32 protein-coding genes and 2 pseudogenes are annotated in these 44,171 nt (G+C 68.1%); 8 read left to right on the top strand and 26 right to left on the bottom strand.

Annotation, left to right across the window (positions count from 1 at the left end; translation table 11 throughout):
• Positions 1-95: 95 nt before the first annotated feature.
• The 5 genes and pseudogenes from ACIQU6_RS36955 to ACIQU6_RS36975 form a co-directional block, all read left to right on the top strand.
• The gene (locus ACIQU6_RS36955; protein WP_403486115.1) at positions 96-542 is read left to right on the top strand and encodes a hypothetical protein; all 447 of its coding nucleotides are present in this window, start codon (positions 96-98) and stop codon (positions 540-542) included.
• Positions 526-1,344: a Mu transposase C-terminal domain-containing protein gene (locus ACIQU6_RS36960; protein WP_403486116.1), complete on the top strand. Its 819-nt coding sequence runs from the start codon at positions 526-528 to the stop codon at positions 1,342-1,344. The genes ACIQU6_RS36955 and ACIQU6_RS36960 overlap by 17 nt, the downstream gene beginning before the upstream one ends.
• Positions 1,344-2,399, top strand: a complete 1,056-nt coding sequence (locus tag ACIQU6_RS36965) for an AAA family ATPase (RefSeq protein ID WP_403486117.1) — start codon at positions 1,344-1,346, stop codon at positions 2,397-2,399. Before ACIQU6_RS36960 ends, ACIQU6_RS36965 begins: the two co-directional genes overlap by 1 nt.
• A complete protein-coding gene (locus ACIQU6_RS36970; RefSeq protein WP_403486118.1) occupies positions 2,396-3,250 on the top strand; it encodes a TniQ family protein in 855 nt (284 codons plus the stop codon). The genes ACIQU6_RS36965 and ACIQU6_RS36970 overlap by 4 nt, the downstream gene beginning before the upstream one ends.
• Positions 3,251-3,886: 636 nt before the next feature.
• Positions 3,887-4,884, top strand: a pseudogene (locus tag ACIQU6_RS36975) (DDE-type integrase/transposase/recombinase); the annotation flags it as partial.
• A gap of 478 nt (positions 4,885-5,362) precedes the next feature.
• On the opposite strand, the gene ACIQU6_RS36980 reads toward ACIQU6_RS36975, so the two are convergent.
• The 20 genes from ACIQU6_RS36980 to ACIQU6_RS37075 all read right to left on the bottom strand — a co-directional run bounded on the left by ACIQU6_RS36980 (position 5,363) and on the right by ACIQU6_RS37075 (position 35,230).
• Positions 5,363-6,943, bottom strand: coding sequence for a protein kinase (locus ACIQU6_RS36980; RefSeq protein ID WP_403486119.1), 1,581 nt, complete (start codon positions 6,941-6,943; stop codon positions 5,363-5,365).
• Positions 6,944-6,945: 2 nt separating this feature from the next.
• Positions 6,946-7,557, bottom strand: coding sequence for a hypothetical protein (locus ACIQU6_RS36985; protein ID WP_403486120.1), 612 nt, complete (start codon positions 7,555-7,557; stop codon positions 6,946-6,948).
• The gene (locus tag ACIQU6_RS36990; RefSeq protein WP_403486121.1) at positions 7,554-9,248 is read right to left on the bottom strand and encodes an ATP-binding protein; all 1,695 of its coding nucleotides are present in this window, start codon (positions 9,246-9,248) and stop codon (positions 7,554-7,556) included. Before ACIQU6_RS36990 ends, ACIQU6_RS36985 begins: the two co-directional genes overlap by 4 nt.
• Before the next feature lie 2 nt (positions 9,249-9,250).
• Positions 9,251-10,390: a hypothetical protein gene (locus tag ACIQU6_RS36995; protein WP_403486122.1), complete on the bottom strand. Its 1,140-nt coding sequence runs from the start codon at positions 10,388-10,390 to the stop codon at positions 9,251-9,253.
• The gene (locus tag ACIQU6_RS37000; RefSeq protein WP_403486123.1) at positions 10,387-11,295 is read right to left on the bottom strand and encodes a hypothetical protein; all 909 of its coding nucleotides are present in this window, start codon (positions 11,293-11,295) and stop codon (positions 10,387-10,389) included. The genes ACIQU6_RS36995 and ACIQU6_RS37000 overlap by 4 nt, the downstream gene beginning before the upstream one ends.
• Positions 11,292-15,371: a hypothetical protein gene (locus tag ACIQU6_RS37005; protein WP_403486124.1), complete on the bottom strand. Its 4,080-nt coding sequence runs from the start codon at positions 15,369-15,371 to the stop codon at positions 11,292-11,294. Before ACIQU6_RS37005 ends, ACIQU6_RS37000 begins: the two co-directional genes overlap by 4 nt.
• Positions 15,368-16,543: a hypothetical protein gene (locus ACIQU6_RS37010; protein WP_403486125.1), complete on the bottom strand. Its 1,176-nt coding sequence runs from the start codon at positions 16,541-16,543 to the stop codon at positions 15,368-15,370. The genes ACIQU6_RS37005 and ACIQU6_RS37010 overlap by 4 nt, the downstream gene beginning before the upstream one ends.
• Complete coding sequence (locus ACIQU6_RS37015; protein ID WP_403486126.1) at positions 16,540-18,798, bottom strand: EVE domain-containing protein; 2,259 nt, start codon at positions 18,796-18,798, stop codon at positions 16,540-16,542. The genes ACIQU6_RS37010 and ACIQU6_RS37015 overlap by 4 nt, the downstream gene beginning before the upstream one ends.
• Positions 18,795-20,018, bottom strand: coding sequence for a hypothetical protein (locus tag ACIQU6_RS37020; RefSeq protein ID WP_403486127.1), 1,224 nt, complete (start codon positions 20,016-20,018; stop codon positions 18,795-18,797). Before ACIQU6_RS37020 ends, ACIQU6_RS37015 begins: the two co-directional genes overlap by 4 nt.
• Entirely contained in the window at positions 20,015-21,151 is a 1,137-nt protein-coding gene (locus ACIQU6_RS37025) for a serine/threonine-protein kinase (protein WP_403486128.1), read from the bottom strand. The genes ACIQU6_RS37020 and ACIQU6_RS37025 overlap by 4 nt, the downstream gene beginning before the upstream one ends.
• Positions 21,148-21,606 (bottom strand): hypothetical protein, encoded by a 459-nt coding sequence (locus tag ACIQU6_RS37030; RefSeq protein ID WP_403486129.1) that lies wholly within the window; start codon positions 21,604-21,606, stop codon positions 21,148-21,150. Before ACIQU6_RS37030 ends, ACIQU6_RS37025 begins: the two co-directional genes overlap by 4 nt.
• Complete coding sequence (locus ACIQU6_RS37035) at positions 21,603-23,039, bottom strand: hypothetical protein (RefSeq protein ID WP_403486130.1); 1,437 nt, start codon at positions 23,037-23,039, stop codon at positions 21,603-21,605. The genes ACIQU6_RS37030 and ACIQU6_RS37035 overlap by 4 nt, the downstream gene beginning before the upstream one ends.
• The gene (locus ACIQU6_RS37040; RefSeq protein WP_403486131.1) at positions 23,036-25,030 is read right to left on the bottom strand and encodes a class I SAM-dependent DNA methyltransferase; all 1,995 of its coding nucleotides are present in this window, start codon (positions 25,028-25,030) and stop codon (positions 23,036-23,038) included. Before ACIQU6_RS37040 ends, ACIQU6_RS37035 begins: the two co-directional genes overlap by 4 nt.
• Positions 25,031-25,041: 11 nt before the next feature.
• Positions 25,042-25,419: a hypothetical protein gene (locus ACIQU6_RS37045; RefSeq protein WP_403486132.1), complete on the bottom strand. Its 378-nt coding sequence runs from the start codon at positions 25,417-25,419 to the stop codon at positions 25,042-25,044.
• The gene (locus ACIQU6_RS37050; protein ID WP_403486133.1) at positions 25,416-26,045 is read right to left on the bottom strand and encodes a hypothetical protein; all 630 of its coding nucleotides are present in this window, start codon (positions 26,043-26,045) and stop codon (positions 25,416-25,418) included. Before ACIQU6_RS37050 ends, ACIQU6_RS37045 begins: the two co-directional genes overlap by 4 nt.
• Positions 26,046-26,161: 116 nt before the next feature.
• A complete protein-coding gene (locus tag ACIQU6_RS37055; protein WP_403486134.1) occupies positions 26,162-27,511 on the bottom strand; it encodes a hypothetical protein in 1,350 nt (449 codons plus the stop codon).
• Positions 27,502-28,782, bottom strand: coding sequence for an N-6 DNA methylase (locus ACIQU6_RS37060; RefSeq protein ID WP_403486135.1), 1,281 nt, complete (start codon positions 28,780-28,782; stop codon positions 27,502-27,504). The genes ACIQU6_RS37055 and ACIQU6_RS37060 overlap by 10 nt, the downstream gene beginning before the upstream one ends.
• A 753-nt stretch (positions 28,783-29,535) precedes the next feature.
• Positions 29,536-30,876, bottom strand: a complete 1,341-nt coding sequence (locus ACIQU6_RS37065) for a class I SAM-dependent RNA methyltransferase (protein WP_403486136.1) — start codon at positions 30,874-30,876, stop codon at positions 29,536-29,538.
• Positions 30,877-31,000: 124 nt separating this feature from the next.
• Positions 31,001-33,052: an APC family permease gene (locus ACIQU6_RS37070; RefSeq protein WP_403486137.1), complete on the bottom strand. Its 2,052-nt coding sequence runs from the start codon at positions 33,050-33,052 to the stop codon at positions 31,001-31,003.
• Between the two features lie 228 nt (positions 33,053-33,280).
• The gene (locus ACIQU6_RS37075) at positions 33,281-35,230 is read right to left on the bottom strand and encodes an NAD-binding protein (RefSeq protein WP_403486142.1); all 1,950 of its coding nucleotides are present in this window, start codon (positions 35,228-35,230) and stop codon (positions 33,281-33,283) included.
• Positions 35,231-35,561: 331 nt separating this feature from the next.
• Here ACIQU6_RS37075 and ACIQU6_RS37080 point away from each other — a divergent pair, with 331 nt between their 5' ends.
• Positions 35,562-36,230 carry a potassium channel family protein gene (locus ACIQU6_RS37080; protein WP_403486138.1) on the top strand — a complete coding sequence of 223 codons (669 nt, stop codon included), beginning with the start codon at positions 35,562-35,564 and terminating at the stop codon, positions 36,228-36,230.
• On the top strand, positions 36,227-36,898 hold the full coding sequence (locus ACIQU6_RS37085) for a TrkA family potassium uptake protein (RefSeq protein ID WP_274912798.1): 672 nt from the start codon (positions 36,227-36,229) through the stop codon (positions 36,896-36,898). The genes ACIQU6_RS37080 and ACIQU6_RS37085 overlap by 4 nt, the downstream gene beginning before the upstream one ends.
• A gap of 67 nt (positions 36,899-36,965) precedes the next feature.
• Here ACIQU6_RS37085 and ACIQU6_RS37090 read toward each other — a convergent pair whose 3' ends face one another.
• The 4 genes from ACIQU6_RS37090 to ACIQU6_RS37105 all read right to left on the bottom strand — a co-directional run bounded on the left by ACIQU6_RS37090 (position 36,966) and on the right by ACIQU6_RS37105 (position 41,754).
• On the bottom strand, positions 36,966-37,787 hold the full coding sequence (locus tag ACIQU6_RS37090) for a DUF3159 domain-containing protein (protein WP_403486139.1): 822 nt from the start codon (positions 37,785-37,787) through the stop codon (positions 36,966-36,968).
• 3 nt (positions 37,788-37,790) lie between these two features.
• Complete coding sequence (locus ACIQU6_RS37095) at positions 37,791-38,189, bottom strand: OB-fold nucleic acid binding domain-containing protein (protein WP_199836367.1); 399 nt, start codon at positions 38,187-38,189, stop codon at positions 37,791-37,793.
• Between the two features lie 150 nt (positions 38,190-38,339).
• A complete protein-coding gene (locus ACIQU6_RS37100; protein ID WP_016570936.1) occupies positions 38,340-39,023 on the bottom strand; it encodes a response regulator in 684 nt (227 codons plus the stop codon).
• A gap of 175 nt (positions 39,024-39,198) precedes the next feature.
• On the bottom strand, positions 39,199-41,754 hold the full coding sequence (locus ACIQU6_RS37105) for a DUF4118 domain-containing protein (protein ID WP_403486140.1): 2,556 nt from the start codon (positions 41,752-41,754) through the stop codon (positions 39,199-39,201).
• A 326-nt stretch (positions 41,755-42,080) separates the two neighbouring features.
• On the opposite strand from ACIQU6_RS37105, the gene ACIQU6_RS37110 reads away from it, so the two are divergent.
• Positions 42,081-42,671, top strand: a complete 591-nt coding sequence (locus ACIQU6_RS37110; RefSeq protein ID WP_403486143.1) for a GNAT family N-acetyltransferase — start codon at positions 42,081-42,083, stop codon at positions 42,669-42,671.
• Between the two features lie 471 nt (positions 42,672-43,142).
• Here the strand turns inward: ACIQU6_RS37110 and kdpC are convergent, their stop codons facing one another.
• Positions 43,143-43,805: a potassium-transporting ATPase subunit KdpC gene (kdpC, locus tag ACIQU6_RS37115; RefSeq protein WP_403486141.1), complete on the bottom strand. Its 663-nt coding sequence runs from the start codon at positions 43,803-43,805 to the stop codon at positions 43,143-43,145.
• A gap of 6 nt (positions 43,806-43,811) precedes the next feature.
• A pseudogene (locus ACIQU6_RS37120) lies at positions 43,812-44,171 on the bottom strand (potassium-transporting ATPase subunit B); the annotation flags it as partial.

Raw genomic sequence — 44,171 nt, forward strand, 5'->3', positions numbered from 1 at the left:
ACGAGTACTTCCTGGGCGCGGCCATGGTCAATGTTCCTCTCATGAGTCCCATCTGACCCTCTGTCAACCTCCTCCGCATCTCGGGGGAACCTCAGGTGGTGCAGATCGACACCACCCCACTGGATGTCCTGGCCGTCCTGGACGACGGCGTGACCGGGCGAGTTGAGCTCACGATCGCGGTGGATGTCGCCTCTCGCACCATCTGCGCGGCGATCCTGCGGCCGGCCGGAACGAAGGCCGTGGACGCCGCGCTGCTGCTGGCGCGGATGCTGGTGCCTGAGCCGATGCGGCCTGGCTGGTCGGACGCCCTGCGAATGTCGGCCTCGCTGATCCCGCACGCCCGGTTGATGAGTGTTGATGCCCGCTTGGAGCACGCTGCGGCACGTCCGGTGATCGTCCCAGACACCATCATCGTGGACCGGGGCAAGGTGTTCGTCTCGGACACGTTCGTCGCGGCCTGCCGTTCGCTGGGCATGTCCTTCCAGCCCGCACGGCCGGCCGGCCACGCCGACGGACAAGGGTGTCGTGGAACGGACTTTTGAGTCGATCAACTCGATGTTCTGCCAGCACGTTGCCGGATATGTCGGCTCCGACACCACCCGGCGCGGCCGGGACGTCCAGGCGGTCTGGACGATCGCGGAACTCGCCGACCTCTTCCACGAGTGGGTTGTCGCCCGGTGGCAGACCCGCCCGCATGACGCTCTGCGCAGTCCGTTCCTGCCGGGCAAGGCCCTCTCGCCGAACGAGGTCTACGCCATGCTGGTCTCCCGCACCGGCTACCTGCCGGTCTGTCTCGGCGGGGATGACTACATCGAGTTGCTGCCCGTCGAGTGGCGCAAGATCAACGACTACGGCATCACGCTCGACTACCGCACCTACGACTGCCGGGAGTTGGGCTCCTATCGGCGCCAGCCGTCCGGAGTGGACACCAAGGGCAACCTCTGGGAGGTCCATTACGACCCCTACGACCTCTCCCATGTCTGGGTACGCGACACCCGGGCCGGAGGCTGGATCACCGTTCCCTGGACCCGGCTGGGCACGGTCTCCGCGCCGTTCGCCGACTTCACCTGGCGCCATGCCCGAGCCGTGCTGGCTGCCAAGGGCGCCGACGACACCGACGAGGACGCCATCGCCGTCGTCATCGACGACCTGCTGACCCGCGCCGGGAACGGGCCCGACCGGCGCATCGCCGCCCGCACCAAGGCGGCAACGGCCGTCCCCGCGCTGCCGCAGGCACGGCGCGAACCCGATCCGGAGACGGACGAGAAACCTGACGGCGAAGGAGACATCGCCCAGGTCATCCCGTTCGGGGTGTTCGATGCCTTCACCGACGGGAGTCGCTGATGACGCACTTCCTCGATCCGGAAGAAGTCGACCATCCGCTGACGACCAAGGAGGGCTGGACCGCCTTCACCGCGGAGGCCACCACCCCGCCGGCCGTCTTGGCGCCCGCGGCCCTGCAGCGGCTCCCCGAGGCGGAGCGAACCGCCTACGACCAGGCCCTGGAGGACTACCACGCGCAACTCGTCATCGTCTCCACGCCGACGATCCGCCACGTCACCGCGACCGGCCGCAAGCGCATCCTGCTCAACCGGCACCAGCACTCCGCCCGTCGCGGACTGATCGTCTCGGGCCCCGCCGGGACCGGGAAGACGACCGCCATCACCCAATTGGGCAAGAACTACGAGCAGTTGGGGCGGCGTCGCGGCGAGATCTTGCCGGACTCGATGCCGGTCGTCTACGTCACCGTCCCGCCCGCGGCGACGCCGAAGATGCTGGCCATCGAGTTCGCCCGGTTCATCGGCCTGCCGTTGCCCTCGCGGTTCAGCCAGGTCGAAGTCACCAACAAGGTCTGCGACCTGCTCTGCACCCTTGGCTGCCGTCTCGTGCTCATCGACGAGCTGCACAATCTCGACATCGGTACGCGGGTGGGCGCCGAGGCATCCGACCAGATCAAGTACCTGTCCGAGCGCATCCCCGCGACGTTCGTCCTGGCCGGCGTCGACGTCGAGGGCACCGGACTGTTCTCCGGACGCCGCGGCGGGCAGATCGCCAGCCGCTACACGCTCATTCCCACCAGCGCGTTCCGCCACAAGACCGAGGAACAACGCGGCTCCTGGCGTTCCCTCGTGGCGACTTTGGAGGAGTCCCTGCGGCTGCGAGCGCACCGGCCGGGGACCTTGCTGGACCTGAGCTCCTACCTGCACGACCGCACCGGGGGAATGATCGGCAGCCTGTCCCACCTCGTCCGGGAAGCCGCGCTGGACGCCCTCCTTGACGGCAGCGAGAGGATCACCAAAGCCTCGCTGGAGCGGGTCGACCTGGACGAGAGCGCCGAACAACAGAACATCCCCCGCGCGCGTCGGCGCCGCAGACGCGGCACGAAATACGTCGCATGACCACCCGGCCGCGGACCCTGCCCCTCGCGCCGCCGCCCGTCCATCACGAGACCATCGGCTCCTATCTGAACCGCCTCGCCGATGCCAACCACCTCACCATCGGCTACCTCTCGCACCTGGTCGGCCCGTCCCGCCAACACCGCCGAGGCGACAACCGGGTCGGCTACTGGACCCCAGACGCACTGCGACGGCTCGCCGTCTTGACCGGCCGGCACCCGTCATCCCTGGTCCACGCGATGCCGCCGCTCGGCTCGATCGGTGACCTGCTTCGACACCATCGGTCCGCCATCGAGCCACGGAGGCGTCCGGCCTGCCGCCTCTGCATGGCCCGGCGGCACGTCCACGGGCTCGTAGTCCGCAGCACCCCGCACCATGAAGGTGTCTGCCACCGCCACAGCCGCTGGCTCCTCGGGGAGGAGCAACACGATCTGACGCGACTGCCTGAGGTTCTGCGGGCCAACCTCCAGCATCACCGGATCGTCCGCCGCGGCACCCATCCCTTCATCGCGCTGGCCTTCATCGACGCCCGCGACCGCCTGACCAGGTGGTTCACCGGCGAGAGAAGCGGAGAGCCTCTTCGGCAGAGGTGGAACCGCCGACTCGCAGTGCTGGGCGAGGACCCGTTCGGTGATCCCCACCGTCCCTCGGAGCACCGGATCGAGGTGGCTACCTACCCCGAAGTCATCGTGCTCACCGGCCTGTTCGCCTCCCCGCACTGGCGAGACCATCCCCAGCTGCCCGCGGAGGCAGCACGCCGTTTCGGCGTTGATCAGACCCAGCTCGCGTCGGAATTGGTCCGGAAACTGCCACCTTCACTGCGAATCCTGGAGCAGGGCGTCTCACCATCCTGACAATGCCCAGCTCAGGAACCACCGGTCCCGCCATGATCGATGAGACGCGCACACGCCGCCGTGCTCAGCCCCTCCCGACGCCCGCGGCCTCCGCGCTCTGAGTCGCAACCCAACCTGTCACCCCCCAGGTCAGCGGCCCTGTCACGGCAAGATCTAATGAGACGGGACAAGGGGATCTGTCGCACGAGGATCGCTCGACAACAACAATCGTCCACACGATCCCCGGTTTCGGTAACCGGGGATCTCGTGCTACAAAGGCAGGGGCCCGCCCATAAACCCCTTCGGGATTTGCCGCGTCGCTCCATACCGACGACACACACCCGCGGCTAACTCGCCTACACCTAGGTTCACTTGAAGCAGCCGAACTAATCCAGTCCGTTGCCGCTCAATACGTCTGCCGTCGGCGAACTACCCCTGGAAGCAGCATTCGCTGCACAACATTCACTAAACCGGGACATACTGGCACCCTGGATGAATGAACAGAGCAGGTGCCTTCTAAGCGCTTGGCCGCAAGTTCGAGTCCTGCCGGGGGCCGCCGCACAATCAGGTGACATCTGAACTGGCGCGCCCTGTGGGGCGGGTGGGAAGGATGTCGCTGTACCCAAGCCTTATCCGGAGGAATTCCGCCAGGACGTCGTGCGGGTCGCGAGGATCCGCGGGCCAGGTGTGACGGTCGAGCAGGTAGCCACCGACTTCGGAGTCCATCCGATGACGTTGTGGAAGTGGATGCGTGGCGCGGACATCGAAGGCGGAACCGAGTCAGGGTCACCGGTCAGAATAGTCCCGAGCTTCGGGAAGCGCGTCGGCGGATCAAGCTGCTGGAGCAGGAGAACGAGAATTTGCGGCGGGCCGCGGCCTATCTGTCGCAGTCGCATCTGCCGGGAAAAGGATCTACCCGCTCGTGAAGGAGCTGGCCGGGGACGGGGTGCCCGTCACGGTTGCGTGTCGGGTGCTGAAGCTCGCCAGACAGCCCTACTACCGCTGGCTGGACCAGCCGGTGAGCGATGCCGTGCTGGAGGAGGCGTATCGCGCGAGCTGCTGTTCGACGCGATGACGGACCGGACTGCCTGGCGGATCTGCCGGGACAACCGATGGTGGAGCGTGTTCGGCAAGAAGTGCGGCAAGGGAAAGAAGGCCACCCTGCCCGTGCACGACGACCTGGTCCGCCGTGACTTCACCGCAGCCTGCGCGAACCGCCTTTGGCTCGCCGACATCACCGAGCAGGCCACCGGCGAAGGCAAGCTCTGCCTCTGCGCAATCAAGGACGTTTTCAGCAACAGGATCGTGGGTTACTCCATCGACGGGCGGGTGACGTCCCGCCTGGCGGTGACCGCTCTGGACAACGCCGCGGCCAGGCGTGGAAACGTCGACGGCTGAATTCTGCACAGCGATCGCGGATCTCAGTTGCTCGCGGAAGTTCGTCCGGGCTCTCGACCGCCACCGAATGGCCGACTCGATAGGGAAGGTCCTTCTTCAGCCAGCTGTAGAAGAACGTCCTCGACCGCCGGACCTGGGCCACCCGCGAAGAACTGCGAATCGCGATCGTGACCTGGATTGAGCAGACCTACCACCGACGCCGCCGACAAGCCTCGCTCGGCCGGCTGACCCCCATCGAATTCGAGACCGTCATGACCACAGGCCCTCCAGGCCGCGTGACCGAATCTGTCACCCGAACCTGCACCAGACCCATATACCTCATCGTCGGCCCCGGGCAGATCATCCTTAGAGTATGCCAACTGTGCGGGAACGTCGTGAATCTTCTCACTCAAATCAGCGACGGGCGACTGCGCGTCTCCTGGCGCAGTCGGGCCAGTTCCTCGCTTCCAGTGGCCGCCCCGGCAGTGCCGGCACGGCAGGCCCGTGCGACCCAGCTGCCCAGGGTGGTCGCATTGATCCCCAGGTCCCTGGCGACCTAGGGGACCGTCTTCCCGGTCTCGGAGACAATCCGCACGGCCCCGTCGCGGAACTCCGCGTCGTACCGCTGGCCTTCTCTGCCAGACCCAACTTCCCCTGCAACTACGGCCTTCACGCTACGAGGGGAACCTCATCCAGCCCCTTTCTGCCGTTCGATCAGCCGCCAGGCACAGGACCAGCGCGATCTGTGGGCGGAGCTCAGGCTGTCGGGCTCGTGAGCTCGCGGACGCGGTCGCCGTAGAAGCCCTGTTTGTCCGCGTCCATGACTCGCTCAAAATACTCGCGGGCGCGTCGCCGATCACCGACCATGAAGTAGTACTTCCCGAGCTCGAAGAGACTGAACAGGTCGAAGGCGTCAAGTGCCAGGGCCTGGTTGTAGAAGCTGAGAGCGAGGCGATCGTTCCCGTTGAGGGCGTGCGCCCACCCGAGCTTGGAGTAGACGACGACGGCATCCTGCCGCTCCGCTCGAACGGTCTCGAGCAGCTGGATCGCGCGCCCGTAATCGCCATCAAGTCCCGCCGCGACGGCGAGCCGGAATCGCGAGTACGGCCGGTTGACGGCGTCCACAAGGCGCTCGTAGATCGCCACCGCGTCGCCGTACCGCTGGAGGCTGGTGTACAGCTGACCGAGTCGCTCGAGCACGTCGCGTCGCTGCTGTCCCTCGACCGGGTAGCCACGATTGAAGGCAACGAGCAGCTGCTCGTACGCTTCGGCTGCTTTGCGGTCGTACCCCAGTCGCATACAGATGCCGCCAAGCATCCGCAGGTACTGAGGATGACCGTCGCTCCGATCGACAGCGGCCTCCGCCGCCTCCAGGGCACCTTGAGCATCGCCCTCGGCGAGCCGCTGCTTGGCCAGTTCGAGGTAGTAGAGCGGACTCGACGAGGGCGGCTGGAAGCCGAGCTGGCTGGGCTCCGAGCGAGCCGGCACGGCCGCCGTCGCCGCCTCGGCGCGCAACCGGTCAAGGCATGCTTGCACGGCGGCGCGCATCGACCCGCAGTTCTGAAAACGATTCTCGGGCCGCCACGCCATCGCGCGAAGGATTACGTCCTCGAGATCGGCAGGCACATCGCGGTTCACCTCACGAGGCTTGGCGATCTGCACGCCGGTCAGCAGCTGATGCGGGCTCGAGTAGGGCAACCGTCCCGTGGCCATCTCGTAGAGGAGAACGCCGATCGAGTAGATGTCGCTGACGTCCCGGGCGCGCTTCCCCTCGAGCGCCACCTCCGGGGCCATGTACGCCTCCGTGCCGTGGCGCTTGGTCCAAACCCACACATCCTCGAGCCGGCGGCTCGACCCGAAGTCGGTGATCTTCGCTGCCCCGGACGCCTTGTCGACGAGGATGTTCTGCGGCTTCAGGTCGTTGTGCGAGATGTTCGCGGCGTGGACGGCAGCAAGACCGTCAAGGATCTGCATCGTCCACTCCAGTATCTGTTCGAAGGTGAGCGGCGCCCGCGTACTGACGCTGTCGAGGACCTTCGCCAGGTCGTAGCCATCGACGAACTCCATCTCGATCACGAAGAGCTCGCTGATGTTGTGGAAGCCGTGGACGCGAACGATGTTCGGGTGACGGATTTCCCTGATGATGTCTGACTCCTTGCGAAGCACCTCCTCACCCTTCTCCTGATCTTTCGGAATCTTGATCGCGACCGTGGCACCATCCTTCAGTCTCCGCGCCTGCCACACCTCGCCGAAGCTCCCTTTGCCGAGCTCGGCTAGCAAGCGAAACCGATCGCCCAGCTCCTCGCTGGGTTCGCCGCGGAACACGATCAGCGCCACGACTACGCCCTCCCCAAGGCGAGCCGCTCATTGCGCTCGTCGCGCAGGAACTCGCCGAACACGAGACGCCCAGAATCGGGAGCGGGGCGCATGACACACTTGATGATCATCAACGGTGTCCGTGCCGGATCCACGTCACTGCCACGACGCCTGAACCCTTCGCGGTAAGTTGCAATGATGGCGTCCATGCTGCGTGGAGCCGAGCCGCTGCGCACCCAGTAGATCAGGACACACAGCTTCAAGTTCGGGGACGCGGTCGACGCGATCGCGAGGTTCTCGACCTTGCCCCGCAGCTTCCCCTCGTCACCGCGCTCGAACCTCTCGAATTCGAACGCGAGCGAGGCTTCGCCCGAGTGCTTCTCGAACCACACGGAGTCCGCGCGCACGTCCCCGAGGCCGTTGTCGCGGGCCCACCAGATCGGGCACTCCGCCACGGCGGAGTAGCCCTGCGACTGCCCTGCGGTGGCCAGGACCGTGAGGAAGTGCGAGTGCACCGTGAGCCCGATGTCCGGGATCCCCGACAGCAGCATCGGGAAGTGCTCGACCAGCAGTTCGCGGTTGGTGAGCCCGTCGAACACCAGGTCCGCCGGTGATGTGGAGCGGTCATCCATCATCCTCCCGACCTCCCCCAGCGCTCGCACACGCGCGGTGACTCACCGCCGTGGACGAGCGCCTTGGTGCCGACCTTCACGACGAGCGGCGCGATGATCGCCCGTCCGCAGATCAGCGCCTCACCGGTCGACAGCGTCGGGAGCTCCGCCAGGTCCGCTGCAGAGAAGTAGTCGGAGGTCTTCTGAATGAACCGCTGGTCGTCCGGGTTCTTGATGCGCATCGCAACGATGGTGTTGCACTGACTCGTCACGTCGGAGTCGAGCTTGCTCGGGCGCTGGCTGACGATGGCGAAGCCCACGCCGAACTTCCGGCCCTCGGCCGCGATGCGCTTGATGATGTTCTTCGAGATTGCAGCCTCGCCGGCGGGCGCGAAGTTATGCCCCTCCTCGTAGACAATGAACACCGGTCGGGTCGGGCGCTGCTTGTCGGCCGCCGCCTTCATCAGCTCACTCGAGATGAGCGCGACGATGACCTGCCGCGCCGTGTTCGAGAGCCCTTGGAGGTCGATGATGCAGAGCCGTCCGGCCTCGGCATTGTCGTCGCCGACCATCTCGTAGACGTCGAACGGATCACCGGCCGCGCGCGAGTAGAAGCTCTGGGCCTCGTTGATCATGCGCCGAAGGCGGATGGCGGCGATGTTGGCGCTCCCCCCGCGGAGTGCGTTGGCCTCACCCTGGCTGCCGGACTCCGTCACCCACTCCTTCAGGCGGTCGAGATCATCGAGGACCGCGAAGAGCTCCTGGATGTCGCGAGGCTCGTCGATGTTCTCCTTCCAGTAGCGGAGCGCGACGTCGAGCACGCGCTGCTGCGGCTCCGTCAGTCCAGGGAGCACACCAGAGAACTCGTCCACGTCGAAGTGGTCGAGCTGAAGAGCGAGGCGCATGTTCTTCCCCGCGTACTTCTCGTCGAAGCTCCGCAGCTGCGGCGTGTAGACCTTGATGCCGCCCCCGCGGTCCTGCAGCTGCTGGAGGGCATCTTGGGTCTCCGCGAGCTTCTGCCGGTCCCGAGGATCCTCGACCTTGTCGAGCCGGTCGTTGAAGTTGAGCTTGCCGGTTCGGAAGGCCTTGCCGTACTCGCCGTGCGGGTCGAAGACCACGACCGACGCGTTGAGCTGCGAGACCAGCCGCTCGATGACGCGCCCGACGGTGTAGCTCTTCCCCGAGCCGGTCATCGCAAGCACGGCGAGGTGCTCGGTCACCAAGGTGTTCGCGTCGAGGAAGACCGGGACAATGTTCTCGCCCTTCTCGTAGCCGACGAGGTTGCCCAGATGGATGCTGGTGTCCTCGGAAAACTCGTAGAAGCTCGTGAGGAACGCGTAGTCGACTCCGTAGACCTTCGTCCCCGGCGTCAGAGGCCGTCGGGGTATCCGGATCTCGCCGGTGAACGGATCCTTGTAGCCGACCAGCTCGAGCGTCGCGTACACAGTCTCGCCCGAGAGCCGCGACTGCGGCAGCAGCTCGACTTCACTGATCCCTTCGCCGAGTGCTGGGCTGAACAGGATGTTCGACCGCGAGAGCCCCACGATGCGGCCCAGCACGTCGAGCTGCGATTCCGACTCGCGCTCCTGGTGCGCGACCCGCACGAACTCCCCACGCCGCGCCGAGAAGCTCGTACGCAGCGCGATCGTCAGCTTGTCGGGTTCCCCGGTGTTGCCGACCAGCTTGCCAATGTAATTGTCGTCGTCTCGGAACATGCTCACTCCTCATCCATGGTGTCGACGCCCTCGAGCCAGGCTCGATCAACGGCACGGTCCTTGAGCATGCCCAGGGTCGAACGAAGGTAGTTGGACAGGACCTCGCGTGGCATCATCACGAGCTGTTCGGCGTACCAGAGCGGCAGCGGCTTCATCCGCGGGTTGTCGTTCAGCGTCAGGAAGGCGGTGATGCTAGCCAGCCTGTCGAGGGCCTCGGAGTCCCACTGCCCCGGAGCACCGACGGTCTCGATCTTCCAGATCGGCGTTCTGAGGCCGACCTGGATGTGGAAGCCGATGAGCCCGTGGTTCGCGACCGTCCGAGGCTCGAAGCGCTTCATCTGGCGCCCCAGCGCTTCGTAGTAGTAGGCGGCCGTCCGGTGCCCTGCGCGCAGGGCACCACGCAGGAAGCGGAGAACACCGACTCGCCGCAGCTGCACCCACTCGCTTTGCACGAGGTCCAGCGCTTCGCTGCCGATCACCTCGGGGGAACCCGCCGGTCCCTTCTCACGGAGCGCATTCAAGACGGCGGCGTTGAGGTCGCGGCGCGACTGAAGCGAGACGAGGAACGGACCGTTCGGGTCGTTCGGATAGATCGAAGGCAGGAACCGCTGCCAGAATGCCTCCATCACCTCGATCAGCTCGCGCCACTCCTCCTCGACGTCGGGCTCGGCGAGGCTGAGACTCTGCTCGGCACGCGGGACAAGGAGCGGGATGTCGACGAAGATGACATCCGGTTTCCTATCCGAATCCAGCAGGTCCGTCAGGAGCTGGTAGACGAGGATGTACTCCTTCCATGCAAGTCGCTCGGACGCGTCCAGGAAGTTCATGTCATTGATGTCGACGCGGCTGTCCTGGAAGCCCTCCGTCACCTGGTTGCCAGACACGACGATGTCGTGACGGAGCGCTGCAGCTCCATAGAGAATGCCGCCCAGGGCGGGCATGCTCCGGCTCTTGGAGGAAACTCCGACGGCGTAGACGCGATCGAACCGGCGCGACTCGACGCTGCGGATGATGCCGCCACGCACGAAGAGCGGAGCCTTCGAGTCGATGTACCGCATCTTGTTGGCGATCTTCCCGGCGGTGCCGGGAAGCCGCAGGCTCATTGCCGCGGCGAGTGCGCGAGCCAGCTCGATGCTCTTCATGTCGTCGTCTCCTCTGAGGCAAGCAGGGCCCCGAGCTCACGCAGGTACGCGTGCATCCCGCGCTGCTCAAGAAACCGGACGAGAGCCCCGCGATCGCTCGGTGCCGACGCGCCGGAGGCCGCGAGCCCCTGACGCGTGAGCTCGTCGAGGGCTCGACCGACGTCATTGGCGCTCAGGGCCACCCCAAGGAGCGCTCCGGCTCGAGATCGCAGGAGCTCTGCTGTCTGTGGGCCGCCGGCCGCAAGGAGCAGCACAACGGGGACGAGTACCCCTTCGCCGACTGCCTCGGCCTTCGGCGGGCTCGACGGCTGCCGTGCGATCTCCCTGGCCTCCGCCGTGATCGACGGAGTCCACGACAAGAGGTGCCCAAGCAGGCTCTGGCGATGCGCCTCGTCGGTCAGCGCCGTGTAGGTAAGCAGCTGGAGCGCGGAGAAGAACACCGGACCCGCGGTGTTGGTCGCCTGGTACCGGAGGAGCACGGGCTTGTTCTGGGCATCCACGGCGAGCACGCCTGCGCCGAGCACTGTGTCGAAGAAGTGGTCCGACCGGACCTTCACCTCTCCGCCGAGGACCTCCTCGAGCGCACCGTCGGTGATGCGAGCAGCCGAATCCGCGGCGCGGCGTCGGGCTCCCAGCTGGACCGGCGTCTCGAAGTAGCGGCCGAGGTCCAGATCCGTGAACGGCGGCACGACGATGACGGCGACCCGCGACCGCGCGAGCGCGGACGATAGCTTGCGCATGTCGACGAGGCGCTCGGCATCCAGCAACCCACCGACGACGACGAGGGGAGGCCCCGACGGATCAGCCAGGAGCCGTTCCATGGGAACGCTCTCGACCCCTGCCGTCTGCGAGAGGACGCCGATCTCGAACAGGTCAGCCTGTGCTTCGACGATGCGCGCTTTCATCGGAGCTCCAGCTTCGAGCGGATGAGCTTCATCTCCTTGAGCTCGCGAATCGCGTCGGCGTGGTCCGGGTGCTGGTCTTCGTCGTAGGAGCCGGCCTCCAGGTCGCCGGAGATATCGACCCACAGACCGAAGTGGACGTCCTTGCCAGCGCCCTCAAAGAAGCCTGCGCCCTCCTGGGAGACCTCGCTGTTGAACGCCTCGTAGCGCGCCTTCGTGGTCCCGAAGGTCGCAGCCGGCGTCGGCTCCGCCTTAGCCGGCTTCCGGTTCGACTTCAGGACCCGGTTGAGCGCGCGCAGTTCCTTCTGCCGGATCACCTGCCGAAGTTCCGTCTTGAGCTCGTCGAGCTTCTCTGTGACCTGCTGCGGGAGCCCCTGGACCGCTTGCGCGGTCGCGACGACCTCGGTCTCCAGGCTCTTCAAGAGCTCGGTCTCTGCCACTTGATCGATCAGCGATTGCACCTGCTGCTTCAGGCCTCCCTCCACGAGGCCGCGGAACTTCTGGACCTCGAGCTTGAGCGGGTTGAGCGAGGCCTGCACCGGTTGCGGAGCGTCGGCCGTGAAGTCGCCCAGCGACTGCCACGCGGAGGCGGCGGCCTTGTAGTCCTTGACCGCCTTCGCCCACTGCTCATGGAGCTTCTTGAACTGCGCGAAGAAGCTACCGGGCTGCTCCTTGCTGATCAGGTCCTTCAGCGCGTCCATGCGCTTCCACGAGTGTTCGTACTGCGAGTTGACCAGGTACTGGTCGATCATCAGCGTGTACGACGCGACCGGGATCGTCGCCATCCGCGTCTGCGTGCCTGCCGCGGCGGGCCCTTTCACTGCGTTCTCGAGCTCGGACTTGATGGCCTTGAGCGGCAGCGTGACCGGGGCGATGGGGAACGGGTGGCCCTCGGCCTCATCGAGCGTGGCCGCCTCGCCTAGCAGATGGTCGATCTCCTCGATCATCTCGTCCCGAGTCGCCAGGAACGTCTTCTTCAGCCACGCCAGGAAGGTGACGCGCTCCCACAGCGAGAGCGTCGAATACCGGGTCTCGTAGGACGGGATTCGCGCCGGCGAGCAGTCGAAGTGGAGCGTCGTCTCGCCTATCTCAAGCGGGCACACACCGAGGATGCGCTCCTCGATGTCGAGGACCTGAGCGACGACCGTCTTGAGCGATCTCTCGGTCAGGCTGTCGATGTCAGCGGTCAGGTGGTCCGAGCTCACCTGCTGGATCTTCCTTTCCGCCGTCACCAGCTGCTGCTTGGCCGTGGGGTAGTTGTTGTTCAGCAGAATGCTGGCCTGCGTCGGGAACAGGTCGGTGAGCGTCTTGACCGAGTCCTTGCACTCCCCCTCGAGCCAGGTCGACGCCGACTGGCGGCGGCTCTCGAGCATCGTCCGGTCGACGGCCTTGTAGAGGTCGTTCTTCTTACGGACGAGCCCGATGCCGATGAGCACTTCGAGGATCTGCTCGAGCTGCTGCGGTGCCTTCATCTCGCTGTCGGGCACCGCGAAAAAGAAGCTGTTGGCGAGCTTGCTCACCGCCGACTGCGTCTTGAGCTCTTGGAGGAGCGCGAAGAAGCACCGGGGCACCTTCGGAAGCAGGCTGCCGTCGGTCGTCAGCACGCCGAGGAGGTCGCCGTACTTCCACGCCACAGGTGGATCGATGTTCTTCTTCGCCGCCTGCCTGCAGTTTTCGAACTCCACGTTATTCAGGGGTCCGCCGGCCGTGTCGACGGCTGCATCGAGCGAGCAGTCGTTCGCCAACATGTAGCGGTAGCCCTTCGCGAAATCGGCTGTGTTACTGCCGGTCTTGCGGCTCCAGATGGGAGCGAGGAGGTAGCCGGTCTTGCGGAGGCCGTTCGCCCACTCCCGGCTCTTCGCTTGCCACTCGTCGCGGTAGGAACCCTCGAGCCCCTTCGCGACTTTGCTCAGGCGTGCCTCGTGGGCGTTGTAGGCGGAGCCCCGGCCCGAGTACTTGAGAAGGAACTCCTCCTCCTGCGACACGAGGCGCCGCGTCAGTACGCAGCGGCGAAGGGCCGGCGACGCATCGAGCTGCTGCTCGAACGAGGCCACGTCCGCGCCTGCCGGGAACAGGACGAGGGTCGGGTGGACCCGCTCGAGGCCGATGTAGGCGCGTAGCTTGTCGAGGGTCTGCTGCGCGTCCAGGCAGTACACGACCGTGCACCGACCATCCGGCGTGACCCGAAGCCCGTCGAGCGACGGCGAGCCGAACGCGGAGGTGAGCGCCTTGTGCGGAACGTCCTTGAGCCCCGAGATGTGCTTGGTGGCCTCATCCTTGAGGTGGTCGTCGAGGAGCTTCGCGAGGCCAAGGCAGATCGCCGTCCCGCGCTTCGCCTTCGTCTGACTGATGCCGCGGACGTACTCGTCGAGCGAAGCCTCGTACTTGCCGTCCCTGAAGAAGCGAACGCTCTCAGCCGCCGAGACCAGGAGCTTGTTGAACTCGCGCCAGAGCCGGAACGACATCCCGATGAACCGGGTCCCGTCGACCCGGTACTCCGGCTTCGAGAAGATGCGGTGGAGCGACTCGGCCGCGAACTCGATGCCCTCTCGCGGGTAGAGCGCCGCCAGCTGCTCGCCCCATTGCTCCAGGTCGGCGTAGACGACGAAGTCACCAGCGGCGCCCGGGGCTCCCCCGACCGCAACGGAGAACGCTCGCAATGCCTCGAGCAGCCCGACGACGGACACCTCGCAGGTCGGGGTGAAGTACGTGTCCGTCTTCCCTTCCTTTGCCTTGAAGCCGAACTCGGGGCGGGTCAGCTCGTTCGCGAGCGCGCGCTCGTCGATGTGAACCTGAAAGAGCTCCGCGAAGGCGTGTCCGCGGCCCGCGACCTCGTGAGCGAGCAGCGCATCGGCCATCTCCTCGGTCAACGCCGCCTTCGCCGCCCCGCCGACCGGAGCCGGCAGCTGGCCGTACACGAGCCGCTCCAGCTCCTGCTTGGGGACCCCGGTTACCTTGCCGAGCAGGGGGAGGACGGCGTCGTCGTTGAAGATATGCTTGGCCCGAGCATCGGTCTTGGCGAAGTCCTTCAGGAGCTCCCACGCGCTCGAGCGGTAGCCGCGCTCCATGTGCCGGGCGTACGTCTCGTGGATGGACGACATGATCACGTTCAGCCAGCCGAAGTTCCGGTTGGCCGCAAGGAACGCGCCCTCGAGCGTCCCCACCGGGTACTCGACGGCGTGCGGGTCGACCAGGCCGCCCTTGATGTGGTCGACGTAGCTCTGCACGTCGGTCAGTTGGTTCGGCTCGATCGTGACCGAGCTCGCTCGGCGCAGGTTCGGACCGATATGGATCTGGTCGCGCATGCCCACGCTGCACAGCAGCAGAAAGTTCACGTCCGGATGCTGGTGTCGCCAGTTCTCGTGCTTGATGACCTCCGAGACCATCAGGAGGTACTCGTCGTCGACCTTGGTCTGCGTGTCCTCGCGAAGGCCCCGTTTCAGGTCACCGGGCGTCTCGACCTCGTCGACGATGATCCAGAGGTGGTTCAGGCCAGCATCACCCAAGACCTTCTTCGCATCGCGAAGCCGGTCTTCGAACGATCGCGTGTCGTCGTCGACGAGCGAGAGCGCCTTCAGGTTCACGCCCTTGGCCTGCATCGCCGCCTTGAGATCCTCGTAGAGGTCCCGCGGCCCGCCAGCGGCAGGGTCGGCGCGCAACGTGTGCCGCAGGGCTTCGACCGCCAGGCGAGCCACCCACGTCGCAGCGTCAAGCGCGTCGTCGCACACGGTGCTGTAGCGGATGTAGAGCGGCAGGATGCCATCCTGCAGCGCCGGCTCGAGCACACGCGGCTTCTTGTCTGGCTGATGGAAGGGCGGGATGACGTACTCGTTCTTGTTGAGTAGCCACCGGTCGACGCGGCCCGTCGCTTCCGCGATGAGCTCGTAGCCAAGCCGTGTCTTGCCCAGACCCCAGTCGCCGAACGCGATGAAGAAGCCGGCGATGTCGTTCGCGGCACCGTCCCAGAAGGATCGGCGGAATTGGTGGAGTGCGTTGAACACCTGGTTCTGGCCCACCATGGAGAAAGAAGGCGGATAGAGTGCGACGCCCTTGGCGGCCCACGGTTTGATGATGGTCATCGGTCTTCTCCCTGCATCTCCCTGGAGGAACCCGTGGGGGTCTGCTCCGCAGTCTCGACGTTCATGGTCTTGTAAAGGGGCGTGAAGTCGATGCGGACGCGACGTGCGCCGGGCTCGCCGAACAGCCCTCGTCCCATGCGGGGTTGTCCTGAGTGGCGGTCGAGCAATCGCAGCTGCTCGTGGTACATCGCCGTCCGGATGTAGCTGTCGAGGACGACGGCTCGATCCTCGTCCGGCACCTGAAGGAGCTCGCCGAAGCGCTCGCCGAGCTGACTCACGATGAGAAAGCCCTCGGCGTCCGCGCAATCGCGAAGCGCCCGGGCGAACGCCTCGTCGTCGGTCAGCCGCGCAGGCGCTGCGTCCTCGAATCCGAGCTCGACGAGGTTCTCCACCGCCAGCGCACCAGCGAGTCCACCGGCGTCCAGGCCCCAGGTCGAGGGACCACCGTCGAAGGCTCGGATGTGGAAGAACACGGCCAGGGCCTTCTTGAGCGCGGTCGGGAGGTCGTTCGTCGAGGGTGTTCCACCCTGGACGCCCTCCCACACGACCGCCGCGGTTTCGCCCAGAGCCGAAAGGTCAGCGCGCCAACGCGGCCCGAGGGCGAGCTCGGCGTTGTCGCGCAGCAGCGTGTTGAAGCCGTCGCAGTTGCGCTGTGCGATCTCGAGGACATCGCCCTCGGGCGACGTGAGCGACAACGCGCCCGTGGGGATACCGCCCGGCGCCTCGACTGCCAGCTGCCAGCCCGCAAGGCAAAGCCCGATCACCAAGCGCGTGCGAGGCTCACGTCGAAGCAGCTGCTTCGCCAGGGCGCGAGCCCAGTCGACGTCAGCGTCCGCCTCGCGAAACGCCTTCCCCAGCGCGACGCCTTCCGCGGTGGCCAGGAGGCCCTTGTCGACCCGCTCGAAGAGGCTGATCCCATTGATGCGGTAGCGGGCGCCGCTGCGCTCCATCCCGTACGTGTTGATGACGCCGTCGGTCCCCTTGCCGCGCGGCGCCCCGCCCCTGAACTGCATCGTGGGAGCGATGTCGAAGACCACGCGCTCGAGATCGGCCCGTGAATAGACGCGGCCTGGCTCGGCACGGGCCGCCGCCTCCGGGTACTCCTGGATGCGAGCCGCCTCGCTCCATAGAAACAGCTTGGGGAGCGCGATGCGCACCAACGGCGTGTTCATGCCTGTCCTCCGTGGAAAGTCGCCAGGAACTGCGACAGGCGAACGCGGTAGGGCTTTTCGCCCCGGTTCTGCAGGTGTCCCGGATGAGCCTTGATCTTGGATTGGTAGTCGTCGGTCAGACGCAGCACGTCGCCGTCGCACTCGAACACATCGAGCAGCTCGAGGTTCTTCAGCATCACGTGGACGGCGCTCTCCCAGAGCGAATCCTGGGTGCTGGCCCCCGCCGACCAGTAGCCGACCTGCTCGAGCATCGAGCGGACGTGGCGCCACAGAGGGCCCCGCCCGGCGCCGTCGAGCTCGAGATGCGCCACACCCCCATCGACGTGGATCAGCGCCGCCACATCGCCCACCAGGCCGGCGAACTGGCGGTGAACTTCGAGCTGAAGGAGCGCCGCCGCGACGGGGTGCTGGAAGAGTCGCTCTGCGGCGGCCTCGCGACCGAGCGTGGCGGCAGGCTCCCACTCACCGTGGCGACAGAGCGGTAGGCCGGCGGCGACGTATCTCCGGGCCATCACGTCGGTGCGCTCCATCTCGCCGATCAGCACCTGGCCGTCGTCGGCCACGAGCAGTTCCACGGTGCCGAGGAGCAACGGGCGCTTCCAGCTTCGACGGAGCTGCGTGCTGAGCGGCCCCTCCGACGACCTCGACGCCGCGTCGGCGCTCCAGGACTGCTGCTCCGAAAGGAACTCGGGCTCTCGAATCAGGTCCCCGATCACCTTCGGCGGAAGCTGAGCGAACAGGTCGAGTCGCTCCGAGGCCGCCACGTCGCGCGGCTCGCGGGTGGGCACGCTCAGGTAGGCGTGCGTCTTCTGATCGCCGCCGTGGGGCTGCGTCAGGTGCCAACGTCCGAACCGTGCCCAGACGTACTCCTCGAGCTCCGGAATCGGCTCCGGGGCGTGTCGCCGAAGGTGCTCGCCCATGAAGTGCGCCGCGAGCCGGGTGGTGAACGCGGACGGGCCCGCGTCTCCGTCGATGAGGTGAAGGAAGAACGGGGTGACCACGTGTGCCTCGGGACGACGCGCCAGCAGCGAGTCGAGCCAGTCGATCAGGTGCGCCTCATGCAGCCCGAGGTCTTCCAGATCACCTGGCGTGAGCTCGCCGAGGGGGGCGAGATGCGCGAGCAGCCAGCGATTGCGGTCGAGGGGTGAGACCTGCGTCGCCTTCGTCGACGTCTTGGCCTTCGAGCGCTTCGGTGCGTCAGGCTTGTCGTGGATCGGCGGGGGATCGTCGCCCGGTCGGTAGAGGCGAAGGCGAGCCCAGTCGTCATAGACGCGGAAGAGGAGGTCGTGCTCTGGCGTCACGTTGTAGTGGACGCGACTGCGGAAGTTAGTCGTGTACTTCTCGATGTGGCACTGAACGGTGATCGGTTTGAAGAGCGGGTAGTTCGCTGCGAACCAGCTTGTGATCTCGTCCCGGGAGTGCTCGTCTCCATCGGCGAACGTCTCGGCGACGAAGCGCTCGAACAGCTCGTTGCAGCTCTCGTCGTAGATCTTGCCGGCCCTGGACCGCTTCATCGCCCACGTGAGGACCTCACGCGCCGGCTCGTGGGTCTCCTCAACAGACAGGAGCGGTCGCAACAGCTCCCACGCGTCAGCGTCGACAGGGAAGTTGGTGCCGTTCGGCTGCCGGAGGATCATCAGGTTGGCCAGCCCTTTCCTGGCCGCGATGGTGGTCTTGAGGAGTGGGTTGCCGAGGAACCGCCTCTCGATCGCGAGCACGACGCGGGGCTTGGTCGTGGCTCCGCTGCTCCAGAATGCTGCATCGTCGCCATCGGACTTCCGATCCGCGACGCCCTCCACGACACGAGCCTGGGCGTAGATGCCCGCGTAATTGCCCGACATCCAGAGCAGGACGATGTCGCCGATGTGGATGCGGTCCTTGTATCGGTTGGTCAGGAACTGCATCCGGTCGAGGTGCTGGAGCGCCTCGAGGATCCGGTAGAGCATGGGGTTGGCCTGGAAGATCCAGACCCTTGGTTCCTTCACGTCGGGCACGGCAGCGACCTCGGCCGAGGTGACCTCAGCGATGGCTCCTTCGACGAGCTTGAACATCCCCTTGTCACCTCGAAGGAAACGGGCGTCCTCCGTCATGTCTCGATGCAGCGAAACCCACGGCGTCTTGCGATCGTCACTCACGGCGAACTCGTCCGAATGGAGCTCCGCCAGCGCCGCCCATACCTCGTCCCGGTAGTGGAAGGGCCGCCGCGGCCGGCTGCGCATCCAGTCGAATGCCATGTCGACCTTGCGAGGCCTCATGCGGCACCTCCCTCCGCCGCCCGCAGCGCGAGCTCCTCGACGATGCGCTTCTGCAGCTCCTTGCCGGGCCGGAACACGGTGCGCAGGCGCGCCGCCATCAGTGACGACTGGTAGTCGTCGCCGAGCACCAGGAGCTCGTCCTGGCGGCGCAGGATTCGAAGCTGGAGGAGGTTCCGGAGCAGGTTGCCCATGAGCTCGTCGGAGACTCGGCCGTCGACGAGGCCGAAGGGTGCGTAGCCCTGCGCGCGAACGAGGTCGCCGAGCAGCTCGGCCACGCGGCCGACCCCGCGGGAGCCCACGAGCACCGAGACGTCGTGCAGGCCACCAGACGCGGGCACGTAGAGTTCCACGGTCGGCATCGTCGACGCCGGCGAGCGCCAGGCGCAGATGCCCAGGTGGATCACCGCGGCGTAGAACGGGTGCTCCACTACGGCATCACGGAGATGTTCGAGGAGCACTTCGTTGAGCGCGTCCTCGTCGAACGTGCGCTGGCCACGCGCATCGACGATCGGGGCGCCACTCAGCACGCCGAAGCGCTGCATGTTCCACGGCTGCGGAATAAAGGCGCTGCCAAGGCCGAACCCGTCCTCTCGATTGAGCGGCAGCGGGCGCAGCACCGCAGCGCTCTCGACAGCGACGGGCAGCGCCACGCAGGCGGGACCGAAGCGCCGCAGCGCGAACTCGAAGAGCCCCTTGGGACGTGCGGAGTGTCCGAGTGCGTAGCTGTCCCAGGCGGCGAACGGCCGCGAGCGCTCGGGGAGGTCGGCCATGCGGGACTCGAGCTCCGCCGACGCGAGATCGACCAGACGCTTGCCGCCCTCCAGCTGCGCGAGGACGACGTTGAGCTCGGCCAGCAGCGGCGCGAGCTCGCCTTTCGTCCACTCCTCGAGCTCCACGGTCATGCCCCCGCGGCCGGCATCGACCAGCCCCTCGACGAGGATGCTGAGCAGGTAGGCGCGGTACTCGGGGACCGCGAAGCACAGACGACGCCCGACCTGTTGCGCGTCGCACTCGAGGAGGTGCACGAAGGGTGGCGTCAGGTGCCAGGCCACTGGACGATCGTGCTCGTCGTCAACCGCCTTGAGGGCGCCTGCGTTCTCGAACACCGAGACCCACGGCCCAGCGCCGAGGTGCTCGGCCTCGTAGGCCGACACCTCGCCCCAGTGGGCAAGATACTCGAAGAGCGGGACCGCGTCGCTCGGGCAGGCGGGGAGACTCATGCCGCAGCCTCCATGACGAGTTGACAGGCCGCTCGCGCGCTGTCGGCCGCGGCCCACCGGCGGAAGTTCGTCGCCGCCTTACGGGAGCGCAGGACGGTCCACTGCTCCGGCTTCTTCGGATCCTTCCCGATGCTCCAGTCCCAGCCCGACCATCCGTTGGCGGCGTACTGCTCACCGCAGGGAGCCAGCCTCCAGTCAGGCAGCCGGAGCACCTCGAGATCGCCGATCATCTCCGACGGCGTCTGGTATCGGGCGGCAGGGTCGGGCGCGACCGCCTTGTTGATGATGCGCACCAGGCTTTTGGGCACGTATGGCTGCATCCGCCCGAAGGAGATCACGCCTTTGCCGGACCCGGCCCGGGCCAGCGCACGGTCGACCACCTTCTGCCTGTAGAAATCGTCGACGCAGCCGCCCGATGCCTCTGCCAACTCGCGAAGCTCCTTCCTCGCCTCGCGGTCCAGGTAGGCGTCGTCGTTGTACGGCAGAGCGCCATGCACCATCTCGAAGAGCACTAGGCCCACCTGGTAGAGGTCCGACCGCACGTCGGAGCGGTTCGGCGTCGCCCATCCCTCGGCCGGCACGTAGAGCGCGCTGTGGCGCGAGGCGGTCACACTCGCACTCGCATGAGCGAGTCGTGCGACCGAGCCGAAGTCGGTGATCTTCGGCCAGATGCGCCCGTGACGCTGCGAGATCAGCACGTTCGCGGGCTTGATGTCCCGGTGAACGAGGAGTGCCTGGTGAAGTTGCGCGAGCCCGTGGAGGAGTCCAATCGCCGCGCGGACGGCCTCCATCATCGGGAGCGGGCCACCGCTCAGGCGCGAGAGGATGCTGCCGCCGCCGACATACTCCATGGCGACGAGGACGAAGTCGTCGCCGAGGCGCTGCGCGTCGTGGACCCGCACGAGATTGCTCTCGTTGCCCTCGGTCCTGGTCGCCTCCACGAGCAGGCGCGGCTCCGCGAAGAGGTCACCGCTCGGATCGGGGTAGAGGACCTTCAGGAACACCGGCAGGTCGAGGGGTACGTGATGCGCACGAAAGGCGTACGCGTTCGCGCCCTCGGTGTTCTCCGCCTCGAGCCTGTACTTCCCGGTCGCAGCGATGAGCTGCTGGACGTCCTGAAGGGTCGTGCTCATTCGCCGAGCCCCCACCACGCGACGAGCACCGCGTCTCGCCAGGTCTTCGGCTTGAAGTCCGCGCCGCCGTTCAAAACGTTCTCCGGAGAAGCAGACGCGATAGACGCGAAGCGCTTCTCCTGCGCGCGGAGAGATTGCGGCGCGACAAGGTCGACGGTCAGCTCGAGCTCAGCGCCCACCAGCTGGACGATCCCCTCTGCCTTGACGCGCGAGGCCGACGGCCCTCGAAACTGCGAGGAGCCGGCCTGCAGGACGCAGATTCGCTCTACTCCCTGCTCCGCCAGAAAGGTCGAGAGCAGCCTTCGAAGGCTCACCAGCGCGTGCCCCTCACACGCGTCGGCGGGCAGCTTCTGCGACGTAGACGGGAGCGGCAGAACGCGGGGTTGAGCGCGGCTGCCATCGAGGAGAGCCCACTTGAAATCGGTCGAGCTAGGAGCGATGCCGAGAACCTTCATGCGCCGTCCTCCGCCAGCTCCGGGACGTCATTCGCCGTCGGCGCCTTGAGCGTTCCGGCGAGGATCGCCTGCACGTCGAGGGTGCCCTCGATTAGCGCTTCGACGTCGGCCTTGGCCTGGTTGACCAGATCGGCCGCGGTCTGCAACAAGATCGTGCGCCTGAGTTCCCGCGCTCCCAGGCTCTTGCGGGTCCCCGGCGTCGCCCCGGGGATCCAGATCTGCGGCAACACAGATTCCTCGATGGCCGGATACGCCGAACCGGTGTTGCACCGCATCAGTTGAGCCGTGGAGGCCGGGTGCCGGAGCACCGCCAACAAGAAGAATGCGTCCGTCTTGCTGACGGGCCGCACAACTGCGAAGCCGGTCGTAGCGACCGCGCCATCGAGCGAGTCCGGCACGAGTCCTACCGCACCCCGGTTCGGCCTCACGGTCGAGGCGAGCACGTCGAAGCCTCGAACGAGCTTGCGCGCGCGGCTCGGTGCGTTCTCGACCGGTACTTCGGAGTGGGACACGTGGCCCGTCGAGGAGTCAACGTTGGAGATCTCGATGTAGCGGAACGTGCTCTGGCCATGGGCTCCCGGTGACCACCGGTACGAGGATAGACTCGCGACCTTGCCGAGTTCAACGAAAGCAGGATTCCGGTGCAGCCATTCCGTGAGCGAGATGAAGTGGCGCTGGTGGTACCAAGCATCCAGCCGCGAGCCGTCGATCTCCGCGGTCGCGACCATCGTAGTGAGCGACGACAGCGCGTCATGAGGACAGCCCTCATAGAGCGTCGCTAGTTCCGTGACAAGTTGCTCACGCTCCCGAGAGGCGACAGCGCGACAGCGCTCCGCCAACTCGACCTTCGCGCCGATGTAGTCCTGGATGCGACGGTCGGGGAGCGGCACCTCGACTTCTCTGAGGTCCTCGAGGTGGAGATGGCGGATGACAGCACCCTTGCTGTTGCGTCGGATCTGGAGCTGCCCCAAGCGCGAATTGAGGTAAGCCGAGAGGTACGCCGGGCTGACCCCGCTCGGGCGAATGATTGCGGCGCTCTCGAATACGGCGAACCGATCGTACGCTCCCTTCGCCAGGCCAGCAGAACCGATGGATCCGCTCTTCGCCACGAGCACGTCGTCGGGTCGAGGCACACAGTTCCATCGTTCAAGCTGATCGAATTCCGCGGCGCTGACGTACTTGTGACCGCAACCCGCGTCGACGAACCCGTTCCGAATGTTCTTGGCGCTAAGAAACGGGACGCCCGAATCGACGTAGCTCGGCGTCTTGTGCGTCCCGTCCGTAACAAGCGAGGAAATCTCGACCACCTGCCGCACCTTCAGCCCACGCGCCTCAGCGCGGTGCTCGAATTCCAGGTACTCGGGTCGGTAGAAGTCCGCGTCGAGACGGTGTCGCAGGTCCTTTGCAGTGACCCAAGAGGCGATGTCGCTCACGCGGAACCTCGCTTGAGATAACCCGATGCAATCTCGACCAGATCGTTGCCAAGCGGGTCAGGAACCTCGGCCTTGCCCTTTTTCAGGTACCCGACGTGCTCAGCGACAGCCATGAAGACCGGCCCCTGCTTCTCGGCCGGATGCCGCTTCTTCTGCAGGTAGAGGAAGCTGGTCTTGGCGCCCGTGCCCGCGATGGAGAAGGTCTCGGTGGGCAGGCTCACGACGGCGCGCACAATCGCCTTTCCGCCGAGAAACTCACCCGTCTCCTCGTCCTTCGTCCCCATGAAGTACTCGCGGACGTAGGCGTCCCCCGAATTGGAGAGGATGCCGTCAGGCAAGACAATCAGGAGCCGCCCGCCGGGCTTCAGGAGCTGCAGGTTGCGGTCGATGAACAGCGAGGCTGGGTCGGTCTTTTTGAGCTCCTTTCGCTTCGCCCGGTTCCCGGGAGTCCACGACCAGCCGAGCTCGAGGCCGCGCTCCTCGTCACGCATGCGCGCCATCCCGCGGGGATCATCGTATTTGCCAGAGCCGAACGGCGGGTTGGTCAGGATGACGTCGAACTTCCCGGTGAGCCGATCGAGATGCGGGTCGACCAGAGAGTCGTCGACCTTCAGCAGCTGGCTGTGGTCCTCGCCGTACAGCAGCATGTTGATGCGAGCCTTCTGGATCGATCCCGCGGCCTGGTCAGCGCCGAAGAAGCTATGCCGCTTCATCTGCGAGAGCCAGCGCAGCTTGTCGTCGTCGGAATGACCGACGTGCCGGTCGTCGAGCACGCGCCGCTTCACCTCGCGCAGCGCGCCGATGGGAAAACGCCCGGTACCGCAACAGATATCGCCGACGAGGAAGGCGGGGAGCGCGGCTTCCTCGTCGGTTTGGGGGTTCCATCGCTCACGCTGCCCATCGTCGCCTCGTCGGGCCCAGAGGTCTGCGTCGGGGACGTCGTGGAAGACCATGCGCGCCATGCATTCCACGACCTGACTGGGCGTCAGGTAGGTCGCGAGCCCTTCGTCGCTCGCGTACTTGCCGCGAAGGAACACGTCGAAGGCCCAGCCGAGCAGGTCCTCGTGGATCAGGTGCGCCCGCATCTCGCGGGCCTTCTCGCCGCTGCCGAGGAGCTCGCGGTCCGGCACCGAGAGCCGGATGGGCTTGCCCTCGCGGTCGCGCAGCTCGAGGGCCTCGATGGCGAGCGCGAGGACGTCAGGATTCTCGAGACGCAGCGGCTCATCATACGAGAAGATCGTGTGCACTTCGCCGGTGATGTCGGTCGCCTTGTACTGCGGCAGGTTGTTGATCTCGCGGAAAGCGTCCTTGAGCTGGATGACGGCATCCTTCTTGTGCTCCCGCACGTGGTCGGCCGAGTAGATGTCAGCGAACCGCTTGCCCTTCGCGGCGCCGCTCGTGAGCACGTAACCGGGCGCCTTCTCGAGGTGGACCTTGAGGAAGAGCAGCTTGCCGAGCTCGTCGATAGCGGCATTGGTGGGCTTGACGCCGCCGCGCGAGTAGATGACCTCGTGCAGCTGATCGAACTTGCGCTGGATTGCCCGGAAGTCGCCACGGTGGTACTCGGCCGAGACCTCCTGCACGAGCCGGGTGCGGGACTCGGAGATCGGCCGGGCGACGGTCTTCCACTCGTCCCGGGCCGGCAGCGCCGAGACCTGCGCGTCCTTCTCGACGTCGAAGATGAAGTCGTTCTCGTCGTCCCATACCCAGACGAAGCGAAACGGCTTACCGGCGGCGGCGCCGAGGCCGGCCTTGAACTTCGCGTCGTCCTGCACGGCAGGCCGCGAGGCATCGCCGGGCTCGCCGCTGGCGAAGAGGATGACGGGTTCGTCCTCGTCGAGCGCGACGAGCTCGGCGGTCGCCGACATGGATCCGTCGCCGAGCGGATCGAAGAGCGCGAAGTCGTCCTTGATCTGCTGGTAGCCGAGCTGCGCGAGCTTCTCCCGCACCCCATCGCGGAGCGCGTCTGTGGTGTTCTTCCTCTTGGCCATGGGTCCTCTCGCTACCGTCGCCGGTTGAAAATGTTGGTGCCCGCCACGACAAACTGCTCGGTGAGGAGCTCACGTACCTGGTGCTCTGGCAAGTTGGTTTCGTTCGCTACCGCCCGCACCGTACTTGCCAGCGGAGCACCAGGGCGGCCGTCGAAGAACTTCTCGACGGCCTTTCGCACGCGGCTGTCGTCGGTGATCGCCGTTCCCCGCGCAGCCCACATTTCGTTACCTGTCCGTTCGAGCGTCGGATCGAGTCTCATCAGCAAGAGGGCCCGCTCGGCACCTCCCACCTCCGTGAGCTCGGGGACGGCTCCCGCAACGCGCTCGGGCGTCGCGGGACCGCGGCCGATCAGGAAGTCGCGGATCTTCGAGGTGATTGGGCCGGTCATGCTTCCTCCTTGAGCGGGAGGCGCAGCTGGGCGTCGGTCGCCTCGCCCCGCGAAGCATTTTCCGAACGCCGGATGCCCTTGACGGGCGTGAGCTGCGGGGCTGGCCAGATCGCGGCGACGCCGTTGATGGCCAGCAGGTCCGGCGGCTCCAACCACGCCGAGTGACCAACGAGCTTGCGCTCCTTCGGGTTCGCGGCCTCGCCGATGATACGGCCGAGGTCCGCGCAGAAGTCGCGGGCGCGTCGCGTGACCGTGCCCTTGCTGTAACGGAAGTTCCAACGCCGCAGGACGCTAGCGACGACGTCCGGGGTCGGCACGTCCTCGCCAGCCACGCGCCTGACCTCCTCAAAGATCGCGCGGCCACGAACCCCTTCGAGGATCACCCGAGGCTCGAAGCGAGAGCTGACGTAGCGGCGCCCGAGACTGGTCGGGCAGATCGCATCCTCCTTGAATGGCCGGGCCCAGCGCGCGGCCGCCAGGTAGTAGTGGACGTTGCGGAGGTTCTTGAATGCGATCTTGTGCTGGAGCCACATCGGGTCGTCCTCGCCGAGCACGACCATCTCGACTATGCGGTTCAGCGGGGCCAGTTGCGTGGCTTGTCGTACGACCCGATCGAGTGACGACATGTTGTCCCTCGGTACGACGGCAAAGCGGGGCGCCGACCCGAGTGCCCGCGTGAGCACATCACGCCGCACAAGGCGACTCCAGCTCCCAGGAGAGCTCATGCTCGTCGCCGCGGCGTTCACAGCGTCGCCTTCCGAAGGTAGTCGTCGGCAGCTTCGATGAGCGCGGTCCGCGCCAGCAATGCCTCGCGGCGACGCTGCATCGCTCGGGTGAGCCGGGTCTCGAAGTCCTCTCGCCAGACTTGACCCAGCGCCGGGACGAGCAACTCGTCGAGGTCGCGCTTGTTGACGAATCGCTGCACGGACCCGGAGGAGAGCAGCCGGAGCTGCGTGCGGACGAGGGGATGGGAAAGCGCGACGGCGAAGACGCGGGCCGTCTCGTGGAAGCGAAGGGCGGTGAAGGTGGCGCTCCCGAGGAGAGGCCGCTCCTCGGGTCCGAGCTCTTCGTCGAGGTAAGCGACCTGGTCGCCCGAGCCTGTCGTGCACAGCAGGACATCACCCACCTCGAGCCGCTGCCGCATGCGCGAGGACAGGTCGGACAGGGGCCGAACCTCGCCGCCCTCGACAAGGAAGGTGCTCTCGTTCACGTCGTCGGCCTGAACGGCGAAGACCTCCTCGTCATCGGCGAGGCCACGAAGGCTCGCGCCGGCGGGCTTCGCAAGCTGGAGCAACGGCCGCATGGCCGACGATGCTGCCGAAGAATGGCGGAACACGCGCCCGCGGTTGAACGGGACGTCCCACCGGTCTGCCAGCTGCGATCGGAGAACCTCGATGGCGCTGCTGGGGGGCTTAACCCCGGAGACACGGTGGTAGATCTCGGTGTGGATCGCCGTCACCACCGCGTTGAACTCGGCGCGGGCGCTCGCGGTCAGGTTGACGGCCCGCTGGTACTGCAGCCCGAGCGACTCCTGCAGGCTGCGCGGGGGCAGCGGGATCGGGAGGCGCGCGATGTCCGAGAGGCGAAGGCGCGGCAGCGCCGACGAGCCACCGCGGTACGCGAGGTCACGCAGGATCCGGTTCAGCGTCGGCGTGCAGAACACGGCGGCCAGGTACTCGGGCAAGACCGCCGGCCGGGGCCGGATGATGGTCAGCTCCGACGACACGGCGAGCTCTGCAGGCATCCCCGACTGGACCGCGGCCGCACGAAACGGCTGGGCTGCCCGCGTGAACAGGACGTCGTTCTCCTGGACGTTGATCCACTTGGCGGCGGTGCCGTCGACGTGGGCCATGCCGCCCAAGTCCAGCTCGCAGGGCCGCACGTTGTTCAAGCGAAGCATCGGGATCCCCGATGCGGCCGAAGGCAGGCGAGCCCCGTCGTGGATGGACTCGACGATATCCTCGAGGCTAACGTGTCGACTGCCCTCCGCGCTCATCGTCGACCGCACCAACTCGCGCCCGAGGTAGAAGGCCGGGTCGAGGCGAACGTGCCGCTTGCCGAGGTCGGCGCGGGAGAGCGTGGCTACACGCATGCGGCTACCTCCCGTTCGAGGAAGTCGTCGAGCTTCGACCGTGCCGCGCCGATGTCGCCGCGCAGGTCGTGCGCCTCCACGTCGACCATGAGGATCGGGTAGTCGTCGGCCGGCGCCGGCTTGCGGAGTATCACGACGGAGCACTTCACCCCCGTGCCGCGGAAGCAGGTTCCGGCAGGCAGGCTGACGACCGCCAGTAGACGTGCGTGTTCGAGCAGCCACTCACGGAAGCCCGCATGCCCGGCGCTCGAGAGCAGCCCTTCGGGCAAGACGGTGACGAGGAGAGCGCCATCGGCCATCGCCGCGAGCGCGTGCTCGACGAACAGCAGCTCTACAGGCACGCGGCTGCGCACCTTGCCCCCTCGCTTCGACAGCTCAAACCTGGCCGGCTGGGCTCCGCTCAGTTGGAGGCCGATCGGCGGGACGACGATCACGCCGTCGTAAGACCCATCGAGGTTCGACTGCAGGAAGTCAGCGAACACACGCTCGACGCTCGGAAGCAGGCGCTCCAGCAGCGGCTCGAGCAGGCGAAGCTCGGCCGGAAGAAAGATCGTGCCCTCCGCGCCGAGGAGTGTGGCGATCTCCGCCCCCGCTCCGCCTGAGACCAGGAGACGACGAGCGCCGAGCTGGTGTCCGCGCACCAAGGGCGCCACGCTCTCGGTCAGCCCGGAGAACTGGCCCTTATCGGGAAGCAGTGAGGACACCGCGACGACGAGACGGACCAACTCATCGGGCGCGTTCGGGCGGAGTCGAAAGCCGGCCAGGAGCGCAGCCGCCGTGCGGAGCGGTTCTACTGCGACCGACTCGTCACCACCGAGACGCGACACGGGCACGCCGCCCGTGGGGCGGACGAGGTCCGGCCCGAACACCTCATCGCCATCCAGGCGAGCGACCATCTGGGCGACGCCCAGCTTCGTCGCATCACCGTGACCGGCGGCCGCGTGAATCAACTGCCCCCAGGCGCCGAGGACTCCTGCCGACGGAAAGTGGCTGCGGTCGGCGACGGGCAGTGCCCGCACAGGGACGAGCCCCTCCTGCTCGCGAGCGTAGAACGATGGATAGCTGCCGCCGTCGACGATCACGAATGCGTAGCCCTCGCCCGCGAGGAGCTCGAGGTAGCGGTCGGACACATCACCGCGCTTGGGGCGAAGCAGCACACCGCGCTCGCCGCCGAGCATGAACTCCCCAGCGAGGGCCAGCCGTCCGATGACTGGCTGCGTAGCGTCGGTTACGTCGATCCCGAGGCTGCTGAGGTAGGTTCTCGCGTCCAAGACAATTTCTCCATCACGCGCTCACGCGCCCATTGAGTCTCAAAGAGTAGCCAGGACGAGAAGTACAGTCAAGCGTCATCACGCGCTCACGTTCCCAATAAATCCAGAGCGGCCCCGCCTCGCCGCAGCGGGGGGCGCATCAATAGTTCCAGTCCGCGGCTGCGCACGTCCGGCACCCGGACACTCGGACCAGCCTTCAGTGAGTCCCTGAACTCGTCGCGCCGGCGAGGCGCCGCCCACGCCGCCGACGATCTCCACCACGCGGTGCGGGCGGCTCGGTCGAGGCCGCGCACACGGCGGCGTTTCGCGTACTCTGCGCGCTGGACGACTCCGCCCGCGCCACGGCTGGCTCGACAGCCTGATCACCACGACAGCCCCGTGATCCGCTGACTACGGATGATCGCTGCACGAGCCCTGTTCCCCACCACATGGATCATGATCGACGATCAAGGTCTCGACGCGCCACCGCCAACCACGCACGAGCTCGTTAGAGGCGTCATCGAAGCGGTGGACGCGAACTCCGGGCGACCAGAAGGACCTTGTGCACACTGGGCCCCCATAGGGCCCGGCAGCATGATTTCTCAGCAGCCGCCCCACTGGAACTGTTAATTCTGGTGAATCTGACCTACACCGCAAGGCGCCTGACACCCCATCAGAACGAGCGTCAAATGAGCGTCACGAGCGTCATTCCAGCGTCAAGATATCGCCCGTAACGCCTACACCGCACATAATGCGCACGCACAAAACCACAGATCAGACACCCTTCGCGGCCCGCTCCAGAATCACCACGCACTCCACATGATGCGTCATCGGGAAGAGGTCGAACGCGCGCATGCGGCGGGGGGCGTAGCCGGCGTCGCGGAAGTAGGCGAGGTCGCGGGCGAGGGCCGCCGGGTCGCAGGCCACGTAGGCGATGCGGCGGGGGGTGAGGGTGGCGAGGTGCTGGACGGTCTGCTTGCCGGCGCCGGCGCGGGGCGGGTCGAGGACGACGAGGTCGACGTCGGTGATGCCGGTGCGGGGGAGGACCTGCTCGACCTTGCCGCGCTCGACGCGGACCCGGTCGAGGTCGGCGAGGTTGTGCTCGGCGTCCTCGACGGCGCGCTTGCTCGCTTCGATGCCGAGGACCGCGCCCTTCTCGCCGACCCGCTCGGCGAGGGCGCCGGCGAAGAGGCCGACGCCGCAGTAGAGGTCGAGGGCCATGTCGCCCTTCTTGGGCATCAGGCCCTGCATGACGGCCTCGACGAGGAGGTCGGCGGCCTTCGGGTGGACCTGCCAGAAGCCGCCGTCGCCGACCCGCCAGGTGCGGCCGGCGGCGCGTTCGCGGACGAAGGGGCGGCCGTGGACGCGGTGGACCGCCTTGTCCTTCTCGCCGATGCGGAGGACGGAGACCGGCTTGTCGAGTTCGACGATCGGGAGGCGGCCGCCGGGGCGGGGGGTGAGGACGACCTGGCGGTCGTGCGAGCCGGTGGCGGCGATCGCCTCGACGGTGGCGATCTGCGGCCAGGTGCGCTGCTCGATGCCGAGTTCGGAGACGCCGGGGGCGGCGATCATGCAGTGGGTGACCGGCTCGATGTCGTGCGAGCGGTGCTTGCGGAGGCCGGGACGGCCCTCGGCGTCGACGGCGTACTGCACGCGGGTGCGCCAGGCCGGGACCTCGCCCTTGGCGACCTTGTCGCCGGGGGCCGGTTCGACGGTGCCGTCCCAGCCGCTCTCCTCGGGGGTGAGGCCGGCCAGTCGCGCCAACTGCTCGGTGATGACGGCGGCCTTGAGACGGCGCTGGGCGCCGGGCGCGGCGTGCTGCCAGTCGCAGCCGCCGCACCGGCCGGGGCCGGAGAACGGGCAGGGCGCCGCGACGCGGTCCTTGGAGGCGTCGAGGATCTCGACGGCGTCGGCGCGCAGGAAGCGGGCGCCCTCCTCGCCGTCGGTGACGCGGACCCGGACCCGTTCGCCGGGCAGCGCGTGCCGGACGAAGAGGACCTGACCGGCGTCGGTGCGGGCGATGCAGTGGCCGCCGTGCGCGACCGGGCCGACCTCGACCTCGTACTCCTCGCCGACCATCGACTTCCTGGATTCCGGCGGCGTGTCCGGCTGCATGGCGGGGAGCTCCTGAGTAGGCGTGGGGCGAAACCGTGACGGCTGGCCTCCGGGGGGAGGCCAGCCGTCCATTCTACGGGGTGTGGCGCGGTGCGCCGGCCCCCGAGCGGGGCCGGCGCACGGGTCACTTCTTCGTGGCCGGGGCTTCCTTCTTCGGTGCGGAGACCGGACCGCGCCGGACCGAGCCGGGGGCGTTCCACTCGGCGCGCTTGCGGGCGCGCTTCTTGGCGGCCTCGGAGGAGTCCAACTGCCAGGGCACGGAGGTGACCATGACGCCGGGGGTGAAGAGGAGGCGTCCCTTCAGACGCAGTGCGGACTGGTTGTGCAGCAGGTGCTCGTACCAGTGGCCGACGACGTACTCGGGGATGTAGACGGAGACCGCATCGCGCGGGCTCTCCCGGCGCAGCGACTTGACGTAGTCGATGATCGGCCGGGTGATCTCGCGGTACGGGGAGGCCAGCACCTTCAGCGGCACCTCGATGCCGCGGCGCTCCCACTCGGCGCGCAGGGCGCGGGTGTCGGCCTGGTCGACGTCGACGCTGACGGCTTCCAGGGTGTCCGAGCGCATCAGCTTGGCGTAGTTCAGGGCGCGCAGCGTGGGCTTGTGCACCTTGGAGACCAGGACGATGGAGTGGACGCGGGAGGGGCGGACGACCTCGTCGTCGGGGAGGTCGGGGGCGGCGATCTCGTCGGAGACCCGGTCGTAGTGACGGCGGATCGCGGTCATCGTGACGAAGAAGATGACCATGCCGAGGAGGGCGACCCAGGCGCCGTGGGTGAACTTCGTCAGCAGCACGACGACGAGGACGAGGCCGGTGAAGAAGGCGCCGAAGGTGTTGATGGCGCGGGAGCGGTGCATCCGGTGGCGCTTGGCCTGGTCCTTCTCGGTCCGCAGGTGGCGGTTCCAGTGCCGGACCATGCCGATCTGACTGAGCGTGAAGGAGACGAAGACGCCGACGATGTAGAGCTGGATCAGGCGGGTGGAGTCCGCGCCGTAGAGGTAGACCAGGACGGTGGCGGCGCCGGCCAGCAGCACGATGCCGTTGGAGAACGCCAGCCGGTCGCCGCGGGTGTGCAACTGGCGCGGCAGGTAGCGGTCCTGGGCGAGGATCGAGCCGAGCAGCGGGAAGCCGTTGTAGGCGGTGTTGGCGGCGAGGAAGAGGACCAGCGCGGTGGCTGCGGCCAGGATGACGAAGAGGAAGCTGCCCTTGCCGAAGACCGCCTCGGCGACCTGCGAGATCACCGGGTTCTGGGTGTAACCGGAGCCGATCGGATGGCCGTTGTGGAGCAGGTCGGTGGCCGGGTTCTCGGCCATCCGCACGTGCGTGGTCATGGCCAGCGCGATGATGCCGCAGAACATGGTGACGGCCAGGCCGCCCATGAGGGCGAGGGTGGTCGCGGCGTTCTTCGACTTCGGCTTGCGGAAGGCGGGCACGCCGTTGGAGATCGCCTCGACGCCGGTGAGCGCGGCACATCCGGAGGAGAAGGCGCGCAGCAACAGGAAGATCAGCGCGAAGCCGGCGAGTCCGCCCTGCTCGGCGTGGATGGTGTAGTCGGCGGTGGGGGCCTTCATGGTGTCGCCGAGGACCAGGCCGCGGAACGCGCCCCAGAGGATCATGATGAAGACGCCGGCCACGAAGACGTACGTGGGGATGGCGAAGAGCTTGCCGGACTCCTTGACGCCGCGCAGGTTCATCAGCGTCAGCAGCACGATGATCGCGATGGCGCACAACGTCTTGTGCTCGACGACGAACGGGACCGCGGAGCCCAGGTTTTCCACTCCGGAGGAGATGGAGACCGCGACGGTCAGGACGTAGTCGACGAGGAGCGCGCTGGCGACGGTCAGGCCGGCCTTCGGCCCGAGGTTGGTGGTGGCGACCTCGTAGTCGCCGCCGCCGCTCGGGTAGGCGTGCACGTTCTGCCGGTACGACGCGACGACGGTGAACATCAGCACCACGACCGCGACCGCGATCCAGGGGCTGAAGTGGTACGCGGAGACCCCCGCCACGGAGAGGACGAGCAGCACCTCGCCGGGCGCGTAGGCCACGGAGGAGAGCGGGTCGGAGGCGAAGACGGGGAGTGCGATGCGCTTGGGGAGAAGGGTCTCGGCGAGCCTGTCGCTGCGCAGTGCGCGCCCGATCAAGATCCGTTTGGGCACGTCGGTCAGTTTGGACACCAGAGGATGCTAAGCCTTCGTCAAGGTGCTCGCCCACCCGCCATCCGGACGTGTAAGGGCACTCGAATGCGCCACGGTGCGCAGAGTCGCCCGACTCCGCATCTACTGCCCTTTACTTCCACAAAATCTGCACGTCAGGGGACGGCCGCTCCGTCGGTGCGGGGTGTCCGTGGGCCCGGGGCTCGTGGCGGACGTCACGAGCCCCGGGCGTGTCGCGGTTGCGCAGGTTCACTCCGCGTGCGCCGGCCGCGGCCGGCGGGACAGCAGCTCGCCGAGTCCCTCCCGGGTCGCGGCCAGCAGCACCACATCGCGCGGCCGGAGAACGTAGTCGTTCAGTTCGTCCGCCAGGTGCGCCGGCCGCCGTCCCGGGCCCGGCTGCGGACCGCCCGCCGCGGACTGCTCCGCCGGCGCGTCCAACGCGAAGGTGTCGACGGCCAACACCCGCAGCCGTCCCGGGCGCAGCACCGCACCGACCGTGCGTCCCTCCAGGGCGGCATGCCCACCGACCTCCACTTGGGCCACCAGCAGCACCCGCCGCTCCACCGGGATCGCGCCCAGGATCTCCCGGCCCATCATCGCCCCGGCGAACGCCGGGGCTGCCAGGAAGGAGACGCTGCGGCTGCGGGTCCGCGCGCCCGGATGGGCGGCGCGCAGCGTCCGGTAGACGGCGGCGGCGAACCCGTCGTCGAAGATCCGCAGGGTCACCCGGAGCCGCGGATTGACCGACCGGGCGTACAGCGCGGCCTCCAGATTGGTGGTGTCCTCGCTGGTCAACGCGAGCAGGGTGCGGGCCCGGTCGACCAGCGCCGCCTCCAGCACGCCCTCCTGGGTGACGTCGCCCACGACGGTCGGCACCCGCAGCCGACGGGCCAGGGCGATGCCCCGCGCCTCCGGGTCGGCCTCGATGCACACCACCGGGATGCGCATCTCGTGCAGCCGCGCGAGCACCCGGGTACCGACCTTCCCCAGGCCCAGCAGCACCACATGACCGGAGAGCCCGCGCGGCGGCCGGCGCAGCGCGGAGGCGCTGCGGAACGTGCCCAGCCCCTCGAACGCCGCCGCCACCAGCACCGGGAGCAACAACAGCCCGACCAACCCGGCCAACAACTGGAGCACCTTGCGCGCCAGCGACCCGTCGAGCGCCGGCTCGTCGATCGCGAACAGGTCGAGCAGCGTGAGGTACGCGGCGTGCAGCGGCTGCTCCCCCGTGGTCAGGGACGCGGCCACGGCCAGCGCCAACACCGCCCCGACGAAGCCCGCCAGCGACCAACGCAGCCGCGGGGAGAACAGGGACGTCAGCGGCGCGCCCCGGCCGCGGAGTCGCCTGGGCCGCACCGTCCGGCCCGTGTAGGCCACGGTTTCCAGGACGACCCGGCCGCGGTCCGCGGCCGCGCCTGCGGTGGCGTCGTCCGGCAGCAGCACCGGGCCGTCGTCGCCGGCCCCCGCCTCGGGCGCACTCGCCGCGCCGGGCTGCTCACCGGGCGACGGCGACAGCAGCGCCAGGGTGCACAACCGCCGCGCCCCGGCCGGCCCGGACTGCCCCGGCGCGCGCTCCACGGCGCGCAGCATCAGCCCGTCCGCCTCGATGACCTTGCTGGTCCCCGCGACCGCGGTGGCCACCAGCGCCGGGGCGACGGTGTCGGTGTCGGAGAGCACCGTGGTGGACGCCTCGGCCCCCGCCGGTCGGGTGCCGTCCGCCGCCCGACCCGCGCCGACCGCCGCGGCCTGGTCCAACAACTCCTCCAGATGCTGGCCGAGTTTGCGGTTGTAGAGCCGGATGACCAGCCGTAGTCGGGGGTTGAGACGGCGGGCGCGGAGCGCGGCGTGGATGTTGAGATCGTCGTCGTGGACCAGCGCCAGCGCACCCGCCCCGGTGATGCCCGCCTCGACCAGCGTCGCGTCGTCCACCTGGGCCGCCTCCAGGACCCGGACCGGTTCCGTCGGCGGCTCGATGTCCTCACCCGATACCGGGGGCGCAACGGGCCCAGTGCGCCCGACCGCCGCCGACACCCGGCCGAGCAGCGCGGTGGCCCGGCCGAAGCCGCGGGACGGCGCGGGGATGCGGGAGCGGCGCGGCTCCCGCGCGGACGGCACGACCAGGGTCACCCGTTCGCGGTAGACGTCACGGAGTTCGGCGGCGAGCCGGTGGGCCAGCGCGTCATCACCGCACACCACCATGTGCGGTGCGGTAGCGCCCTGTTGGGGCTGATGTGGCAGTTGAGGCACACGTCGTAGCGTGCCCTACCCGTCCGCCCCCACGCAGCCCACCGCACCATCCCGCGCTGCCGCACCACCGCCCCACGACGGCCCGGGCCGCACCGCGCCCCCTACCGGGCCCACCGTTACGGCTACGGTTGTACCGGACCACGGTGCGGCCGGCGCCCCCGTCTGACGCACCGGGCCGCCGTCGCGGACAGCGGCTCCGTGTCGCCGGAACGTCGGAGAAGGAAGTAGTGAGCAGGGTGTTTGGTCAGGTCAGCGCGCTAGTACAGGGCACGGGGTAATCAGCATGCACATCGTCATCATGGGGTGCGGCCGCGTGGGCTCCGCGCTGGCGCAGACCCTGGAGGGCCAGGGCCACACCATCGCGGTGATCGACCAGGACCCGACCGCGTTCCGCCGGCTCGGCTCCGCCTTCGGCGGCCGCCGGGTCACCGGCGTCGGCTTCGACCAGGACACCCTCCGCGAGGCCGGTATCGAGGAGGCGGGCGCCTTCGCCGCCGTCTCCAGCGGTGACAACTCCAACATCATCGCCGCCCGGGTGGCCCGCGAGATGTTCGGCGTCGAGAACGTCGCGGCCCGCATCTACGACCCGCGTCGCGCCGAGGTCTACCAGCGCCTCGGCATCCCCACCGTCGCCACCGTCCGTTGGACCGCCGACCAGATGCTGCGCCGGCTGCTGCCCTCGGGCGCCGAGCCCCTGTGGCGCGACCCCAGCGGCGGCGTCCAACTGGCCGAGGTGCACACCTCCACCGCCTGGGTCGGCCACAAGATCAGCAAGCTGCAGGAAGAGACCGGCGTCCGCGTCGCCTTCCTCACCCGCCTGGGAGAGGCCACGCTGCCGACCTCCCAGACGGTCCTCCAGGAAGGCGACCTGGTGCACGTGATGATGCGCGCCGACGAGGTGGAAAAGGTCGAGGCGGCATTCGCCCAGGGTCCCGAGGAGACGCACGCATGAGGGTCGCGATCGCAGGCGCCGGCGCGGTGGGCCGTTCCATCGCCGGCGAACTCCTGGAAAACGGGCACGAGATCCTGCTCATCGACAAGGCGCCCACCGCCATCTCCGTCGAGCGGGTCCCGCTCGCCGAGTGGCTGCTGGCCGACGCCTGCGAGATCACCTCGCTCGACGAGGCCGCGCTCCAGCGCTGCAACGTCGTCATCGCCGCGACCGGCGACGACAAGGTGAACCTCGTCGTCTCGCTGCTCGCCAAGACCGAGTACGGCGTGCCCCGGGTCGTCGCCCGCGTCAACAACCCCAAGAACGAATGGCTGTTCAACGAAGCCTGGGGGGTCGACGTCGCGGTCTCCACCCCGCGCCTGATGTCCGCCCTGGTCGAGGAGGCGGTCAGCGTCGGCGACCTCGTCCGGCTGCTGCGCTTCAGCCACGGCGACGCCAACCTCGTCGAGCTCACCCTCCCGCCGGAGGCCGCGCTGGCCGGCACCCGGGTCGGCGACGTCGAGTGGCCCGAGGACACCTCCCTGGTGACGATCATCCGCGGCACCCGGGTCCTCACCCCCAACAAGGACGACGCCCTCGAAGCCGGCGACGAGCTGCTGTTCGTCGCCGCCCAGTCCCGCGAGGAGCAGTTGGAGGACCTGCTGTCGGTCCGCCGCACCGACGGCTGAACCGCCCGCAGCGCACGAAGGGCCCGGGAGCCACACGGCTCCCGGGCCCTTCGCCCGTCCCTCTCCCTCAGCGGCGGTGCCGCGGTCCCCCGCTGCCACGCTCGGCGGCCGCGTCCGGCTCCAACAGCCCGCGCTGCCGCTCCCGTTCGGCCTCCTCCGCCTTTTCCTGCGCCTCCATCTCCGCGAAGACATCGATCGGCGCGGGCGCCTTCACCAGGAACATCCACGTGAGGTAGAGCGCCAACAGGAACGGCGGGATCTTCAGCGCCACCAACACCCAGCCCAACTGCGTGGTGTCCGCCCACCAGTACAGCGGGAAGAGGATCAGGCACTTGCCGAGCAGGATCAGGCCCCACGCCCAACTGGCCTTCGCATACGCCTTCTTGCGCCCCGGATTCCGCGTGCGCCAGGAGAGGTTCTCCTTGAACACCGGCCCCAGGATCAGCCCGATCAACGGGACGCCCGCCAGCGTCGTCACGATGTAGGCCAGCGCCAGCCCCAGCGTGTAGAGCATGCCCGGCAGGTAGAAGTCCTTGGCGTTGCCGGTCATCATCGCGAAGACCACGCCGAAGGCGACCCCGAACACCCCGCTGAAGGCGTGCTTGACGGTGTCCTTCCGCACCAGCCGCACCGCGCACAGCACCAGCGACACCGCCAGCGCCGCGATCGCCGAGACGTGCAGGTCCTTGTTGACCGTGAAGATCGCGACGAAGAGCAGACCCGGTAGCACCGTCTCCACCATGCCGCGCACGCCACCGAACGCCTCGAACAGCGCCGCCTCGGTCACCTCCCTGCCGCCGGCGTCGGCGGTGGCGGTCGGCGCGCCCACCGGACGATCGGTGGAAACGGAAGCCTCAGGTTCAGTGGTCGGTCGGTCGTACGACGTCACCGGCTACTCCTGTCCGAGCGGTCGCAGTTCGTACTTGGGATTGAAGAGCACCCGGCGCCCGTGACTCAGCGAGACCCGGCCCGAGGCGATGAGCTTACGGCCCGGCTCGATCCCGACGATGGAACGGCGACCCAGCCACACCACGTCGAGCGCCGCGGAGCCGTCGAACAGCTCCGCCTCCAGCGCGGGCACACCGGCGCGCGGCCGCAGCGTGACATGCCGCAGGGTGCCGGAGACCTTCACTATCTGTCGGTCGTCACAGTCGCAGATCCGGGTACACCCCGTCGCCTGCGCGTCCTCCTGCAACTCGGCGGACTGCAGCTCCTCCTCGGAGGACGACAGCCTGTCGAGCATCCGGCGGAACCGGCCGGCCGGCTTCTCGGGTCGGGTCCCAGCACTCATAACCCCAGCGTACCGGGGCCCGCCCGGCCTTCCCCGCCCCCCGCACAACCCCCGGAAACCCCGCCTGCACCCCCCGAAGCAACAACGCTCCCCCGCCCCACCGTCCCCACGGCCCCCACACCGCCCCCGGGCAACGACCGCGCCGCGCCTTCACCCCTCGAACCGATACCCCATCCCCGGCTCCGTGATGAAGTGCCGCGGGTGCGACGGATCGCCCTCCAGCTTCCGCCGAAGCTGCGCCATGTACACCCGCAGGTAGTTGGTCTCGGTGCCGTACGACGGCCCCCACACCTCCTGGAGCAGCTGCTTCTGGCTGACCAGCCGGCCCTGGTTACGGACCAGGACCTCCAGCAGGTGCCACTCCGTGGGCGTCAGGCGGATGTCCCGACCACCCCGGTTGACCTTCTTCGCCGCCAGATCGACCGTGAACCCCTCGGTCTCGACGATCACCTCGTCGTCCGCCGGCCCGGTCGGCTCCGCCCGGCGCACCGCCGCCCGCAGCCGCGCCAGCAGCTCGTCCATCCCGAACGGCTTGGTCACGTAGTCGTCGGCGCCCGCGTCCAGCGCCTCCACCTTCTCGTCCGACGTCTGCCGGGCGGACAGCACCAGGATCGGGACTCTCGACCAGCCGCGCAGCCCCTTGATGACCTCCACCCCGTCCATATCGGGCAGCCCCAGGTCCAGGACCACGACGTCGGGATGGCGGGCCGCGGCGAGCTTCAAGGCCGTCGCCCCGTCCGGGGCGGCGTCCACCTCGTACTTGCGCGCCTTCAGGTTGATCACAAGGGCGCGGACGATCTGCGGCTCGTCATCGACCACAAGCACCCGGTTCACTGGCGTTCTCCTCGCGGTGTCGGTCGCCGACGGACAACGCCCGCCGGCCAGGTGGTGAGTGCGGCCGGTATTGCCCGACCGCCGTGCTGGGCCCCTCCCGGGCCACGCGGCGGGCACGTACCGTCACCGGAACGCGGCCGTATCCCGCCGCAGGTACGACCGCCCAGGCCCCGACTCATGTCGTCGCCTGCGCCGGAAGATCGGGGCGGACCGGCGGAACGCCCGGGGCGGCGGGAAGCGTCAGCACCATCGTCATGCCGCCCCCCGGAGTGTCCTCCGCCGCCAACGTCCCGCCGATCGCCTCCGCGAAACCACGCGCCACGGCCAGCCCGAGCCCCACCCCGGCGCCCCGCGGAGCGTCCCCGTACCGCTGGAACGGCTCGAAGATCCGGTCCTTGGCACTGTCCGGCACCCCCGGACCCCGGTCGGCGATCCGCAGCTCCACCCGGTCGCCGAGCGCGCTGGCCCCGACCAGCACCGCCTCCCCGTCCGGGCTGTACTTCACGGCGTTCTCCACCAGATTGGCCACCGACCGCTCCAGCAGCCCCGGGTCCACCGCCACCATCGGCAGCTCCTCCGGGATGTCCAACGTGACACTGTCCTCCGGGACACCGCCCAGCGCCATCGGCACCACCTCGTCGAGGTCGATCTCCCGGATCAGCGGCGTGACCGTCCCGGTCTGCAGCCGCGACATGTCCAGCAGATTGCCCACCAGGTGATCCAGCCGGTCCGCGCCCGCCTCGATGCCCTCCAGCAGCTCCGCCTCGTCCTCCTCCGACCACGCCACGTCGTCCGACCGCAACGACGTCACCGACGCCTTGATGCTCGCCAGCGGCGTCCGCAGATCATGGCTGACCGCGGCCAGCAGCGCGGTCCGTATCCGGTTGCCCTCCGCCAGCTCCCGGGCCCGCTCGGCCTCCCCCACCAGCCGCTGCCGGTCCAGGACGACGGCGGCCTGCGCGGCGAACGCGGCCAGCACCCGACGGTCCTCTGCCGGCAGCACCCGGCCGGTCAGCGCCAGCGCCATGTGGTCCCCCACCGGCATGTCCACGTCCGCGTCCTCGGGGCGCCGCAGCGGGGGCGCGCTCTCGTCGCCGCCGGCCCGGCCCGCGCACGTCCACGGATCGACGTCGCTACGCCGCTCCAGCAGCGCCACGGTGTCCATCCCGAACGTCTCCCGCACCCGCTCCAGCAGCGCGTCCAGCGTGGTCTCACCGCGCAGCACGCTGCCCGCCAGGAACGACAGGATCTCCGACTCGGCGCGCAGCCGCGCCGCCTGATGGGTCCGCCGGGCGGCCAGATCCACCACCGACGCCACCGACACCGCCACCGCGAAGAAGATCGCTATCGCCACGATGTTCTTCGGGTCGCTGACCGTGAGCGTGTGGGTGGGCGGAGTGAAGTAGAAGTTCAGCAACAACGAGCCGACCGCCGCCGACGCCAGCGCCGGCAACTGCCCACCGAGCAGCGCCGCGATGACCGTCAGGAACAGGAACAGCAGCACGTCGTTGGCGAGCCCCGGCCCGTTCGAGATCTTGGTCAGCAGCAACGACAGCAGCGCCGGACCGCCGACCCCGACCAGCCAGCCGGCGACGATCCTCGACCGCCCCAGCCGCGCCCCCCGCGCCACCGGCAGCCCCCGGCCCTTGGCCACCTCGTCGTGCGTCACGATGTGCACGTCGAGATCCGGCCCGGACTCCCGGGCCACCGTCGCCCCCACACCGGGGCCGAAGATGTACTGCCACGTCTTGCGGCGGCTCGACCCGAGCACGATCTGAGTGGCGTTCACCCCCCGGGCGAACTCCAGCAACGCGCTCGGTATGTCGTCGCCGATGACGTGGTGGAAGGTGCCGCCGAGGTCCTCCACCAGCGTCCGCTGGACCGCGAGTTCCTTCGGCGAGGCCGAGGTCAGCCCGTCGCTGCGGGCGATGTAGACGGCGAGCACCTCGCTGCCCGAACCCTTCGCGGCCATCCGCGCGGCCCGGCGGATCAGCGTCCGCCCCTCCGGACCGCCGGTCAGCCCGACCACGATCCGCTCCCGCGCCTGCCACGTCGAACGGATCGAATGCTCCGCCCGGTACTGCTGGAGGTACTCGTCCACCCGGTCGGCCACCCACAGCAGCGCCAGCTCCCGCAGCGCGGTGAGGTTGCCCGGCCGGAAGTAGTTCGACAGCGCCGCGTCGACCTTGTCCGACTGGTAGATGTTGCCGTGCGCCATCCGCCGCCGGATCGCCTGCGGCGACATGTCGACCAACTCGATCTGGTCGGCCCGCCGGACGACCTCGTCCGGCACCGTCTCCCGCTGCCGCACTCCCGTTATTGACTCGACGACGTCCCCGAGCGACTCCAGGTGCTGGATGTTCACCGTCGAGATCACCGTGATCCCGGCTTCCAGCAGCTCCTCGACGTCCTGCCAGCGCTTGCCGTTGCGGGACCCGGGAACGTTGGTGTGCGCCAGCTCGTCGACCAGCGCCACGGCCGGTTTCCGCTCCAGCACCGCGTCGACGTCCATCTCCGTGAACGTCGACCCGCGGTACTCCAGCTCCCGTCGCTGCACCTGCTCCAGGCCGTGCAGCATCACCTCGGTGCGGGGCCTGCCGTGGTGCTCGACGAACGCCACCACGACGTCCGTACCACGCTCCACGCGCCGATGCGCCTCCGACAGCATCGCGTACGTCTTGCCGACGCCCGGTGCCGCGCCGAGATATATCCGTAGCTTGCCGCGTGCCATGGCCCCATTGTCTTACGTGAAGGCCGCCCCCACCGGGCTAGACCTGATGCGACCCTACCGACCGTTTCGCCGAAAAAAGCCCCAGGTAGCGGCTTCCCGCCTGGTCTTGACGCGACTCTGATACACCTTCTGAGCAGGGAGCCGATCGGGCTGCCGGGCACTCTGGTAAGGGACGCCACCGACCCCACGGACACCGCTCCCGGGTCATCGAAACGGGTCGCCCACGACCGGAATCACTGGCCGAAACAAAGCGATCGCCCCCGCCGAGACCCCCTGCCACGATGCCTCCCATGACCCCCATGACCCCCATGACCCCCATGACCCCCATGACCCCCATGTCCCCCACGAGCCACCCGACCCCCACCTCCTCCGAACACCCCGCCAGCGCGGCCCCGGTGCGCGTCGTCCACACCGCCGACCTCGACACCGCAACCCTCAACGCCGCCCGCATCCTCCTCTACGACGTCTTCGACGACATGACCGCCGAGGACTGGGAACACGCCCTCGGCGGCCTGCACGCCCTCGTCCACGAGAACGGCGAGCTGATCGGCCACGCCGCCGTCGTCCAACGCCGCCTGCTGCACAACGGCCGGGCCCTGCGCTGCGGCTACGTCGAGGGCGTCGGCGTCCGCGCGGACCACCGCGGACGCGGCCACGGCGCCGCCCTGATGAGCGCCCTGGAGCCCGTGATCCGCAACGCCTACGACCTCGGCGCACTCAGCGCCGCCGACGACGCCGCCGCCTTCTACGCCGCCCGCGGCTGGCAACTCTGGCGCGGCCACTCCTGGGCCCTCACCCCAACCGGCCCCCGCCGCACCCCGAACGAGGACGGCAGCCTCTACGTCCTCCCGTCCTCCGTGCCCCTCGCCCTCGAAGCCGACCTGACGTGCGATTGGAGGGAGGGGGACGTTTGGTAGGAGCGGAGGGAGCTGGGCTGGTGGCGCCACTCATCACACCCGTGCCTACGCCCACACCCACGCCGCACTGCGAACCCCCCTCCGAATCCACTCCCCAACGATTCCAACTCCGTTCCATCTCCGCATAGTTAGAGAGAACCTCTACCGAACTACCCACCTCCCCGACGCGTTTCCCTACCGCCGCGAAATCAGTATGAGGATCCCGCTTCCGGGCCGCCGACGCCTGTGGATAACCCGCAGAAGACGCAGATCAGGCCGCCTCAGGCGGAGTTGGAGGGGGGCGCTCCAGGGCCGGCGCCGGCGCGGACCAACACACGCCGACGCAGCCCGCCACTCGCTCCCACGCAACACGCACAAGGGGGAGGCCCCGGGGAAGATCATCCCCGGGGCCTCCCCCGTATGCCGATCGGTCGCGGCGACCGGCTACCGCAGACGCGCGCCGCATGAGGTGCCTTAACGGGGCACCGTTCGTCACCGCTGTCCCTGCGCCAGGTCCCGGAGCGCGATGTTGAGTTCCAGGACGTTGACCCGGGGCTCTCCCATGAATCCCAACTGGCGTCCCTGGGTGTGGTCCTGGACGAGCTGCTTCACCTTGTCGGCAGGGAGGCGGTTCTCCTTGGCGACGCGGTTGACCTGGAGGAGTGCGAACTCCGGGGAGATGTCGGGGTCGAGGCCGGAGCCGGACGACGTCACGGCGTCGGCCGGCACCTGCGACTCGGGGACACCGTAGGTGGTGGCGACCCAGTGCTTGCGCTCCTTGATGGCCTTGACCAGGTCGCTGTTGGTGGCGCCCAGGTTGGAGGCGCCGGACACCTGGAGGTTGTACTGGGGGTTGACGCCGTTGGCCCGGTTGCTGGTGAGTCCGGCCGAGGGGCGGGGCTGGAAGTAGTGGAGGTCCGGGATCGGGTTGCCCTTCTTGTCAGTGCCCTTGTCGTAGCGCTGACCGAGGAGGCTGGAGCCGACGACCTTGCCGCGGGAGGTGACCTCCGAGCCGTTGGCCTTGTTGTTGAAGGCGGCCTGCGCCACTCCGGTGACCACCAGAGGGTAGATCACCCCGCAGACGACGGTCAGGACGAGCAGGGCACGCAGGCCCGCGGTCAGCAACCGTGCGGTGTTGCGTACGGAGTTGTTCATGGCGGGTCACCCGATTCCGGGGATGAGGGAGATCAGCAGGTCGATGAGTTTGATGCCGATGAACGGGGCGATGAGGCCGCCCAGTCCGTAGACGGCGAGGTTCCGGCGGAGCATCTTGTCGGCGCTGACGGGGCGGTAGCGCACGCCCTTGAGGGCGAGCGGCACGAGGGCCACGATGATCAGCGCGTTGAAGATGATCGCGGAGAGGATGGCGGAGTTGGGGCTGGACAGCCGCATGATGTTGAGGGTGTCCAGACCGGGGTAGGCCACCGCGAACATCGCGGGGATGATCGCGAAGTACTTGGCGACGTCGTTGGCGATCGAGAAGGTCGTCAACGCACCCCGGGTGATCAGGAGTTGCTTGCC

The organism is Streptomyces sp. NPDC090442, assembly GCF_044769405.1.
GTDB lineage: Bacteria > Actinomycetota > Actinomycetes > Streptomycetales > Streptomycetaceae > Streptomyces.

Bases quoted from the DNA above. Each gene is read 5' to 3' on its own strand.
- ACIQU6_RS36965 (WP_403486117.1), top strand. From the start codon at position 1,344: ATGACGCACTTCCTCGATCCGGAAGAAGTCGACCATCCGCTGACGACC.
- ACIQU6_RS36970 (WP_403486118.1), top strand. From the start codon at position 2,396: ATGACCACCCGGCCGCGGACCCTGCCCCTCGCGCCGCCGCCCGTCCAT.
- ACIQU6_RS36985 (WP_403486120.1), bottom strand. From the start codon at position 7,557: ATGATGGATGACCGCTCCACATCACCGGCGGACCTGGTGTTCGACGGG.
- ACIQU6_RS36990 (WP_403486121.1), bottom strand. From the start codon at position 9,248: ATGTTCCGAGACGACGACAATTACATTGGCAAGCTGGTCGGCAACACC.
- ACIQU6_RS36995 (WP_403486122.1), bottom strand. From the start codon at position 10,390: ATGAAGAGCATCGAGCTGGCTCGCGCACTCGCCGCGGCAATGAGCCTG.
- ACIQU6_RS37000 (WP_403486123.1), bottom strand. From the start codon at position 11,295: ATGAAAGCGCGCATCGTCGAAGCACAGGCTGACCTGTTCGAGATCGGC.
- ACIQU6_RS37005 (WP_403486124.1), bottom strand. From the start codon at position 15,371: ATGACCATCATCAAACCGTGGGCCGCCAAGGGCGTCGCACTCTATCCG.
- ACIQU6_RS37010 (WP_403486125.1), bottom strand. From the start codon at position 16,543: ATGAACACGCCGTTGGTGCGCATCGCGCTCCCCAAGCTGTTTCTATGG.
- ACIQU6_RS37015 (WP_403486126.1), bottom strand. From the start codon at position 18,798: ATGAGGCCTCGCAAGGTCGACATGGCATTCGACTGGATGCGCAGCCGG.
- ACIQU6_RS37020 (WP_403486127.1), bottom strand. From the start codon at position 20,018: ATGAGTCTCCCCGCCTGCCCGAGCGACGCGGTCCCGCTCTTCGAGTAT.
- ACIQU6_RS37025 (WP_403486128.1), bottom strand. From the start codon at position 21,151: ATGAGCACGACCCTTCAGGACGTCCAGCAGCTCATCGCTGCGACCGGG.
- ACIQU6_RS37030 (WP_403486129.1), bottom strand. From the start codon at position 21,606: ATGAAGGTTCTCGGCATCGCTCCTAGCTCGACCGATTTCAAGTGGGCT.
- ACIQU6_RS37040 (WP_403486131.1), bottom strand. From the start codon at position 25,030: ATGGCCAAGAGGAAGAACACCACAGACGCGCTCCGCGATGGGGTGCGG.
- ACIQU6_RS37045 (WP_403486132.1), bottom strand. From the start codon at position 25,419: ATGACCGGCCCAATCACCTCGAAGATCCGCGACTTCCTGATCGGCCGC.
- ACIQU6_RS37050 (WP_403486133.1), bottom strand. From the start codon at position 26,045: ATGTCGTCACTCGATCGGGTCGTACGACAAGCCACGCAACTGGCCCCG.
- ACIQU6_RS37055 (WP_403486134.1), bottom strand. From the start codon at position 27,511: ATGCGTGTAGCCACGCTCTCCCGCGCCGACCTCGGCAAGCGGCACGTT.
- ACIQU6_RS37065 (WP_403486136.1), bottom strand. From the start codon at position 30,876: ATGCAGCCGGACACGCCGCCGGAATCCAGGAAGTCGATGGTCGGCGAG.
- ACIQU6_RS37075 (WP_403486142.1), bottom strand. From the start codon at position 35,230: ATGGTGGTGTGCGGTGATGACGCGCTGGCCCACCGGCTCGCCGCCGAA.
- ACIQU6_RS37080 (WP_403486138.1), top strand. From the start codon at position 35,562: ATGCACATCGTCATCATGGGGTGCGGCCGCGTGGGCTCCGCGCTGGCG.
- ACIQU6_RS37085 (WP_274912798.1), top strand. From the start codon at position 36,227: ATGAGGGTCGCGATCGCAGGCGCCGGCGCGGTGGGCCGTTCCATCGCC.
- ACIQU6_RS37095 (WP_199836367.1), bottom strand. From the start codon at position 38,189: ATGAGTGCTGGGACCCGACCCGAGAAGCCGGCCGGCCGGTTCCGCCGG.
- ACIQU6_RS37105 (WP_403486140.1), bottom strand. From the start codon at position 41,754: ATGGCACGCGGCAAGCTACGGATATATCTCGGCGCGGCACCGGGCGTC.
- ACIQU6_RS37110 (WP_403486143.1), top strand. From the start codon at position 42,081: ATGACCCCCATGTCCCCCACGAGCCACCCGACCCCCACCTCCTCCGAA.
- kdpC (WP_403486141.1), bottom strand. From the start codon at position 43,805: ATGAACAACTCCGTACGCAACACCGCACGGTTGCTGACCGCGGGCCTG.